At 71.3% G+C, this 55,129-nt stretch carries 57 protein-coding genes and 1 tRNA gene (1 of these 58 cut by a window edge); 44 read left to right on the top strand and 14 right to left on the bottom strand.

All coding sequences use genetic code 11. From position 1 onward, the window contains the following. The first annotated feature begins 286 nt into the window (after positions 1-286). Positions 287-478: a GSU2403 family nucleotidyltransferase fold protein gene (locus V8J39_RS23580; protein ID WP_442902606.1), complete on the top strand. Its 192-nt coding sequence runs from the start codon at positions 287-289 to the stop codon at positions 476-478. 498 nt (positions 479-976) lie between these two features. Here the strand turns inward: V8J39_RS23580 and V8J39_RS17115 are convergent. Beyond that, positions 977-1,053, bottom strand: a tRNA-Arg gene (locus V8J39_RS17115). Positions 1,054-1,209: 156 nt separating this feature from the next. On the opposite strand from V8J39_RS17115, the gene pgsA reads away from it, so the two are divergent. From pgsA to V8J39_RS17130, 3 genes are read left to right on the top strand one after another with little or no spacing between them, the layout of a single operon-like run. Then, entirely contained in the window at positions 1,210-1,830 is a 621-nt protein-coding gene (pgsA, locus tag V8J39_RS17120; RefSeq protein WP_336462167.1) for a CDP-diacylglycerol--glycerol-3-phosphate 3-phosphatidyltransferase, read from the top strand. Continuing rightward, entirely contained in the window at positions 1,827-2,078 is a 252-nt protein-coding gene (gene moaD / locus V8J39_RS17125; protein WP_336462168.1) for a molybdopterin converting factor subunit 1, read from the top strand. The genes pgsA and moaD overlap by 4 nt, the downstream gene beginning before the upstream one ends. A 3-nt stretch (positions 2,079-2,081) precedes the next feature. Beyond that, positions 2,082-2,531 carry a molybdenum cofactor biosynthesis protein MoaE gene (locus V8J39_RS17130; protein ID WP_336462169.1) on the top strand — a complete coding sequence of 150 codons (450 nt, stop codon included), beginning with the start codon at positions 2,082-2,084 and terminating at the stop codon, positions 2,529-2,531. Positions 2,532-2,606: 75 nt separating this feature from the next. On the opposite strand, the gene V8J39_RS17135 is transcribed toward V8J39_RS17130, so the two are convergent. The 3 genes from V8J39_RS17135 to ubiA all read right to left on the bottom strand — a co-directional run bounded on the left by V8J39_RS17135 (position 2,607) and on the right by ubiA (position 6,646). Beyond that, positions 2,607-2,933: a hypothetical protein gene (locus tag V8J39_RS17135; protein WP_336462170.1), complete on the bottom strand. Its 327-nt coding sequence runs from the start codon at positions 2,931-2,933 to the stop codon at positions 2,607-2,609. A 103-nt stretch (positions 2,934-3,036) separates the two neighbouring features. Further along, positions 3,037-5,538, bottom strand: coding sequence for an OmpA family protein (locus V8J39_RS17140; RefSeq protein WP_336462171.1), 2,502 nt, complete (start codon positions 5,536-5,538; stop codon positions 3,037-3,039). 73 nt (positions 5,539-5,611) lie between these two features. Then, the gene (gene ubiA, locus V8J39_RS17145; protein WP_336462172.1) at positions 5,612-6,646 is read right to left on the bottom strand and encodes a 4-hydroxybenzoate octaprenyltransferase; all 1,035 of its coding nucleotides are present in this window, start codon (positions 6,644-6,646) and stop codon (positions 5,612-5,614) included. A gap of 13 nt (positions 6,647-6,659) precedes the next feature. Between ubiA and V8J39_RS17150 the strand changes: the two genes are divergently transcribed. The 4 genes from V8J39_RS17150 to V8J39_RS17165 all read left to right on the top strand — a co-directional run bounded on the left by V8J39_RS17150 (position 6,660) and on the right by V8J39_RS17165 (position 10,177). Further along, positions 6,660-7,385, top strand: coding sequence for a 16S rRNA (uracil(1498)-N(3))-methyltransferase (locus tag V8J39_RS17150; protein ID WP_336462173.1), 726 nt, complete (start codon positions 6,660-6,662; stop codon positions 7,383-7,385). Then, positions 7,385-8,239 (top strand): GNAT family N-acetyltransferase, encoded by an 855-nt coding sequence (locus V8J39_RS17155; RefSeq protein ID WP_336462174.1) that lies wholly within the window; start codon positions 7,385-7,387, stop codon positions 8,237-8,239. The genes V8J39_RS17150 and V8J39_RS17155 overlap by 1 nt, the downstream gene beginning before the upstream one ends. Beyond that, a complete protein-coding gene (locus V8J39_RS17160) occupies positions 8,236-8,742 on the top strand; it encodes a hypothetical protein (protein ID WP_336462175.1) in 507 nt (168 codons plus the stop codon). Before V8J39_RS17155 ends, V8J39_RS17160 begins: the two co-directional genes overlap by 4 nt. A gap of 88 nt (positions 8,743-8,830) precedes the next feature. Next, positions 8,831-10,177 carry a glutamate--cysteine ligase gene (locus V8J39_RS17165; RefSeq protein WP_336462176.1) on the top strand — a complete coding sequence of 449 codons (1,347 nt, stop codon included), beginning with the start codon at positions 8,831-8,833 and terminating at the stop codon, positions 10,175-10,177. A gap of 59 nt (positions 10,178-10,236) precedes the next feature. Here the strand turns inward: V8J39_RS17165 and V8J39_RS17170 are convergent, their stop codons facing one another. The 3 genes from V8J39_RS17170 to V8J39_RS17180 all read right to left on the bottom strand — a co-directional run bounded on the left by V8J39_RS17170 (position 10,237) and on the right by V8J39_RS17180 (position 12,514). Further along, positions 10,237-10,707 carry a GNAT family N-acetyltransferase gene (locus tag V8J39_RS17170; protein ID WP_336462177.1) on the bottom strand — a complete coding sequence of 157 codons (471 nt, stop codon included), beginning with the start codon at positions 10,705-10,707 and terminating at the stop codon, positions 10,237-10,239. 2 nt (positions 10,708-10,709) lie between these two features. Beyond that, on the bottom strand, positions 10,710-11,285 hold the full coding sequence (locus V8J39_RS17175) for a copper chaperone PCu(A)C (protein WP_336462178.1): 576 nt from the start codon (positions 11,283-11,285) through the stop codon (positions 10,710-10,712). Between the two features lie 68 nt (positions 11,286-11,353). Then, positions 11,354-12,514: a DSD1 family PLP-dependent enzyme gene (locus tag V8J39_RS17180; RefSeq protein ID WP_336462179.1), complete on the bottom strand. Its 1,161-nt coding sequence runs from the start codon at positions 12,512-12,514 to the stop codon at positions 11,354-11,356. A 259-nt stretch (positions 12,515-12,773) separates the two neighbouring features. On the opposite strand from V8J39_RS17180, the gene V8J39_RS17185 reads away from it, so the two are divergent. The 3 genes from V8J39_RS17185 (at position 12,774) to V8J39_RS17195 (ending at position 15,103) form a co-directional block, all read left to right on the top strand. Next, complete coding sequence (locus V8J39_RS17185) at positions 12,774-14,105, top strand: ammonium transporter (protein WP_336462180.1); 1,332 nt, start codon at positions 12,774-12,776, stop codon at positions 14,103-14,105. 22 nt (positions 14,106-14,127) lie between these two features. After that, positions 14,128-14,289 carry a hypothetical protein gene (locus V8J39_RS17190; protein WP_336462181.1) on the top strand — a complete coding sequence of 54 codons (162 nt, stop codon included), beginning with the start codon at positions 14,128-14,130 and terminating at the stop codon, positions 14,287-14,289. Positions 14,290-14,476: 187 nt separating this feature from the next. Further along, entirely contained in the window at positions 14,477-15,103 is a 627-nt protein-coding gene (locus V8J39_RS17195; RefSeq protein ID WP_336462382.1) for a helix-turn-helix domain-containing protein, read from the top strand. A gap of 109 nt (positions 15,104-15,212) precedes the next feature. Here the strand turns inward: V8J39_RS17195 and V8J39_RS17200 are convergent, their stop codons facing one another. Beyond that, on the bottom strand, positions 15,213-16,706 hold the full coding sequence (locus tag V8J39_RS17200) for an MORN repeat-containing protein (protein WP_336462182.1): 1,494 nt from the start codon (positions 16,704-16,706) through the stop codon (positions 15,213-15,215). A gap of 291 nt (positions 16,707-16,997) precedes the next feature. Between V8J39_RS17200 and V8J39_RS17205 the strand changes: the two genes are divergently transcribed. The 4 genes from V8J39_RS17205 to V8J39_RS17220 all read left to right on the top strand — a co-directional run bounded on the left by V8J39_RS17205 (position 16,998) and on the right by V8J39_RS17220 (position 19,401). Then, positions 16,998-17,318, top strand: a complete 321-nt coding sequence (locus V8J39_RS17205; RefSeq protein ID WP_336462183.1) for a YnfA family protein — start codon at positions 16,998-17,000, stop codon at positions 17,316-17,318. Positions 17,319-17,501: 183 nt separating this feature from the next. Next, entirely contained in the window at positions 17,502-18,092 is a 591-nt protein-coding gene (gene wrbA / locus V8J39_RS17210; RefSeq protein WP_336462184.1) for an NAD(P)H:quinone oxidoreductase, read from the top strand. A gap of 90 nt (positions 18,093-18,182) precedes the next feature. After that, on the top strand, positions 18,183-18,392 hold the full coding sequence (locus V8J39_RS17215; protein WP_336462185.1) for a hypothetical protein: 210 nt from the start codon (positions 18,183-18,185) through the stop codon (positions 18,390-18,392). Positions 18,393-18,402: 10 nt separating this feature from the next. Next, the gene (locus V8J39_RS17220; RefSeq protein WP_336462186.1) at positions 18,403-19,401 is read left to right on the top strand and encodes a DUF6976 family protein; all 999 of its coding nucleotides are present in this window, start codon (positions 18,403-18,405) and stop codon (positions 19,399-19,401) included. A 52-nt stretch (positions 19,402-19,453) separates the two neighbouring features. Here the strand turns inward: V8J39_RS17220 and V8J39_RS17225 are convergent, their stop codons facing one another. Together V8J39_RS17225 and V8J39_RS17230 are read right to left on the bottom strand one after the other, a co-directional pair. Next, on the bottom strand, positions 19,454-20,503 hold the full coding sequence (locus V8J39_RS17225; protein ID WP_336462187.1) for an MBL fold metallo-hydrolase: 1,050 nt from the start codon (positions 20,501-20,503) through the stop codon (positions 19,454-19,456). Positions 20,504-20,682: 179 nt separating this feature from the next. Then, on the bottom strand, positions 20,683-21,117 hold the full coding sequence (locus V8J39_RS17230) for a metallopeptidase family protein (protein WP_442902607.1): 435 nt from the start codon (positions 21,115-21,117) through the stop codon (positions 20,683-20,685). Positions 21,118-21,231: 114 nt separating this feature from the next. On the opposite strand from V8J39_RS17230, the gene gltX reads away from it, so the two are divergent. Next, positions 21,232-22,578 carry a glutamate--tRNA ligase gene (gene gltX, locus V8J39_RS17235; protein WP_336462188.1) on the top strand — a complete coding sequence of 449 codons (1,347 nt, stop codon included), beginning with the start codon at positions 21,232-21,234 and terminating at the stop codon, positions 22,576-22,578. 116 nt (positions 22,579-22,694) lie between these two features. On the opposite strand, the gene V8J39_RS17240 is transcribed toward gltX, so the two are convergent. Beyond that, a complete protein-coding gene (locus tag V8J39_RS17240) occupies positions 22,695-24,119 on the bottom strand; it encodes an amidase (RefSeq protein WP_336462189.1) in 1,425 nt (474 codons plus the stop codon). A 115-nt stretch (positions 24,120-24,234) separates the two neighbouring features. On the opposite strand from V8J39_RS17240, the gene V8J39_RS17245 reads away from it, so the two are divergent. The 20 genes from V8J39_RS17245 to hypE all read left to right on the top strand — a co-directional run bounded on the left by V8J39_RS17245 (position 24,235) and on the right by hypE (position 44,327). Further along, a complete protein-coding gene (locus V8J39_RS17245) occupies positions 24,235-25,563 on the top strand; it encodes a sensor histidine kinase (protein WP_336462190.1) in 1,329 nt (442 codons plus the stop codon). Next, positions 25,560-26,549, top strand: a complete 990-nt coding sequence (locus tag V8J39_RS17250) for a HupU protein (protein WP_336462191.1) — start codon at positions 25,560-25,562, stop codon at positions 26,547-26,549. Before V8J39_RS17245 ends, V8J39_RS17250 begins: the two co-directional genes overlap by 4 nt. A gap of 34 nt (positions 26,550-26,583) precedes the next feature. Then, positions 26,584-28,014: a nickel-dependent hydrogenase large subunit gene (locus V8J39_RS17255; protein ID WP_336462192.1), complete on the top strand. Its 1,431-nt coding sequence runs from the start codon at positions 26,584-26,586 to the stop codon at positions 28,012-28,014. Next, the gene (hypF, locus tag V8J39_RS17260) at positions 28,014-30,257 is read left to right on the top strand and encodes a carbamoyltransferase HypF (protein ID WP_336462193.1); all 2,244 of its coding nucleotides are present in this window, start codon (positions 28,014-28,016) and stop codon (positions 30,255-30,257) included. The genes V8J39_RS17255 and hypF overlap by 1 nt, the downstream gene beginning before the upstream one ends. Positions 30,258-30,473: 216 nt before the next feature. Beyond that, positions 30,474-31,556, top strand: coding sequence for a hydrogenase small subunit (locus tag V8J39_RS17265; protein ID WP_336462194.1), 1,083 nt, complete (start codon positions 30,474-30,476; stop codon positions 31,554-31,556). A 3-nt stretch (positions 31,557-31,559) separates the two neighbouring features. Further along, entirely contained in the window at positions 31,560-33,353 is a 1,794-nt protein-coding gene (locus V8J39_RS17270) for a nickel-dependent hydrogenase large subunit (RefSeq protein WP_336462195.1), read from the top strand. A 14-nt stretch (positions 33,354-33,367) separates the two neighbouring features. Next, positions 33,368-33,919, top strand: a complete 552-nt coding sequence (locus tag V8J39_RS17275; protein ID WP_336462196.1) for a HupE/UreJ family protein — start codon at positions 33,368-33,370, stop codon at positions 33,917-33,919. Positions 33,920-33,930: 11 nt separating this feature from the next. After that, positions 33,931-34,707 (top strand): Ni/Fe-hydrogenase, b-type cytochrome subunit, encoded by a 777-nt coding sequence (cybH, locus tag V8J39_RS17280; protein WP_336462197.1) that lies wholly within the window; start codon positions 33,931-33,933, stop codon positions 34,705-34,707. Positions 34,708-35,072: 365 nt separating this feature from the next. Then, the gene (locus V8J39_RS17285) at positions 35,073-35,687 is read left to right on the top strand and encodes a HyaD/HybD family hydrogenase maturation endopeptidase (RefSeq protein ID WP_336462384.1); all 615 of its coding nucleotides are present in this window, start codon (positions 35,073-35,075) and stop codon (positions 35,685-35,687) included. A 3-nt stretch (positions 35,688-35,690) separates the two neighbouring features. Further along, on the top strand, positions 35,691-36,014 hold the full coding sequence (locus V8J39_RS17290) for a HypC/HybG/HupF family hydrogenase formation chaperone (protein WP_336462198.1): 324 nt from the start codon (positions 35,691-35,693) through the stop codon (positions 36,012-36,014). A gap of 38 nt (positions 36,015-36,052) precedes the next feature. Beyond that, entirely contained in the window at positions 36,053-36,445 is a 393-nt protein-coding gene (locus V8J39_RS17295) for a hydrogenase accessory protein (protein ID WP_336462199.1), read from the top strand. Next, complete coding sequence (locus tag V8J39_RS17300; protein ID WP_336462385.1) at positions 36,445-37,278, top strand: hydrogenase expression/formation protein; 834 nt, start codon at positions 36,445-36,447, stop codon at positions 37,276-37,278. Before V8J39_RS17295 ends, V8J39_RS17300 begins: the two co-directional genes overlap by 1 nt. Before the next feature lie 11 nt (positions 37,279-37,289). Then, a complete protein-coding gene (gene hybE, locus V8J39_RS17305) occupies positions 37,290-38,192 on the top strand; it encodes a [NiFe]-hydrogenase assembly chaperone HybE (RefSeq protein ID WP_336462386.1) in 903 nt (300 codons plus the stop codon). Then, positions 38,185-39,042: a hypothetical protein gene (locus V8J39_RS17310; RefSeq protein ID WP_336462200.1), complete on the top strand. Its 858-nt coding sequence runs from the start codon at positions 38,185-38,187 to the stop codon at positions 39,040-39,042. The genes hybE and V8J39_RS17310 overlap by 8 nt, the downstream gene beginning before the upstream one ends. After that, positions 39,035-39,376 (top strand): hydrogenase maturation nickel metallochaperone HypA/HybF, encoded by a 342-nt coding sequence (locus tag V8J39_RS17315; RefSeq protein ID WP_336462201.1) that lies wholly within the window; start codon positions 39,035-39,037, stop codon positions 39,374-39,376. Before V8J39_RS17310 ends, V8J39_RS17315 begins: the two co-directional genes overlap by 8 nt. After that, entirely contained in the window at positions 39,376-40,332 is a 957-nt protein-coding gene (gene hypB / locus V8J39_RS17320) for a hydrogenase nickel incorporation protein HypB (protein WP_336462202.1), read from the top strand. Before V8J39_RS17315 ends, hypB begins: the two co-directional genes overlap by 1 nt. Beyond that, on the top strand, positions 40,332-41,822 hold the full coding sequence (locus V8J39_RS17325) for a sigma-54-dependent transcriptional regulator (protein WP_336462203.1): 1,491 nt from the start codon (positions 40,332-40,334) through the stop codon (positions 41,820-41,822). Before hypB ends, V8J39_RS17325 begins: the two co-directional genes overlap by 1 nt. A gap of 1 nt (position 41,823) precedes the next feature. Next, positions 41,824-42,114: a HypC/HybG/HupF family hydrogenase formation chaperone gene (gene hypC / locus V8J39_RS17330; protein WP_336462204.1), complete on the top strand. Its 291-nt coding sequence runs from the start codon at positions 41,824-41,826 to the stop codon at positions 42,112-42,114. Then, positions 42,111-43,250, top strand: coding sequence for a hydrogenase formation protein HypD (gene hypD / locus V8J39_RS17335; RefSeq protein ID WP_336462205.1), 1,140 nt, complete (start codon positions 42,111-42,113; stop codon positions 43,248-43,250). Before hypC ends, hypD begins: the two co-directional genes overlap by 4 nt. 57 nt (positions 43,251-43,307) lie before the next feature. Next, positions 43,308-44,327, top strand: coding sequence for a hydrogenase expression/formation protein HypE (gene hypE, locus V8J39_RS17340; protein WP_336462206.1), 1,020 nt, complete (start codon positions 43,308-43,310; stop codon positions 44,325-44,327). Here the strand turns inward: hypE and V8J39_RS17345 are convergent. Genes V8J39_RS17345 through V8J39_RS17355 form a run of 3 tightly spaced genes read right to left on the bottom strand, consistent with a single transcriptional unit; the run spans position 44,324 to position 47,222 of the window. Further along, the gene (locus tag V8J39_RS17345) at positions 44,324-45,154 is read right to left on the bottom strand and encodes an NAD-dependent epimerase/dehydratase family protein (RefSeq protein ID WP_336462207.1); all 831 of its coding nucleotides are present in this window, start codon (positions 45,152-45,154) and stop codon (positions 44,324-44,326) included. The two genes, hypE and V8J39_RS17345, sit on opposite strands and share 4 nt — an antisense overlap. Continuing rightward, complete coding sequence (locus V8J39_RS17350) at positions 45,151-46,011, bottom strand: glycosyltransferase (RefSeq protein ID WP_336462208.1); 861 nt, start codon at positions 46,009-46,011, stop codon at positions 45,151-45,153. Before V8J39_RS17350 ends, V8J39_RS17345 begins: the two co-directional genes overlap by 4 nt. Next, the gene (locus V8J39_RS17355; protein WP_336462209.1) at positions 46,008-47,222 is read right to left on the bottom strand and encodes an NAD-dependent epimerase/dehydratase family protein; all 1,215 of its coding nucleotides are present in this window, start codon (positions 47,220-47,222) and stop codon (positions 46,008-46,010) included. The genes V8J39_RS17350 and V8J39_RS17355 overlap by 4 nt, the downstream gene beginning before the upstream one ends. Before the next feature lie 184 nt (positions 47,223-47,406). Between V8J39_RS17355 and V8J39_RS17360 the strand changes: the two genes are divergently transcribed. The 8 genes from V8J39_RS17360 to V8J39_RS17395 form a co-directional block, all read left to right on the top strand. Next, positions 47,407-48,153 carry an HAD family hydrolase gene (locus tag V8J39_RS17360; protein ID WP_336462210.1) on the top strand — a complete coding sequence of 249 codons (747 nt, stop codon included), beginning with the start codon at positions 47,407-47,409 and terminating at the stop codon, positions 48,151-48,153. After that, positions 48,150-49,097, top strand: coding sequence for a sugar-binding transcriptional regulator (locus V8J39_RS17365; protein ID WP_336462211.1), 948 nt, complete (start codon positions 48,150-48,152; stop codon positions 49,095-49,097). Before V8J39_RS17360 ends, V8J39_RS17365 begins: the two co-directional genes overlap by 4 nt. Before the next feature lie 127 nt (positions 49,098-49,224). Next, positions 49,225-50,544 (top strand): ABC transporter substrate-binding protein, encoded by a 1,320-nt coding sequence (locus V8J39_RS17370; RefSeq protein WP_336462212.1) that lies wholly within the window; start codon positions 49,225-49,227, stop codon positions 50,542-50,544. 133 nt (positions 50,545-50,677) lie between these two features. Next, positions 50,678-51,550 carry a carbohydrate ABC transporter permease gene (locus V8J39_RS17375; protein ID WP_336462213.1) on the top strand — a complete coding sequence of 291 codons (873 nt, stop codon included), beginning with the start codon at positions 50,678-50,680 and terminating at the stop codon, positions 51,548-51,550. A gap of 3 nt (positions 51,551-51,553) precedes the next feature. After that, the gene (locus V8J39_RS17380) at positions 51,554-52,384 is read left to right on the top strand and encodes a carbohydrate ABC transporter permease (protein WP_336462214.1); all 831 of its coding nucleotides are present in this window, start codon (positions 51,554-51,556) and stop codon (positions 52,382-52,384) included. 12 nt (positions 52,385-52,396) lie between these two features. Continuing rightward, a complete protein-coding gene (locus V8J39_RS17385; RefSeq protein ID WP_336462215.1) occupies positions 52,397-53,392 on the top strand; it encodes an ABC transporter ATP-binding protein in 996 nt (331 codons plus the stop codon). Next, entirely contained in the window at positions 53,389-54,150 is a 762-nt protein-coding gene (locus V8J39_RS17390) for an L-iditol 2-dehydrogenase (protein ID WP_336462216.1), read from the top strand. Before V8J39_RS17385 ends, V8J39_RS17390 begins: the two co-directional genes overlap by 4 nt. A gap of 10 nt (positions 54,151-54,160) precedes the next feature. Further along, positions 54,161-55,129 carry the 5' portion of a mannitol dehydrogenase family protein gene (locus V8J39_RS17395; protein WP_336462217.1) on the top strand. It continues 504 nt past the right edge of the window, so only the first 969 of its 1,473 coding nucleotides appear in the window; its start codon is at positions 54,161-54,163; its stop codon lies off the right edge, out of view.

A 55,129-nucleotide genomic window follows, 5' to 3' on the forward strand; every position in this document is an offset into this window, starting at 1 on the left:
GTCAGCCAGAACAGGTTGCTCGTCATATCCGCCTCCTTGCGGAGCCGTGAATCACGACGAGCCAGGCAGATCAATGGGTCCTGAGCCTAGTGCTGGTGAGGCCACCGGCAAGAAGACATCGAGCGTTCCGCTGAGTAGGGAGCACCGGTAGGCACAATCACTACTCAGTAGACCTGCTTCGCCTGCTGAGCGGTCCGAACCGAACATTTTCTGAGGACGAAGTGCGGCGGTGCCTCGATTTTCTTCTCTGTAGGGCGGTGAACGCTGTTGCCACCACGGGATCGGAGTGCCGGTCAGTGTATCGGCGCCCGAACACTATGCTGTCCACAGGCTGCTTCTGCCCACGATGCGCTTCAGGACGCCAAGGGGCCAAGCGAAGCGGAGCAACGAAGTCGCGCAGGCATCCGCGCTATCGAGCGTCTTGCTCGTTGTTTGTCCGGACGAGTTGGCCGCAGTTTGGGCTGAGGCGCGTAAGTGAGGGCCGATGTGATCTTGCAAGCTCTTTCTCGCGGCTGATTCCTTGCCCGAGGAGCTCAAGGCAGGCCTGGTAAAACTCTCAGTGAACGAGTGATGGGACGACCCAAGGCGGGGACCACAAAGTGTTTCACGAAGAAATTTCCACGACAGCGCGCTTGACCAAATATCCTTCTGTCGTCTTGTATGTGCCTTGTAAATCAATGACTTACATAGAATTCCACCACCCCAGCCACTCATCCTGAAAAATGAAAACAAAACAGCGTACTTACGCGGCCCTGGAAGCGTCGTTCCGCGCTGTGTCCATGCTGTTTCAGATGCCGGTTCACTAAGGCCCCGTCGCGAGTCACGGTCGCGGCCTCTCAGGACATAGGGCCTGCAGATCGTTCCCGGAATTGAGCGGTTCTTCTGTCGTCGGCGTTGGCCGGCGGCCTTCGTGTGCACCGGTGCCGCAGGATTTCCGTCCGTCTCTCTTCGGACGAACCTTCATCAAGTTGGGAATTGGTGACCCCGACAGGACTTGAACCTGTAACCTGCCCCTTAGGAGGGGGCTGCTCTATCCAGTTGAGCCACGGGGCCGCCGACGCTTGTTGACCAGAAAACACCGGATCGCGCAAGCGCGCCGCCGCGCGGCGGTCGGGAGCGGGCACAGCGGCAGACACGGTGGCAGGCGTGACGGCGGGGGCGGGGTGGGGCTGCTTCCCTCGCGCCCGAGAATGCGCTAGGCATCGCGACATGAAGTGGAACATCCCGAACCTCCTGACCGTGCTGCGCCTTCTGGCGGCCCCTGGCGTGCCGGTGATGTTTCTCTATTTCACCCGGCCCTGGGCCGATTGGGCCGCGCTCGCGCTGTTCATCGGCGCCTCGATCACCGACTGGTTCGACGGCTACCTCGCCCGGCTCTGGAATCAGCAAAGCCGCTTCGGCGCCATGCTCGATCCGATCGCCGACAAGGCCATGGTCACCATCGCGCTGGTGGTCATCACCGGCTATTCCGGCATGAACCCCTGGCTGATCCTGCCCGCCACCGTGATCCTGTTCCGCGAGGTCTTCGTCTCGGGCCTGCGCGAATTCCTCGGCCCGGATTCGAACCGCCTCCAGGTGACCAGGCTCGCCAAGTGGAAGACCACCGCGCAGATGGTCGCGATCGGCGTGCTGTTCCTCGGCACCGGGCTCGACTTCGTCGAGCATGGCCGCGGCCCCGAGGCGGGCGGCGTCGTGCGCTGGGCCGGCGGCGCGGCGACGATCGCGACGATCCTCGGGCTCGCGTTGATCTGGGTGGCCGCAGCGCTTACCTTCGTGACCGGCTGGGACTACTTCCGGAAGGCCCTGCCGTTCCTGAAGGATCCGAAATGACCCTCGACGTCCTGTATTTCGCCTGGGTGCGCGAACGCATCGGGCTGCCGCGCGAGCGGGTCGAGACCGGCGCCGGCACGGTGGCCGAGCTGGTGGCGGAACTGCGCGCCCGCGAGGAGCGCTATGACCTCGCCTTCTCGGACCTCGAGACGCTGCGCGTCGCGCTCGACCAAGAGCTGTCGGACTTCTCGGCGCCGCTGGCCGGCGTGCGCGAGGTCGCCTTCTTCCCGCCGATGACCGGGGGCTGAGCCATGGCCGACCCGCGGATCCGCGTGCAGGCCGACTCCTTCGACTACGGCCGCGAGGTCGCCGGCTTCGGCACCGGGCGGCGCGATGTCGGCGCGGTGGTGACCTTCCTCGGCGTGGTGCGTGACGATGCCGGCACGCTCGACCGGATGGAGATCGAGCATTACCCGGGCATGACCGAGAAGGCGCTGGCGGCCATCGTCGCCGAGGCGACCGCCCGCTGGGCCCTTGTCGACGCACTTGTGATCCACCGTCACGGCACCCTGCGGCCGGGCGAGGCGATCATGATGGTCGCCACCGCCGCGCGCCACCGGGCCGCCGCCTTCGAGGCGGCAGAGTTCCTGATGGACTATCTCAAGTCGCGGGCGCCGTTCTGGAAGAAGGAATTCGGGCCCGGGGGCGCCGACTGGGTCGCGGCCAAGACCGAGGACGAGGCCGCGCTCGACCGCTGGTGACCGGCCGGCGCCGCCGGGCCGTTGGCGCGGCGGGCGGGCCGGAGCGGTCGGTCGCTATCGGTCAGTCGCTATCGGTCAGTCTCGGCGCAGCTTCTCGATATGGGCGCGCATGTCCTCGGCCTCGGCCCGGGCGTCGCGCAGGCCTTCCATGGCGGCACGCAGCTCGGCCTCGGCCTGATTCAGCTGGCTCGACAGTTCGCGCTCGCGGCTTTCGCCGCGCGACAGCGCCTGGTCGCGGGCCTCCTCGGCCTCGTGCAGGGCGCGGGCCATCTGGTCCAGTTCGCCCATGTCGGCCTGGGTGACGCGGGTCAGGCGGTGCAGGATCCACGAGGCGAACCAGCCCAGCGCGAAGGCGACGAAAAGGATGATCGCCGTCGCGACGATGAATTCGGTTCTGTTCATGTCCTGTCCCGTGTCTTGCCCGCGCCGTCGCCGCCGCCGGTGTCGTGCTTAAGCCCTTGTCCCGGCCTGGGCCAGCCCCGCGGGACGTCGCGCGCGGGGCGCATCATTGCCGCGCGGCGCGCGCTTCGATCGCGGCGGGACGGGCAGGGGGGGTGACGGTGTCGTCATCGGGGGTCCGCACCTCGATCACGATTTCCTCTTCGGTCGGCGCGCCCTCGGCGTCGGCGAGGGGGGCATCCGCTGCGGTCGTCTCGGCGACCGGGGCATCCGGCACGCCGGGCTCCGAGGTGGAAGCGTCCGCCGCTTGACTGTCGGCGGCCGTCGCGTCTGCGGCCGGCGCCTCGGTGACGGGCGCGGCCTCGGCGGCGCCTGTCTCGGTCCCGGGGATCGGCTCGCCGGTCGCCGGGTCGATCTCGGGCCCCGACAGGTCGGCCCCTTCCGGGTCGCCCTCGTCGCCGGAGCCCTCGTCACCCGACCCTTGGCTTCCAGGGCCTTCATCGGCGGCGGCCGCGTCCATCGGCGCCTCGTCCCCTGCCTCGTCCCCGGTCCCGGTGGCCTCGTCGACCGCATCGGCGACGGCCGGATCGGCCGAGGGCGCCGCAGTGTCCGGGGCGTCGGGAACCGCCAGGTCGCCGGGGCGGGCCTGCGGGCGGGCGGTGTCCTCCGCGACGGGTTGGGCCTGCACTTCGCCAGCCTGCGCGTCGCCTTCCTGCGCCTCGCCGGCCTGCGCCGCGGTGCCCGCGTCCGGCGCGGCCCCGGCCGTGGCGGCGCCGTCGTCGGTCTCCATCAGCGTGAACTCGATGCGCCGGTTCTGCTCGCGGCCGTCCTCGGTGCCGTTGTCGGCGATCGGGCGGGTCTCGCCATAGCCGGTCGGATGCAGGTTGGCGGTCAGCACGCGCCGGCCCATCAGCGCCTCGACCACCGCCTCGGCGCGATCCTCGCTGAGCGCGAGGTTCATCGAGTCGCGCCCCTGGCTGTCGGTGTGGCCCGACACCTCGAACTGATAGTCGGCGCACTGGCGCAGGATGTCGGCGATGCGGTCCATGATCTCGCGCGAGCCGGCGGCGAGCCGGGCCGAGCCGGGTTCGAAGTTGATCTTCTCGGCCGCCTGCGCCTGGGTCAGCCGCGCCTCGCACTGCTGGGCCGAGGGCAGCGCGAGCGAGGCGTCGAGCTTGCGGTCGTAGGCGACGCGGATGTCGAACTCCTGCCCCTCGCCCAGCCGCTGCGACAGCAGCTGCGCGATCTGGGCCGAGGTCTCGCGGCTGCCGGTGCGCCCCTCGATCCGGACCAGGTCGGGCTCGACCACCATGCGGCCGTCATGCACGCGGTCCAGCGCCTCGAGCCCGGCAAGCACGCGCGCGGGCCAGCCTTCGGGCACCGAATCGTCCAGCCGGGTCGCGACATAGACATTGCCGCTGCCGAAATGGGCATGGGCATAGCTTTCGACCGCGTCGCGGGTCAGCGCATCGGGCAGCCGGCCGCGGATCTGCACCCGGCCGTCCTCGGCAAGGCTGGCCGTGACCTGCGGCGGACCCTGGGTCGCGGCGGCGGCGGCAGGCTTGGGCGTCAGCACCGCGGTGAGCGAGAACACCTCGGGCAGGGCCGCGTCCAGCTCGCCGACCACGCGGTCGAAATCGGGCTGGCTGACGCTGTCGGCGGCGATCAGCGAGACATCGGCATCCGACATCGTCACCGACCCCGCGCCCAGATCGGCGATCGCGCGGATCGCCTGCTCGGCGGCGCGGCCCCAGGCGGGCGAGGGCGTGCCCATCCCGATCGTGCAATCGGTGCCGTCGGGGGCGCCCGCCGCGCGGCCGGCGGCCAGGATGCGGTCGCGCGCGCGCTCGGTATCGGCCGAACAGGCGTCGAAATGCGGGCCGCCGTCTTCCATCAGGAAGCGCAGGGTGAAGGGCGTGATCACCGGCCGCGGCGCCGAGATGTCGAGCACGAGTTCGATCCCGTCGGGGGCGGCGGCGGCCAGCCGGCGGTCGAGCGCGCTTTTCTCGTCGATCGAATCGGTGATCGCGGTGACCGCGACCCGCCCCGGCTCGATCGAGATCTTCGACCGCGGCAGCGATCCCAGGGCCTGGAGGCCGAAATCGACCGCCTCCTTCCAGCCCGCGGGGGCGTCGTGTTCGGCCGCTTCCAGCATGTCGGTGACCGGGGCGCCGTTCGCGCGGCGGCGCACCGTCTCGACGATGTCGTCGCGCCCGCTCGACACCGGCACGAGGCCGATCAGCGACACGCCGTCGTCGTTGCGCAGGATCTCGACCGAGAAGTCGGGGGCGGCGACGGCGGCCGGGTCCGGCACGCTCATCGCGTCGACGATGCGGCTGGCATCGACCACCGATCCCGCGGCGTTCAGGGCGCGGAAGCGCGCGGGCTCGCTCGGCGCCTCGCCGGTCAGCACCACGCTCAGCCCGTCGGGCTGCACCGCGGCCCAGGTGAATCCCTCCTCGGCCAGGGCGGCGCGCACGGCGCGGGCCGACAGGTCCTCGACCGCGGAGGCCGCCCATGTCGCCCCGATCACGGAGATCCCGGCGGCCGCGACGAAGGCGGCGCCGCCGATCCAGTGGATGCCGAGGGTCTTCGGGTCGAAACGCATGGCGGGCTTTCTCTGGTGGTCCGGGCCCGGGGGCCGTTGGCGCACTCGTGGCGAGCGGGCCGGCGCGAGTCAATCAGAGCAGGGCGGCGGCGGCAAGAAACAGCGCAGCGATCAGCCCGGTGTCGCGGTTCACGCGAAAGAGAGCGAGGCAGGTGTCGGGATCGTCGATGTCGAGCCGGGTCAGCTGCCATACCATGTGCCAGCCCATCGCCCAGGGACCGACCAGCGCGACGACCATCTGCAGCGGCGCGCCCAGCGGCGCCAGCGCGACCACGATCGCCAGCGTCATCAGCGCCACGGTGGCGACCAGGAACAGCGACAGCCAGCGCTTGGTGTTCTCGGCAAACAGCCGCGCAGTGGATTTCACCCCGATCAGCGCGTCGTCCTCCTTGTCCTGGTGGGCATAGATCGTGTCGTAGAACAGCGTCCAGGCGATCCCGGCCAGCCACAGCAGCACCGGCGGCCAGCCAAGGCCGCCCTCGTGCGCGGCCCAGCCCATCAGCGCGCCCCAGTTGAAGGCGATCCCCAGGAAGACCTGCGGCCACCAGGTGAAGCGCTTGGCGAAGGGATAGACCGCGACGGGGATCAGCGAGGCGACCCCGAGCGCGATGGCGAAGCCGTTGTAGGTGACCAGGATGGCGCAGGCGACCAGCGCCTGGATCGCCATCCAGACCGCCGCGCCCTTCGCCGTCACCTGCCCCGAGGGGATCGGGCGCGAGCGGGTGCGCGCCACGGCGGCATCGTAGTGGCGGTCGGTGATGTCGTTCCAGGTGCAGCCGGCGCCGCGCATCAGGAACGCGCCCACCGCCATCGACAGGCAGAACCAGATGTCGGCCGCGCGGGGCGCGTCGGTGGCCATCGCCAGCGGCAGGCCCCACCAGCAGGGGATCAGCAGCAGCCATGTCCCCGCCGGCCGGTCGGCGCGCGACAGCCGCAGCCAGGGCCGCGACCAGGCCGGCGCCAGCCGGTCGACCCAGTTGCCCCCCACCGCGTCGGCGACGGTGCCCGTGGTGCCGGCCGTCGCGCCCCTCTGCTGGCCCGCGCTTCGGCCCGCGCTTTGGCCCGGGGTCGGTCCGGCGGTCTCTGGCGTTTCGGCGGGCGGGGTCATAGGGTCCCTCTCCATGAAAGAGGCAAAGATCAGGCTCCATGTAGACCACCCGCTCGGGCAGGGGCAATCGCTTCCCCTGGCCGAGGCGCAGGCGCACTACCTGTTCGGGGTGATGCGGCTGGCCGCCGGCGATGCGGTGCTGGTGTTCAACGGCGCCGACGGCGAGTGGCGGGCCGAGGTGACCGAGGCGCGCAAGAAGGCGGGCGTCCTGACCTGCGTGGCCCAGACCGCGCCGCAGCGGATGCCGCCCGACCTGTGGCTGATGTTCGCGCCGATCAAGAAGGCGCGCACCGACTTCATCGTCGAGAAGGCGGCCGAGATGGGCGCCGCGCGCATCCTGCCGGTGCAGACCGAGTTCACCAATGCCGAGCGCATCCGCCAGGACCGGCTGCAGGCCCATGCCGTCGAGGCGGCGGAGCAGTGCGGCGGCACCTTCGTGCCCGAGGTCGCCGACCTGCAGCAGCTGCCCCGGCTGCTGTCGGGCTGGGACCCGGCCCGGCGGATCCTGTGGGCCGACGAATCCCTGGCCGGCGCGGCCGAGACGCTGGCGGCCGGGACGCCGGGCCCCTGGGCGATCCTGATCGGCCCCGAGGGCGGCTTTTCCGAGCCCGAGCGCGCACGGCTGCGCGCCTTGCCCTTCGTGACCCCGGTGGCGCTGGGGCCGCGGATCCTGCGCGCCGACACGGCGGCGGTGGCGGCGCTGACGCTGTGGCAGGCCGCGCTCGGGGACTGGCGCTGATGCGGCCCGCGCGGCCCGGGGATGCCGCGCCGCTCGCGGCCTTCCTCGCGCGCCACCCCGAGACGTCGATGTTCCTGCGCCAGGCGCTCGCCACGCATGGCGTCGCGGGCGGGGCCGACCGCTTCGCCGCCCGCTTCTGGCTGGCCGAGGGGGCGCAGGGTCCGCGCGGCTGCGTCGCGCTCACCACCTCGGGGCTGGGGATGATCCAGTGGCCGGGCCTGTCCGCCGCCGACCTGCCCGGCATCGCCGCGGCACTGGCGCGCGAGCGGATCGCGGGCATGAACGGGGCCGCCGGGCAGATCGCGCTGCTGCGCCGGGCGCTGGGGTTGTCGCAGGCCGCGGCAAGCCTCGACCGGACCGAGCCGCTCTATCGCCTGGCGCTCGACGCGCTGGTGCTGCCCGAGGGGCCGGGACGGCTGCGGCCCCCGGACGAGGGCGACAGGGCGCTGGTCGAGCGCTGGCGCAGCGCCTACGCGATCGAGGCGCTGGGGGCTGCGCCCGGACGCGCGACCGAGATCGAGGAGCGCGCGCAGGTGGCCGGTCTGATCGCGCAGGACCGGCTGCGGCTGTGGCAGGAGGAGGGCGAGCCGGTCGCGATGACCAGCTTCAACGCGCGGCTGCCCGACATCGTGCAGGTCGGCGGCGTCTGGACCCCGCCCGGGGGCCGCGGCCGCGGCCGGGCGCGGCGCGCCGTGGCCGCGCATCTCGCCGAGGCGCGGGGGCAGGGGGCTGGAACGGCGATCCTGTTCGCCGCCAGCCCCGCCGCCGCCCGCGCCTACGAGGCGATCGGGTTCCGGCAGGTCGGCAGCTATCACCTGCTGATGCTGGCCGCGCCCGCGCGGGTGACGCCGTGATCCGCCCCGAGCTGGCCGAGCGGCTGACGCGCCACCGCGAGCCGATTGCGGCGGGCGCGGTGATGCTGGCCGGGCTCTGGATCGCCACCCGCGGCGGGCCGGTCTTCGCCGGGCTCGGCGTGCTGGTCGCGCTCGCGGGGGCGGCGCTGCTGCTGCCGGCGCTGCGCCGGCTGCGCTTCGGCGGCGGCACCGCGCCGGGGATCATCGAGCTGGACGAGGGGCGCGTGGGCTATTTCGGCCCCGAGGGCGGCGGCTTCGTCGATCTGGCCGAACTGGCCGAGATCCGCGCCGTCGATCTTGGCGAGCGGCGATTCTGGCGGCTGCGCACCGTCGACGGGCAGGCGCTGCTGGTGCCGATGCGCGCCGAGGGGGCCGAGCGGCTTTATGACACGCTTGCCGCGCTGCCCGGCGCCGACCCGGCGGCGCTGGCCGCGGCGGCCGGCGCGCCTGTCCGGCCGGGCACCCTGCAGCCGCCGCTCTGGCGCAGGCCGGCCTCGGGCTGATCCGCCATCCGAACGAGACCGTTCACCGAGCCTTGACTTGCCCGCGCCGCCGATACACCTCTGGCGACGCAGAACGAACGAGGGCCCCATGTCCATTCCACAAAGCGGCGGCGGCCCGATCGAGCATTTCGGCCAGCTGGCGGAGTACCTTGCCAAGGGCGAGAAGCCGGTGGCCGACTGGCGCATCGGCACCGAGCACGAGAAATTCGGCTTCCTGACCGCCGATCATAGCCCGCTGCCCTATGATGGGCCCGCCTCGGTGCGCGCCGTGCTCGAGGCGCTGCGCGACCGCTTCGGCTGGGATCCGATCTTCGAGCAGGACGCGATCATCGGCCTGACGCGCAACGGCGCCAATGTCAGCCTCGAGCCCGGTGGCCAGCTGGAGCTGTCGGGCGCGCCGCTCGCCTGCCTGCACGACACCCGCGCCGAGCTGGAGAGCCACCTCGCCGAGGTCCATGCCGTGACCGAGGGCATGGGCGTGAAGTTCATGGGGCTCGGCGCGCCGCCGGAATGGACGCACGGGCAGATGCCGATGATGCCCAAGGGGCGCTACCGGCTGATGACCGACTACATGGGCCGCGTCGGCACGCTCGGCACCCAGATGATGTACCGCACCTGCACCGTGCAGGTGAACCTCGACTTCGCTTCCGAAGCGGACATGGTCAAGAAGCTGCGCGTGGCGCTGGCGCTGCAGCCCGTCGCCACCGCGCTCTGCGCCAACTCGCCCTTCCTCGAGGGCAAGCCGAACGGCCACCGCAGCTGGCGCAGCCGGATCTGGCGCGACCTCGATGCCGCGCGCACCGGCATGCTGCCCTTCGCCTTCGAAGACGGCATGGGCTACGAGCGCTGGGTGGACTGGGTGCTCGACGTGCCGATGTACTTCGTCTACCGCGACGGCAAGTACATCAACGCGCTCGGCCAGTCGTTCCGCGACTTCCTGAAGGGCGAGCTGCCGGCGCTGCCGGGCGAGAAGCCGACCCTGTCGGACTGGGCCGACCACCTGACCACCGTCTTCCCCGAGGCGCGGGTGAAGAACTTCATCGAGATGCGCGGCGCCGATGTCGGCTCGGTCGACCAGATGGTGGCGCTGCCCGCGCTCTGGGTCGGGCTGATCTATGACCGGGGCGCGCTCGACGCCGCATGGGATCTGGTCAAGGGCTGGGACCACGAGACCCGGCAGGGCCTGCGCGTCGCGGCCTCGGTCGAGGGCATCCGCGGCGGGTTCAACGGGATCGACCTGCAGACGCTCGCGCAGCGCGTGGTCGGCATCTCGAGCGCCGGCCTGCAGGCGCGCGGCCTTGGCGAAGAGCGCCACCTCGACTGCTTCCGCGAGGTCGCGGCCTCGGGCAAGAGCCCGGCCGACCGCTGGCTCGACCACTACCACGGCGACTGGGCCGGTTCCTTCGCGCCGATCTACGACGCCGCCGCGCTCTGAGCCCCGGCGGGCCCGGTCCGCGCCCTGATAGGCGGCCCGCCCCTCGACCCGACCCCGGCCTAGGCTTCGGGCGGCACCGGCCGCCCGAAGGTCAGCGAGGTCGGCCGGTCATAGCCGGCATGGGCGCTCGCCCCGGTCCGGCGAAAGCCCATTGCCTCGAAGGCGCGGTGGTTCTCGACCAGCTCGACCCTCACCTGCAGCTCGAGCATCGGCAGGCCCAGTCGCCGCGCGCGCGTTTCGGCCAGCGCCATCATCCGGCGCGCAAGCCCGCGCCCGCGCGCGGCATCCGCGACGGCCAGCTTGCCGACGTAGAGCCGCCCGGGTTTCGGCGTCAGGATCACGCAGGCGTCGGGCGCGGTGCCGATCACCCAGATCTCGGCGCGCGCCGCCTCTTCGGCCAGCGCGGCCTCGGTCAGCCGGTGCATCGACGAGGGCGGATCGATCCGGCCCTCCATGAAGGCGAAGGCGCCGCGGATCAGCGCCAGCACCGGGCCCATGTCGTCGGCGGGGCCAAGGCGGCGCGGCTCCATCCTCAGTTGCCGTGCGACATGTGGTCCATGGCGCCGCCGCCGTCGGCGGGATCGACCATGAACTCGATCTCGACCCGGCCGGCCCGGTCGAAGACCAGCGTCGCGGGGATCATGTCGCCCTCGGCCAGCGGACCCGTCAGCCCCATCAGCATCACGTGCAGCCCGCCCGGCTCCAGCAGCACCGTCTCGCCCGCCGGGATCTCGAGCCGCGGCACCGCCTGCATCTTCGCGACCGTGCCGTCCATCTGCGTCCCGTGCACCTCGGCGCGCCGGGCGATCGCGGTCTCGATGCCGACCAGCGTGTCGGGCGTGTCCCCCTCGTTCGCGATCGCCATGTAGCCCGCCGCGGTCTTCGCGCCGCGCGGCGGCAGCGGGATCATCGGGTGGATGATCTCGAAGCTGCCGGCGGTGATCTCGTGCGCCGCGGCCGGCAGGGCCAGCGGGCCCGCCGCCCCGAAGCCGAGCGCGAGAGCCAGCCCAAGGACCGGCCCGTTAAGCCTGTGCGGGCCGCGGGCCCGGGCCCGGCGGATCGGGCGGGACGGGCGGGACGGGCGGGACGGGGTGGGGGCGGCGGTCATCGGCATCTCCGGCGGTGTCTCGCGCCGGTCATAGCACCGGCGGGCGCGGGTCAGAAGGGACGGACGCGTCAGAACACCCGCCCGCGCGCGGTGACGGGCCACAGCGCCTCGACCCTGCCGCGGCGGACGCAGACGTACCAGTCGTGCAGGTTGCACGTCGGATCGCAATGGCCCGGCACCAGCATCACCGTCTCGCCCAGCGCGAGCCGCCCCGCGGGATCGGCGAGCGTGCCGTGTTCGTCCGAGGCTTCGGCATAGGTGACGCCCGCCGGCTCGGCGACCACGGGCAGGCCGCTGTCGACCGCGAGCGCCTTCAGCCCCGCGTCGCAGACCGCGCGGCCGGTCGCCGGCGTGCTCATCACCGTCGCCAGCACGAACAGCGCCTGCCGGAACCCGCCGGTGACACCGCCCGCGGGATCGGCGACGCGGGCATAGTCGGCATCCATGAACACGTAGCTGCCGGCCTGGATCTCGGTGTAGACGCCCGAGGCGCCCTCGATGGCGAAGCTGCCGGTGCCGGCGCCGGTCACCCGGTCGCAGGGCAGCCCGGCGGCGCGGATCGCGTCGCGGGTCTCGGCCGCCGCGCGGATCGAGCCCGCGAGCGCCGCCGCCCGCGCGACCGGGTCGTAGATGTGCTGGGCCGCACCGTGATACGCCTGAAGGCCGCCGAGACGCAGGCCGGGTGCGGCATCGATCGCGCGGGCCAGCGCCAAGGCCGCGGCGCCGGGCGCACAGCCGCAGCGGCCGGCGCCGCTGTCGATCTCGACCAGCACCTCCAGCTCCAGCCCCTCGGCGCCCTCGGCGCGCGCGGCCATCACCGCGCGCGACAGCGCCGCGACATTGTCGGGGTTGTCGGCGCAGACCGCGACGCGGGCGCGGGTCGCGATGCGGATCAGCCCGGCGATCGCGCGCGGCGCCACCACCTCGTTCGCGATCAGCACGTCGCGCACGCCCGCGCGCACCAGCGCCATCGCCTCGGAGACCTTCTGGCAGCAGATCCCCACCGCGCCGCCGCCCTGCACCTGGGCCTGGGCGATGTCGGCGGACTTGTGGGTCTTGGCATGGGCGCGCAGCCGCACCCCCAGCCGTGCCGCGTGGTCGCGCATCCGCGCGACGTTGGCCTCGAACGCGTCAAGGTCGATGACCAGCGCCGGCGTCGCCACCGCCGAGAGCGGATCGCCGGGGCGCGCGGGAATGTCCAGTCCGGGTTCGGGCGAGGAAAGCTGCATCGGCGGGCCTTGGTCGGTTCGTGACGCGACAGTTGTGCGGCGCCCGGCCGGGCAGGGCAACCCGCCATGGCCGCGGGGGCGGGATTCGCGCCGGCCCGGCGCGAAGGCGGAATTGCGCAAACTGCCCGTTTGCTGGGCAGGTGCCGCCGCCGGGGCCCGGTGTCGCGGCATTCGGCTTGGCAGGTCGGGCGCCCGGGCGGACCTTTTGCGACAACCGGCCGGCAACGGGCCGGGACCCCCAACAGTGAAGGTCGAACACATGGACGAGACCACGGACCTTGCGGCCAGGGTCGATGCGCTGGAACAGGCGCTCGCCACGGTCAACACGCTGAACACCGAAATCTTCTATTGGTGGTGCACCGCCCTGATGCTGGCGATCCACGCCGGCTTCCTCGCCTACGAGATGGGCGCCTCGCGCGCCAAGAACGCGCTGGCCTCGGGGATCAAGAACCTGCTGGCCTTCGCCTTCCTGATCCCGGGCTTCTATTACGTGGGCTGGTGGATCTACAACGCCTTCCCGGCGGGGATCGTCCCGGGCGATGCCGCGGCGGCGCTGCCCTGGTCGACCGCGATGGGCCCGAACCTCGCCGACAGCGCCTCGGGCATCTTCTACGCCGCCTTCACGCTGTTCGGCGCCACCACCGCCTCGATCATGTCGGGCTCGGTGATCGAGCGGATCCGGATGTCGGCCTTCACCATCCTCGCGGTGCTGCTCGGCTCGGTCGTCTGGGTGCTGGGCGCGGCCTGGGGCTGGCACCCGGCCGGCTGGCTGACCGCGCGCTGGGGCCTGCACGACATCGGCGCCGCGGGCTGCGTGCACACGGTGGCGGGCCTCTTCACGCTGGGCGTCCTGATCAACCTCGGGCCGCGCGTCGGGCGCTACAATGCCGACGGCAGCGTGAACGAGATCCCGGGCCACAACATGCCGATGTCGCTGATCGGGCTGATGCTGATCGTGATGGGCTTCTTCGGCTTCCTCGGCGGCTGCATCATCTACACCGCCGACGGCTGGCTGACGATCTACAACACGCCCGTCACGCTCTCGGCCTTCGCCTTCAACACGCTGATGGGCATCGCCGGCGGCATGATCGGCTGCTACATCATGACCCGCGACCCGTTCTGGATGATGTCGGGCGCGCTTGTCGGCGTGATCTCGGCCGCGCCGGGGCTTGATGTCTACTACCCGCCGCTGGCCTTCCTGATCTCGTTCCTCGGCGGCATCCTTGCGCCCAAGGTCAACGCGATCCTCGTCACCCGCTTCAAGATCGACGACGCCGTCGGCGCGGTGGCGGTGCACGGCTGGACCGGCATCTACGGCCTGGTCATGTGCGGCATCTTCGCCGCGGGCTATCCCAACATCGAGGGCCCCGAGATCAGCTTCGCCGGCCAGCTGGCCTCGGCCGCGGTCTTCGCGGCGCTTGGCTTCGTGCCGGGCTACGCGGTGTCCTACGTGCTCAAGGTCTTCGGCCTGCTGCGCGTGCCCGCCGCCGTGGAACTTGCCGGTCTCGACAAGGTCGAGATCCCGGCCAAGGCCTATCCCGAGGCCGCCGTGCCGGCCTTCGACCTGTCCCCCCTCAGCCCGGCGGAATGACCGCCAGATCAGGAGAGTACCGATGTCGCCCATCACCACCTGGGAAGGTGCCGAGGCCTATTTCGTCTTCGCCGACAGCCCGGCCCTGATCTGGCTTTCGCTGCTTGGCTCGGTCGCGGCCTGCGTCTACACCATCGTCAAGATGGCCTCGCACGAGGCGCATTGCGCCAAGGCGCACAAGTAGGCCGCACCGGCTGAGACCGCCTGACACCGGCTTCCGGCGCCCGAGCGGCGCCGGGGCCACCCGCGTCCCGCCGCCGCCCCGTGGCGCCCGGGGCCCGCGCCCGAGGAAAGACCCGCCCGCCGTGACCGACATCCCGCCCGAGGACCCGATCCCCGACCCGTCGGCCGACCGGCCCGAAGATCCCGCCATGCCCCGGCTGAACCAGGACCCGCACGCGCTGCGCGCGCCCGGGCCGAACCGGCTGGAACAGGCGATCGGCCACCAGGTGCGGGCCTTCCGCAAGCGGCTGGGACTGACCGTCACCGATCTGGCCGGCGCGACCGGCCTGTCGCCGGGCATGCTGTCCAAGATCGAGAACGGCAACATCTCGCCCTCGCTCACGACGCTCCAGGGGCTGTCGCGCGGGCTCGGCGTGCCGATCTCGGCGCTGTTCCGCGGCTATGAGGAGCCGCGCAACGCCAGCCTCGTGAAGGCGGGGCAGGGGGTCGAGATCGAGCGGCGCGGCACCCGCGCGGGCCACCACTACCGGCTGCTCGGCCATCTCGACCACAGCAGTTCCGGCGTGACGGTCGAGCCCTACCTGATCACGCTGACCGCGGAATCCGACGTGTTCCCGACCTTCCAGCACCCGGGGACCGAGCTGATCCACATGCTGGAGGGCGTCGTCGTCTATCGCCATGGCGAGCGGCTGTTCCGGCTCGAGCCCGGGGACACGCTGTTCTTCGATGCCGACGCGCCGCACGGCCCCGAGGCGCTGGTCGACCTGCCGGCGCGCTACCTGTCGATCATCAGCTATCCCAGCCCCTCGGCCTGACACCCCGCCACCGATCGCGCCGCGCCAAGCAGCCCTGCGCCAAGCTGGTGCCGGGCCGCCGGCCCGGGTCCGGGCCGGCCATGGGGCCGGGCCCGGTTGCCCGCCGGGTTCAGTTGCCCTGGGGCGCCGGGGCCGGGGTCGTCGCGCCCGCGCCGCCCGCGGGTGCCGCCCCGTCGGGGGTTGCGGCGGGCACCGGGCGCTCCTCGGTCAGCGCGCCGTTGTCCCAGGTGCCGGCAGCGGTCTGGCCGGTGGCATAGCGCATCACGCCCTCGCCCTGGCGCTTGCCCTCGGCGAAATCGCCCTCGTAGACATCGCCGTTCGGATAGGTCGCGACGCCGTGGCCCGAGATCTGCCCGGCCTTCCATTCGCCGTCATAGCGCAGGCCGTCCGCCATCCGGATCGCGCCACGGCCCTGGCGCTCGCCATCGACGAAGCTGCCCTCGTAGACGGTGCCGTCGGCATAGGTCGCGGTGCCCTGGCCCTCGCGCTGGCCGTTCTTCCAGTCGCCGTCGTAGACGTAGCCGTCGGGATAGGTCATCCGGCCGCGGCCCTCGGTCTTGCCGGCGACGAACTGGCCCACGTAGACCATGCCGTCGGCATAGGTCGCCGTGCCCTGGCCCTCGATCACGCCGGCCTTCCAGCCGCCCTCGTAGCGGGCGCCGCCCGGATAGGTGATCCGGCCCTGGCCGTCCTGCTTGTCGTCCCTGAACTGGCCGACATAGACCGAGCCGTCGGGATAGGTCGCGGTGCCTTGCCCCTCGATGCGGCCGGCGACCCAGTCGCCCTCGTAGACATAGCCGTCGGCGCCGCGGAAGGTGCCGCGCCCCTCGCGCCGGTCGGCCTTGAAGCTGCCCTGGTAGACGTCGCCGTTGGGATAGGTGACGCGGCCCTCGCCCTCGCGCTTGCCGGCGATCAGCTCGCCGTCGTAGACCTCGCCCCCGGCCTGGCGCAGCTCGCCCTCGCCCGAGATCTGGCCCTCGCGCCAGGTGCCCTCGTAGACCAGCCCGTCGGGCATCGTCAGCTTGCCGCGGCCCGCGCGCTGGCCGCGCAGCATCGCGCCCTCGTAGACCGAGCCGTCCGGGTAGGTGATCTTCGCCTGGCCCTGCTTGACCCCGGCCACCCAGTCGCCGTCGTAGCGGTAGCCGTCGGGGCTTTCGAGCACGCCCTTGCCGTCGTGCATCGCATTGGCGAAGTGGCCCGAATAGCTTGACCCGTTGGCGTAATGCGCGACGCCCTCGCCCTCGATCTGGCCGGCGATCCAGCTGCCCTCGTAGGTGCCGCCGTCGGCGAAGGTGATCTTGCCGGTGCCCTCGGGGCGGCCCTTGACGAACTGGCCCTCGTAGACCGAGCCGTTGGGAAAGCGCGCGCGGCCCTGGCCCAGGATCTCGCCGTCGACCCAGTCGCCGCTGTATTCATAGCCGTTCGGCAGCCGGTAGGTGCCGCGGCCGTGCTGGCGCCCGTCCTTGAACGTGCCTTCGTAGACGCCGCCATCCTCGTATTCCTTGGTCACGACCGTCTGGGCGGAGGCGTCCCACCCGATGACCGCTGCCTGGGTCAGTGCAAGGGCCGCCACGGCGGTCCGGAGTGCTTTGCGATTGATCATCTGCCCTGCCCGTGTGTCGCGGGCCATCTCCGGGCCCGCCGTCCTGCCACCGCCCGGCCGCGGTCGGCGCGGCACGTCGGCGGTTCGCCGAACCCTAAGCGGCCACCCTGCGCGAGGCAAGCAAGGATGGCCGCCGCCGGCGGCGGGGCGCGCGGTCGGCGGCCCCTGCGCATCCGGCCCCGCATCGGCCCCGCAGCCTTCCGCGCAGCCGCGCCGGCAGCGGCGCGCGGCCGCTGGGCCGACGCCGTGGCGCGTGCTATGGCTGACAGGCCCGGGGCCGGAGGTATCCGCTTGACCACGCTTCTTTATCCGCTTGCCGCCCTCGCCGAGATCGCCGGCTGCTTCGCCGTGTGGTCCTGGTGGCGGGCCGGGGCGTCGGCGCTGTGGCTGGTGCCGGGGCTGCTGGCGCTGGCCGCCTTCGCCTGGCTTCTGGCGCTGACGCCGCCGGCCGCGGCCGGCCGCAGCTTCGCGGCCTATGGCGGGGTCTACATCGCCGCCTCGCTGGCCTGGATGTGGCTGGTCGAGGGCGCGCGCCCGGACCGGTTCGACCTGGCCGGCGGGGCGCTGGCCCTGGCCGGGGCAGGGCTGATCCTGTTCGCACCGCGGGGGTGAGACGACGGGCGGGACCAAGACGGGGCCGCGACGTGACCGCGACGTGACCGGGACGGGGCGGCGGCGCCGCCGGTGCGCGGATCCGCGCCGGGCCCGGCCCGCGCGCAGCGACGCGAGGTCGCAGTCGGGACCCGAACGCCCGATCATGCGTTGCGCCGGTGAAACCGAACCCGCGGAGGCCCCATGGCACCGAAGATCGTCGTCGTCTTCTACTCCACCTACGGCACCAACCATGCCGTCGCCACCTGTGCCGCCGCGGCGGCCGAGGCCGCGGGCGCCGAGGTCCGGCTGCGCAAGGTGTCCGAGACCGCACCGCAATCGGTGATCGACGGCCAGGAGGCCTGGAAGGCCCAGATCGCGAAGATGGCCGACATTCCCGTCGTCACGCCCGAGGACATGGAATGGGCCGACGGCTATTTCTTCTCGGCCCCGACGCGCTTCGGCACGGTGCCAAGCCAGCTGCGCGCCTTCATCGACACGCTGGGCGGGCTGTGGGCCGCGGGCAAGCTGGCCAACAAGGCGGTGACGGCCACCACCTCGGCGCAGAACCCGCATGGCGGGCAGGAGACGACGCTGCTCGGGCTTTACACCACGTTCATGCACTGGAGCTGCATCCTGGTGCCGCCGGGCTATGCCGACCCCACGCTGTTCGAATCCGGCGGCAATCCCTACGGCTATTCCGCCATCGCCGGCCAGTTCGACGAGAAGGGCCGCGTCGCGGTCGAGATCCAGGCCCGCCGGCTGGTACATTTCGCCGGCCGCATCGCCGGGTGATCCGACCCCGGCGCGACGGCGGCCGGATCCGAACGGATCATTAAGCCGAATCCCCTATCTCCGGCGCAAACAAGCCGACCGGAGGAGAACGTGATTCCCGACCTTTCCGACCCCCGCTGGAAGCGGGTCCTGACCAGCGAGGCAGAGCTTGGCTCCGCTTCGCTCGCCACGCGCATCCTCGTCAACCGCCTCAGGCGCGAAGTGAAGGCCGTGCCCGGATCGATCGGCAGCAAGAGCGCCGAACTCCGGGATTTCGTGACCAGAAACAGCTTCGCCCTCGCCGATATCTCGGCGTTCTGAGGAGAGACAGATGCGCAATGAAATGCTCAGCCCGGCCGAGGCCGCGGCGCGGATCCTGGACGGTGCGGTCATGGTGATCGCGGGGGACGAGGCGCTGCTGCGCCAGCTTCCCCGCGGCAACTGGATCGGCGGCACCTCGGTCTATTTCGTCACCGAGGGCGGCGGCTGCGTCGACCGCGACCGCCTGTTCTGCACCGTCTTCGACACGGCCGTCGGCGCCGAGGTCCGCCATCTCGACGTCGAGAACCTGTCGCGGATCGCGGAAGGCTATCGCCCGAACGGCGTCACCTTCATCATGATCCCGGCCTTCTCGCTGGCGCATTCCGAATTCGCCGTGGCGGGGTCGGGCTTCCCGGGGCTGTTCAACCAGCCGCTGGTCGGCTGGGTGACCGGCGTGCATCTCGACGAGATCGGCAAGCGCAGCCCGCTGGTGATCAACGGGGCCACCGGCAAGGCCGAGGACGAGGGCGCGGTGCTGCTGCATGTCCAGCTTCCCGAGGGGCAGCGCGCCAATCTCGACATCCTCAACATCTTCTCGCAGGGCGATGTCGCACAGGACACGCTGGTCTTCGACGGCGACGGCTTCTCGACCAAGCTGGTCACCGTCAATGGGGTGCAGCGCCCCTTCGCCGACTACATCGCCGAAACCGGGCTCGACCCGAGATTGCCGCTGGTCGCCAACTATGCCGGGGCGCTGATCAACGTCTCGATCCAGTCCGTCGACGAGCAGACCGGCGAGGTGCGGTTCTACGCCCCGGTGGTCAAGGGCGTCGAATACCGCCAGGCCCGGCCGGTCGGCAATTACGTCGAGGCCTTCGCCTCCGGCGCCGGCGGCGCGGGAGAGGGCGAATTCTCGTGCAACTGCATCCTCAACTACCTCTATGGCGGGCTCGAGGGGCAATCGACCGGCGGTTACACCGGCCCGGTCACCTTCGGCGAGATCGCCTATATCCTGCTGAACCAGACCATGGTCCATCTGGATATCGAGGACGACAACCGCGCCGCCTGACCCGGCACGACCCGTTCGCGACGCGGACGGGCGCACCGCTGCCGCGCCGGCCTCAGCCGAGGCCCAGCACGGTCTGGTAGGACACCGGGGTGAAGCGGAAGCCCTCGTCCTCGGCCGTCACGTAGCCGACGGCGGGGAAGGGCATGTGATAGCCGATGAAGGGCAGCCGCTCCTCGGCGATGCGGCCGAAGACGCGCTTGCGGGTCTCGGCCGCCATCTGCTTGTCCGCGTCGAAGCGCACCTGCCAGTCCGGCCGGCCGAGCGACCAGACGAAATGGTTCGCGGTGTCCGCGGTCAGCACCAGTCGCGCACCCTCGCTTTCGAGATGGAAGATCATGTGGCCCGGCGTGTGCCCGGCCGCAAGCTCGGCCGTGATCCCGGGCGCGACCGTGTCGCCATCGGCAAGGAAGGTCATCCGCGGCTCGAGCGGGCGCACCTTGGCCTCGAACCCCTCGTTGCCGGTGGTCGCCCAGTGGTCGAATTCGACCCGGCCCGCGACCGGCTGCGCCTTGGGGAAGGTCTCGCCCGACGGACCCGCCAGCCCGCCGATGTGGTCGCCGTGCATATGCGTCAGCACGACATGGGTGATCGCGGCCGGATCGATGTCCGCCGCCTGCATCGCCGCGGTCAGCCCGTCGGCGGACAGGCCGGTGTCGAACAGGATCAGCGCCTCGGGCGTGCGGACCACCACCGGCTGGAAGAAGTTGATCGCGGCGTCGGTGGGCAGGAAATGCGCGGCCGACAGCGCCTCGAAATCGGCGTCCGTGGCATCGGTGCCGAAGGTGCCGTGCGGATCGTCAAGCTGGCGGTGCCCCGCCAGCAGCACCGTCACCTCGAAGGCGCCGAGCGGGAAGCGGTACCACGGCGCCATCGGCAGCCCGGCCGGGGCGGCCTGCGCGGCGGCGCGCCCGGGCGCGAGCAGCCCGGCGGCGCCCACGGCGATCGAGGCGGGCAGGGCCGCCGCGGCGGCAAGGCTCGCCCGGCGGGTGAGCGTGGCGGCGGGGGCGGCGCCGGTGAGACCAGCGGCCTTGCGGCCAGTCGCCTCAGGGCCCTTCTCCTGAAGGCCAGTCGCGGCGGACGAAACGGGATCGGTCGGGGTCATGGCATCCTCGCACGGGTCAGGGTGCAGGGTGCGCGCACCCCGCCTGAGCGCGAGACTAGCGCGCGAGCCGCGGATGTCCGCGCCCGACGGCCTCCGCTCGCGCGATCGTCATCTCGCCCCGGCCCCCGCGCCGTGTGGTCGCGCCGTGTCGTCGTGCCGTGTCGTCGCAGCCCCGGCCGTCACTCCCACCAGCGGTCGATCTCCGAGATCTGCTCGTCCGACCAGCCGAAATGATGGGCGAATTCATGCACCGTCACATGCGCGACCAGATCGCCCAGCGTGACATTGCCGCGCTCGACCCATTCGTCGAGGATCGGGCGGCGGAACAGCCAGACCGTGTCGGGCCGCTGCGGCTGGTCCATCACCGACTTCTCGGGCAGCGGCACGCCTTCGTACAGGCCCGACAGTTCGAACGGATCGTCAAGATCCAGCTCCTGCATGAACTCCTCGGGCGGGAAATCCTCGACCCGGATCGCGACCTCGGCCGCGTGGCCCGCGAACTCGGCCGGCAGCGCCGCGACCGTCGCGCGCGCCATCGCCGCGATCACCTCGGCCCCCGGCGCCTCGAGCGGCCCCCAGATCTCGCCCTCACCCTTCGCCGACCCGTTCAGCATCCCGTTCCCCGCATGGCTGTCACGGCAGGTCCGCTGCGGCCCGCCAAGGCTCCCGATATGGACAAAACCGGGGGGATATGAAAGAGCGACGGGCGTAAACGGAGTACCCACGCCATGGCCGCCCCCATTTCGGATCGTCCCGTCACCACCCGCTTCGCGCCCTCGCCGACCGGCTACATCCATGTCGGCAACCTGCGCACCGCGCTGTTCAACTACCTGATCGCGCGCAAGACGGGCGGGACCTTCATCCTGCGTCTCGACGACACCGACCGCGAGCGCTCGAAGCAGGAATACGCGGACGGGATCAAGCAGGACCTGGAATGGCTGGGACTGACCTGGGACCGGATCGAGCGGCAGTCCGACCGGCTGGAGCGCTATGCCGAGGCCGCCGACCAGCTGCGCGCCGCCGGCCGGTTCTACGAATGTTTCGAAAGCCCGACCGAGCTGGACCTGAAGCGCAAGAAGCAGCTGAACATGGGCCGCCCGCCGGTCTATGACCGCGCCTCGCTGAACCTGAGCGAAGACGAGAAGGCGAAGCTGCGGGCCGAGGGGCGTGACGGCTACTGGCGCTTCCAGCTCGACCAGAGCCGGATCGACTGGACCGACGGGATCCTCGGCGCCATCTCGATCGACGCGGCCTCGGTGTCGGACCCGGTGCTGATCCGGGCGGACGGGCAGGTGCTGTACACCTTCGCCTCGTCGGTCGACGACACCGACATGGGCGTGACCCATATCGTGCGCGGCGGCGACCACGTGACCAACACCGCGACCCAGATCCAGATCATCGAGGCGCTGGGCGGCGCGCTGCCGGCCTTCGCGCACCACTCGCTGCTGACCGGCGCGGGCGGCGAGGAGCTGTCGAAGCGGCTGGGCACGCTCAGCTTGCGCGACCTGCGCGCGCGCGGCGTCGCGCCCGAGGCGCTCCTGTCGCTGATGGCGCGGCTGGGCTCGAGCCAGCCGGTCGAACTGCGGCTCACGCTCGACGAGCTGGCCGAGGGGTTCGAGCTGTCGCAGTTCGGCGCGGCGCCGACCAAGTTCGATGCCGAGGACCTGTTCCCGCTGACCCGCGCCCGCAACCAGCAGCTGCCCTTCGCGGCGGTGGCGGACCGGATCGCGGCCCTTGGCATCCCGGCCGGTCAGGCCGAGGCCTTCTGGGCGGTGGCAAGCCACAACATCACCGTGCTTGATGATCTGGGCGCCTGGGCGGAGCTGGTGAAGAACGGCGCCGAGCCGCTGGTCGCGCCCGAGGACGAGGCCTTCATCGCCGAGGCGATGGCGCTGCTGCCGCCGCTTCCCTTCACCGCCGCCACCTGGGGCGAGTGGACCGGCGCGGTGAAGGCCGCGACGGGCCGCAAGGGCCGCGGGCTGTTCATGCCGCTGCGCAAGGCGCTGACCGGGATGGAGCACGGGCCCGAGATGGCCGACCTGATGCCGCTGCTGCAGACCGTGCGCGGCCGCTGACGCCAGCCGTCAACGCCAGCCATTCAAGACAGCCGGGGGCCTGCGCGGCCCCCGGACCCCCGCGGGATATTTCCGCAAAGTCGACGGGGTGGCGGGGCGCGGAAGGGCGCTGACGCTCAGAGCGCGGGCGGGCGCCGGTTCGGCCAGTCGGTCGCGCGGTGCCAGGCCTCGCCGATCTGCAGCACGCCCAAGTCGCCCCCGTGCGGGCCCGCGATCTGCATCCCCATCGGCAGGCCCTGCGGCCCGAAGCCCACCGGCACCGACAGCGCGGGCAGGCCGGCGAGGCTGACCGGCACGACCACCTCCATCCAGCGATGATAGGTGTCCATCGACCGGCCCGCGATCTCGGCCGGGTGGCGCATCTCGACCGGGAACGGCCAGACCTGCGCCGAGGGCATCGCGATCGCGTCCACCGTCTCGAACAGGCTGGCCATCCGCGCGTAGTGGCGCGAGCGGGTCAGCGAGGCTTCGTAGACTGCCTGCGCGGGCAGGGTCAGGCCCTGCTCGATCTCCCAGACCGCCTCGGGCTTCAGGGCCGCGCGCTTGGCCGGGTCGGCGTGGATCGCGCGGCGCGCGCCCGCGTTCAGCATCGCGCGCAGGGTGATCCAGCTGTCCCACAGCTTCTCCGCCGGGAAGGGCGGCGGCAGCTCGACGATCTCGGCCCCGAGGTCGGACAGTCGGTCGAGCGCGGCGCGGCACAGATCGAGGATGCCCGGCTCCATCGCATAGGCGCCGCCCCAGTCGCCGAGCCAGCCGATCCGCCGCCCCGCGATCGGCGCATCCAGCCGCGCGGTGTAGTCCGGTTCCGGCGCGAGGCCGAAGGGGGTGGCCGGGGTCGGGCCGGCGAGCGTGCCCAGAAGCCGCGCCACGTCCTCGACGCTGCGGCCCATCGGCCCGTCGGTCGCGAGCGTGGCCAGGAAGGTGTCGCCCTCGGCATCCTTCGGGACCAGGCCCCAGCTGGGGCGGAAGCCGTAGACGTTGCAGAAGGCGGCCGGGTTGCGCAGCGAACCCATCATGTCCGAGCCGTCGGCGACCGGCACCAGCCGCGCCGCCAGCGCCGCCGCCGCCCCGCCCGACGATCCGCCCGGCGTGCGCGCGAGGTCGTAGGGGTTGCGGGTCGGGCCGAACACCTCGTTGAACGTGTGGCTGCCAAGGCCGAACTCGGGGCTGTTGGTCTTGCCGATCACGATCGCGCCCGCCGCCTTCAGCCGCCGCACCAGCAGGTCGTCGCGCGCCGGCACGTGGTCCTTCCACAGCGGCGAGCCCCAGGTGGTCACGATGCCCTCGGTCTGGGCAAGGTCCTTCACCGCGACCGGGATCCCGGTCAGCCAGCCGCAGCTTTCGCCCGACTTCAGCCGCTTCGACGCCTCGGCGGCCTCGGCCATCAGCGTGGCGCGCGGGCGCGGCGAGACGATCGCGTTGACCGCCGGGTTCACCGCCTCGATGCGGTCGAGCACCGCGGCCATCAGCTCTTCGGGGCCGATCTCGGCGCTGGACAGTTTCGCGGACAGCGCGCTTGCGCCGAGGTCGGTCATTGCCATGGGGAGGGGTCCTTTCGCGTCCGCGGCGATGCTGACGGGCCGCGCCGCGACATGCAAGCGCTTGACCTCGCGCCAGCAAATCCCGAAGTCTCTGGCAACGGGAGGGACCGGGCCGATGCCGCCGATCTTCGCACAGGACAATCGACCCGACGAGCCGGGGACGGGCTTTGCCGATGCCGCCTGGGCCGACGTGCTGCAGGCCGTCGACCGCACCTATGCCGATCTCGTCGACTACCAGGAGCGGCTCGAGCGGCAGAACGACGAGCTGGACGCGCTGCGCGGCTTCCTCGCCTCGGTGCTGGGGGCGGTGTCGGACGTGCTTCTGGTCACCGGCCGCGACGACCGGGTGAGCGAGGCCAATGCCTCGTTCCGGGCGCTGACCGGGCGCGAGGCCGTGATCGGCGCCGAGGTCGCGCCGCTTTTCGCCGAGCCCGGGGCGCTGTCGGCGACGCTGGCCGCGGCGCGGTCGCAGCGCCGGGCGCAGCGGGTCGAGATCGCGATCCTGACGCCTGCCGGGCCCGCGCCGCTCGACCTGTCGGTCAGCCCGCTGCTGGACGAACGCGGGCGCGCGACCGGCGCGGTGCTGTCGGGCCGGCCGCTGGGCGAGCTGCGCCGCGCCTATGCCGCGCTTGCCGACAGCCACCGCGCGCTGCAGGAGGCGCAGACCCAGCTCGTGCGCAACGAGAAGCTGGCCTCGCTGGGCCGGCTCTTGGCCGGGGTGGCGCACGAGCTGAACAACCCGATCAGCTTCGTCTACGCCAATGCCCACGCGCTCGAGCGCTATGCCACCAAGTTCGAGACCTATTTCACCCGGGTGCAGGAGGGCGCCAGCCGCGACGAGCTGGTGCGCCTGCGCGAGGAGCTGCGGCTGGACCGCGAGCTGCGCAACCTGCGCGACGCGATCAGCGGCGCCAGGGACGGCGCCGAGCGGGTGCGCGACATCGTCGAGGACCTGCGCCGGCTGTCCGCGGACGGCTCGGGCGAGATGGTGGCCTTCGACCTGGCCGAAACCGCGCGGGTCGCCGCCGCCTGGGTGCAGCGCGGCGCCCGCCACCCGGTCGCGATCGGCTTCGAGGGGGCGGGCAAGGTGATGGCGCGCGGGCGGCCGGGCCATGTGCAGCAGGTGGTGATGAACCTCGTGCAGAACGCCGTCGACGCGCTGGCGGGCCAGGCCGGGCCGCGCATCACCCTGACGCTCGGGCACGAGGACGGCATGGCCTGCGTCACCGTTGCCGACACCGGCCCCGGCATCCCCGAGGGATCCGAGGCCGCGGTGTTCGACCCGTTCTACACCACAAAGCCCGTCGGCGCGGGCACCGGGCTCGGGCTGTCGATCAGCCACAAGATCGCCGAGGAACACGGCGGCAGCCTGCGCCTTCTGCGGGTGCCGGGGCTGGGCGCGGTGTTCCGGCTGGCGCTGCCGGCGGCGGAGGGCGGGGCATGAGGCTGATCTGGCTGCAGGCGGCGGGCTGCGGCGGCTGCACCATGTCGCTGCTGTGCGCCGAGAACCCGAACGCGCCCGACCTGCTGGCCGGGGCGGGGATCGAGATCGCCTGGCATCCCTCGCTGTCGCTCGAGACCGGGGCCGAGGCGCGCCGGCTGCTGGAGCGCGCGGCCTCGGGCGAGGATCCGCTCGACATCCTGTGCGTCGAGGGCGCCATCGCGCGCGGGCCGCGCGGCACCGGCCGGTTCCAGATGCTGGCCGGCACCGGCCGCTCGATGCTCGACTGGACGCGGGCGCTGGCGGGGCGGGCGCGGCACGTGGTGGCGGTGGGCACCTGCGCGACCTATGGCGGCATGACCACGGCGGGGGGCAACCCCTCGGACGCGGTGGGGATGCAGTACGACGGCGCGCATCCGGGCGGCGTGCTGGCGGCGGGCTGGCGCGACGCGACCGGGTTGCCGGTGGTCAATGTCGCGGGCTGCCCGACCCATCCCGACTGGGTGACCGAGACGCTGATGCTGCTGAAGGCGGGCGCGCTGCGCCCCCGGGATCTCGATGCGCTGGGCCGGCCGAGCTTCTACGCCGAGCACCTCGTGCACCACGGCTGCCCGAAGAACGAGTTCTACGAATACAAGGCCTCGGCCACGCAGCTGTCCGAGATCGGCTGCATGATGGAACACCTGGGCTGCGTCGGCACCCAGGCGGTGGGCGATTGCAACATCCGGCCCTGGAACGGCGAGGGGTCGTGCACCCGCGGCGGCTATCCCTGCATCGCCTGCACCGCGCCCGAGTTCGAGGAGCCGCGCCACGCCTTCACCGAGACCCCGAAGATCGCGGGCATCCCGGTCGGCCTGCCCTCGGACATGCCCAAGGCCTGGTTCATGGCGCTCGCCTCGCTGTCCAAGGCCGCGACGCCGGCGCGGATCGCGCGCAACGCGGTCTCGGACCGGGTGACGGTGCCGCCGACGATCCGGAGGCCGAAGTGACCGGCAAGCGCGGCCACATGAAGGAAAACCGCCCGTGACCGAACTTCTCGTCGGGCCGTTCAACCGCGTCGAGGGCGATCTCGAGGTCCGTCTCACCCTCGCGGACGGCCGGGTGCAGGCCGCGCAGGTGAACTCGCCGATGTTTCGCGGCTTCGAGCAGATGCTGCTGGGCAAGGACCCGCGCGACGCGCTGACGATCACGCCGCGGATCTGCGGCATCTGCTCGATCTCGCAATCCGCCGCGGCCGCGCGGGCGCTTGCCGCCGCCGCCGGGATCACCGCGCCGCCGCAGGGCGAGCGGGTGGCCGCGCTGATCCACGCGGTCGAGAACGTCTCGGACCACCTGACCCATTTCAACCTGTTCTTCATGCCCGACTTCACCCGGCCGGCCTATGCCGGGCGCGGCTGGCACGGCCGCGCCGTCGACCGTTTCACCGCGCTTCAGGGTTCGGGCCTGCGCGCGGCGATCGAGGCGCGGGCGCGGCTGATGCACATCCTTGGCCTGCTTGCCGGCAAGTGGCCGCACACGCTCGCGATCCAGCCGGGCGGCGTGACGAGGGCGCCCTCGATGCGCGACCGGCTGCGGATCCTGGCCACGCTGCGCGCCTTCCGCGGCTATCTCGAGACGACGCTGTTCGGCGCCCCGGTCGAGGCGTTCGCGGCGCTTGCGGATCCGGCGGCGCTGGCGCGCTGGTCCGGCGGCGACGCGGGGCTGTTTCTTGAAATCGCGGCCGATCTCGGGCTTGCGGATCTGGGCCCGGGGCAGGGGCGCTGGCTGTCCTTCGGCGCCTATCCGCGGGACGGCGGCCATGCCTTCGCGCCCGGGACCTTCGCCGCCGCTCCCGCCCCGCTCGATCCGTCGCGGATCACCGAGGACCTGAGCCACGCCTGGATGCTCGGCCCCGAGGCGCATCCCGCGCGGGGCGAGACCCGGCCCGACGAGGACATGCGCGAGACGGCCTACAGCTGGTGCAAGGCCCCCCGCTATGGCGGCGCGGTGATGGAGACGGGCGCGCTGGCCCGGCAGGTGATCGACGGCCATCCGCTGGCGCGGGCGCTCGCTGCCGCGCCGGGGGCTGCGGGCGTGCTGGGCCGCGTCGCCGGGCGCCTGCTCGAGATCGCGCGGACGCAGCTGGTGATGGAGGATCTGGCGACCGGCATCGACCCGGCCGCGCGGTTCATGGACCGGGTGGCGATCCCGGCCGAGGCCGAGGGCGCGGGGCTGGTCGAGGCCGCGCGCGGCGCGCTCGGCCACTGGGTTCGGATCGAGCGGGGCCGGATCGCCGGCTACCAGATCGTGGCGCCGACCACCTGGAACTTCTCGCCCCGCGACGCGCGCGGGGTGCCGGGCGCGCTCGAGGCCGCGCTGGTGGGCACGCCGGTGCCCGAGGGCGACGACACGCCGGTGGCGGTGCAGCATGTCGTGCGCAGCTTCGATCCCTGCATGGTCTGCACGGTCCACTGATGGCGGTGCGGATCCGGGTGCGCGGGCAGGTGCAGGGCGTCGGATTCCGGCCCTTCGTGTGGCAGCTTGCGCGGGCGCACGCGCTCTCGGGGCATGTGCTGAACGATCCCGAAGGCGTGCTGATCGTCGCGGACCGCGCGCCCGAGGCCTTCCTGCGCGCACTCGGCGCCGAGGCGCCGCCCCTTGCCCGCATCGACGCCGTCGAGATCGCCGAGACCGACGAGCCGGTGCCGGGCGGCGCCTTCACCATCGCCGCGTCGCGCGGGCAGGGGTCCGAGACCCGCGTCACCCCCGATGCCGCGACCTGCCCGGCCTGCGCGGCCGAGATCCGCGAGCCCGGGCGTCGGCAGGGCTATGCCTTCACCAACTGCACCCATTGCGGCCCGCGCTTCACGATCCTGCGGGGCCTGCCCTACGACCGCGCGCGCACGACGATGGCGCGGTTCGCCCTGTGCCCCGCCTGCCGCGCCGAATACGGCGACCCCGGCGACCGGCGCTTTCATGCCCAGCCGATCGCCTGCCCCGACTGCGGCCCGCGGCTGTGGCTGGAACGCGGCGGCGTGCCGGTCCCGGGCGACGCGATCGCGCTGGCGGCAGCGCAGTTGCGCGCGGGGGGCATCCTGGCGGTGAAGGGGCTTGGCGGCTTCCACCTTGCCTGCGATGCGACCGACCCGGGCGCCGTCGCGCTGCTGCGCAGCCGCAAGCGCCGGCCGTCGAAACCGCTCGCGGTGATGGCGCCGCTGGCGCTGCTGCGGCGGATCGCGGCGCTGGCGCCCGCGGACGAGGCGCTGCTGGCCGATCCGGCGGCGCCGGTGGTGCTGGTGCCGGCGGGCGCGCAGCCGCTGCCGGCGGCGATCGCGCCCGGCATGACCTGCCTTGGCGTGATGCTGCCCTACACGCCGCTGCACCACCTGCTGTGCGACGCGGTCGGCCGGCCGCTGGTGATGACCTCGGGCAATCTCTCGGGCGAGCCGCAGGTGATCGACGATGACGAGGCGCGCGAGCGGCTGGCCGCGGTCGTCGACGGCATCCTGATGCACGACCGCGCGATCGCGCGCCGGCTCGACGATTCGGTCGAGCGCGCGCGCCCGCCGATGGTGCTGCGCCGGGCGCGCGGCCGGGTGCCGGCCACGCTGCCGCTGCCGCCGGGATTTGCCGACGCGCCCCCGGTGCTGGCCTACGGGGCCGAGATGAAGGCGGCGATCTGCCTGACGAAAACCGGGCAGGCGCTGCTGTCGCATCACCTCGGCGAACTCGACGAGCCGCGAAGCTGGGCCGAGTTCCTGAAGGCCGAGACCGACTATGCGCAGCTGTTCGACCACCGCCCGGGCCTGCTGGCCTGCGACCTGCACCCGGGCTATCGCGCCACCGCCCATGCCGAGGCGCAGGCGGCGGCGCGGGGCCTGCCCTTGGTCCGGGTCCAGCATCACCACGCGCATCTGGCGGCCTGCCTGGGCGAGAATCTCTGGCCGCTCGACGCAGCCCTGGGGGGCGGGCCGGTGGCCGGGATCATCCTCGACGGCACCGGCTTTGGTGCCGACGGCACGGTCTGGGGCGGAGAGCTGCTGCTGGGCGACTATCGCGCGGTGACGCGCGAGGGCTTCCTTGTCCCCGCGCCGCTGCCGGGCGGTGCCGCCGCGGCGCGCGAGCCCTGGCGCAACGCGGTGATGCGGCTCGACGCGGCCGGGCGCGGCGATCTTGCCGAGCGGCTGTTCGCCGGCAAGCCGCTTGCGGCGCTGCGGCAGGCGGCGCGGGCCGGGATCAACGCGCCGCCCTCCTCCTCGGCGGGGCGGCTCTACGACGCGGTGGCCGCGATGCTGGGCCTGTGTCCCGACCGGCAGGGATACGAGGGCGAGGCGGCGATGCGGCTCGAGGCGCTGGCCGGCGCCGCCGCCGCGCCGCCCTGCGCGTTCGGGGCCGGGCTCGATCCCGCGCCGATGATCCGGGCGCTCGCGCGCGACATCGATGCCGGGCGCCCGCGGGCCGAGATCGCGGCGGCCTTCCAGTCGGGGCTGGCGGCCGCCTTCGCCGCCGCCGCGCGCGCGCTGGTCGAGAGTGGCCGCGCGCGCGCGGTGGCGCTGTCGGGCGGCTGCTTCCAGAACGCGGGCCTGCTCGGGGCGACGCTCGCCGCGCTCGACGGGCTGCCCGTCCTCGTGCACAGCCGCACCCCGGCCAATGACGGCGGGCTCGCGCTGGGCCAGGCGCTGGTGGCCGCCGCGGGGACCCTGCCGGAAAGCGGCTGACCGCCGCGGCCGGCGATCCGGTAACCAGCCTTGCGCCGCGCGGGCGCGCCCGGGCATCCGGGAATTGATCAAGCCCATGTAATCAGTGTGATTATTCCGGGATCGCGGCGCCCCTCGCTTTCCTTTGCCGCGGTCCCGTGGCGCGCGGCATACCCAAGGATACCACGCGACAGGCGGCCCGGACCCCCGGGCCCGAGGCCAGGGGAGGGGCGGGGTTTGACCCAGATCGAGACATTCTACGACGTGATGCGCCGGCAGGGCATCACCCGGCGCAGCTTCATGAAGTTCTGCTCGCTCACCGCTGCGGCGCTGGGCCTTGGCCCCAGCTTCGTGCCGAAGATCGCCGAGGCGATGGAGACCAAGCCCCGGACCCCGGTGATCTGGGTGCACGGGCTGGAATGCACCTGCTGCTCGGAAAGCTTCATCCGCTCGGCCCACCCGCTGGCGAAGGATGTCGTGCTGTCTATGATCAGCCTCGACTACGACGACACGCTGATGGCGGCGGCGGGCGTGCAGGCGGAAGCGGCGCTGCAGGAGACGATCGAGAAGTACAAGGGCAACTACATCCTCGCGGTCGAGGGCAACCCGCCGCTCGACGAGGACGGGATGTACTGCATCATCGGCGGCAAGCCCTTCGTCGAGCAGCTGCGCCACGCCGCCCAGCACGCGAAGGCGATCATCAGCTGGGGGGCCTGCGCCTCCTACGGCTGCGTGCAGGCCGCGGCGCCGAACCCGACGCGGGCGACGCCGGTGCACAAGGTCATCCTCGACAAGCCGATCATCAAGGTGCCGGGCTGCCCGCCGATCGCCGAGGTGATGACCGGCGTGATCACCTACATGCTGACCTTCGACCGCCTGCCGGAACTGGACCGTCAGGGCCGCCCGGCGATGTTCTACAGCCAGCGCATCCACGACAAGTGCTATCGCCGGCCGCATTTCGACGCCGGTCAGTTCGTCGAGGCCTGGGACGACGAATACGCCAAGAAGGGCTACTGCCTGTACAAGATGGGCTGCAAGGGCCCGACCACCTACAACGCCTGCTCGACCGTGCGCTGGAACGAGGGCGTGAGCTTCCCGATCCAGTCCGGCCACGGCTGCATCGGCTGCTCCGAGGACGGCTTCTGGGATCAGGGCTCGTTCTACGACCGGCTGACCAACATCAAGCAGTTCGGGGTCGAGGCCAATGCCGATCAGGTCGGCATGGCGGCGGCGGGCGTCGTCGGCGGCGCGGTCGCGGTCCATGCCGCGGTCTCGGCGCTGAAGCGCGCCCAGAAGAAATCCCAGAAAGAGGAGGTCTGAGCCATGGTCGTCCAGACGCCGAACGGCTTCAATCTCGACAATTCCGGCAAGCGCATCGTCGTCGACCCGGTGACCCGGATCGAGGGGCACATGCGCTGCGAGGTCAACGTCGACGAGAACGGCGTGATCCGCAACGCGGTCTCGACCGGCACGATGTGGCGCGGGCTCGAGGTGATCCTGAAGGGCCGCGACCCGCGCGACGCCTGGGCCTTCACCGAGCGGATCTGCGGGGTCTGCACCGGCACCCACGCGCTGACGAGTGTCCGCGCGGTCGAGGACGCGCTGGGGATCACCATCCCCGACAACGCGAACTCGATCCGCAACATGATGCAGCTGAACCTGCAGATCCACGACCACATCGTGCACTTCTACCATCTGCACGCGCTGGATTGGGTCAACCCGATCAACGCGTTGCGCGCCGATCCGAAGGCGACGTCGGAACTGCAGCAGAAGGTCTCGCCCAGCCATCCCCTGTCCTCGCCGGGCTATTTCCGCGACGTGCAGAACCGGCTGAAGAAATTCGTGGAATCCGGGCAGCTCGGGCTGTTCAAGAACGGCTACTGGGACAACCCGGCCTATCTGCTGCCGCCCGAGGCCGACCTGATGGCCACGACCCACTACCTCGAGGCGCTCGACCTGCAGAAGGAGGTGGTGAAGGTCCACACGATCTTCGGCGGCAAGAACCCGCACCCGAACTGGCTGGTCGGCGGCGTGCCCTGCCCGATCAACATCGACGGCGTCGGCTCGGTCGGTGCGATCAACATGGAGCGGCTGAACATGGTCAGCTCCATCATCGACAAGTGCATTGAGTTCAACCGCAACGTCTACCTGCCCGACGTGGTGGCGATCGGCGGCTTCTACCGCAACTGGCTCTATGGCGGCGGTCTGTCGAAGCAGGCCTGCCTCGCCTATGGCGACATCCCCGAGCATCCGAGCAATTTCGACGCGAGCCAGCTGCACCTGCCGCGCGGCGCGATCATCAACGGCAACCTCGCCGAGGTGCATGATGTCGATCCGCGCGACCCCGAGCAGGTGCAGGAGTTCGTCGACCACAGCTGGTACACCTATGGCGAGCCGGGCAAGGGGCTGCACCCCTGGGACGGCGTGACCGAGGCGAAGTACGAGCTTGGCCCCAACGCCAAGGGCACCCGCACCAATATCGAGGAGCTGGACGAGGCGGCGAAATACTCGTGGATCAAGGCGCCGCGCTGGCGCGGCCACGCGATGGAGGTGGGTCCGCTCGCCCGCTATGTCGTGGGCTATGCCAAGGGGCACGAGGACATCAAGAACCAGGTCGACGGGCTTCTGCGCACCATGGACCTGCCGTTCGACGCGCTCTTCTCGACGCTGGGGCGCACCGCGGCGCGGGCGCTGGAAAGCGAATACTGCGGCCGGCTGCAGAAGTACTTCTTCGACAAGCTGATCACCAACATCAAGAACGGCGACCAGACCACGGCGAACATCGAGAAGTGGGACCCGAAGACCTGGCCGAAAGAGGCCAAGGGCGTCGGCAACACCGAGGCGCCGCGCGGCGCGCTCGGGCACTGGATCAAGATCAAGGACGGGCGCATCGAGAACTATCAATGCGTCGTGCCCACGACCTGGAACGGCTCGCCGCGCGACACCGCCGGCAACATCGGCGCCTTCGAGGCGAGCCTGATGGACACCAAGATGGAGCGGCCCGAGGAGCCGGTCGAGATCCTGCGCACCCTGCACAGCTTCGACCCCTGCCTGGCCTGCTCGACCCATGTCATGTCGCCGGACGGTCAGGAACTGACCACCGTCAAGGTCCGCTGAGGGAGGGCAGACCCATGAAATCCACGATGAACCGCCTGATGCTGGCCGCCGGCCTCGCCACGCTCGCCGGCCCCGCGCTGGCCCATCCGGGGCATGGCGGGCTGGTCTCGGGGGTGATGCACCCGCTGATGGGCGCCGACCACCTGCTGGCGATGGTCGCGGTCGGGCTCTGGGCCGGGGTCACGGGCCGGCCGGCCGCCGTCGCCACCTTCCTCGCCGCGATGGCGGCGGGGGCGGGGCTGGGCCTTGCCGGCGTGAGCCTGCCGCTGGTCGAGCCCGCGATCCTCGCCTCGGTCGTGGTCTTCGGCCTCGCCGTCGCCATGGCGCGGGCGGGCTCCGCCGCGGCGCTGGGCGCGGTCGCGCTCTTCGCGCTGGCCCATGGCCAGGCGCATGCCGCCGAGGCGACCGGCGCGACGGGGCTGTTCCTGGCCGGCATGCTCGCCGCGACCGCGGCGCTGCACCTGGCGGGCTACGCCCTTGCCGCGCGGCTGGCGGGCAACCGCGTCGCGCAGGGGCTGATCGGCGGCGGTGTCGCGCTCTCGGGCCTCTGGCTCGCGCTGGGCTGAGGGGCGGGGCCATGGAGGACACGATCCATATCCCGAACCCCGACGCGCCGCAGCCGCTGCGCCGCTCGGTGCTGGCGGGCGACGCGACCGAGGCCGATGTCGAATCGATCCGCAAGCGCACCTCGGTCTATGTCTACGAGGCGCCGGTGCGGCTGTGGCACTGGCTCAATGCCGCGGCGATCATGGTGCTGATCGGGTCGGGCTTCCTGATCGGCCGGCCGCTGCCGACGATGCAGATCGCCGAGGCCTACGACCAGTTCGTCATGGGCTACATCCGCTTCGCCCATTTCGCGGCCGCGATGATCCTGACCGTGGGCTTCTTCGGCCGCATCTACTGGGCCATCGTCGGCAACCACCATGCGCGCCAGCTGTTCTACGTGCCGATCTGGCGGCCCGCCTACTGGCGCGAGCTGGTGACCGAGCTGCGCTGGTATGCCTTCCTCGAGGACGAACCGAAGAAATACGTGGGCCACAACCCGCTGGCGCAGCTGGCGATGTTCTTCTTCATGACGCTGGGGCTGACCTTCATGCTGGTCACGGGCTGGGCGCTTTACGCCGAAGGGGCGGGGCAGGGCTCGCTGCCCGACACCGCGATGGGCTGGGTGCTGGGGCTGGTGCAGAACTCGCAGCGGCTGCACACGCTCCATCACCTCGGCATGTGGGCGATCGTCGTCTTCATGATCGTGCACATCTACGCCGCGATCCGCGAGGACATCATGAGCCGCCAGTCCATGGTCTCGACCATGATCTCGGGGCATCGCACCTTCAAGGACGACCGGGCCGAGTGAGCGCCCGGACGTGGGAGGACGAGTGCGGGCGGGGCCTTCGGGTCCCGCCCTTTTGCTTTGGCCGAGTCGCGCGGGCGGCCGGCGCCGGGGGCCGTCTGCCCCCGGACCCCCGAGGATATTTGGGCAAAGTCGATCCGGTTTCCGGTTTTTCCTTGAATCGGTAAATTTCTTTCCATCCTGATCGGGGGCGGTTTCGTTGAAGTCATTTTTTATCAATTGGTTGATTGGTTTCGACATGGTGTGCGCGCGGTAAAGGATTTCGGCTGCGGCGCGGGGGCTGCCAGCGGTAATGTCATCCCGGACGCGGCGCCGGAAGCGCCGCGACCAGTCCATGCGGCGAAGGGGAGGCGCGCGTGACCGGCCAGATGGAAACTCCGCGATCGGTTCTGATCCTCGGGATCGGCAACGTGCTGTGGGCCGACGAGGGCTTCGGCGTGCGCTGCGTCGAGCGGCTTGCCGCGACCCATGCCTTCCCCGAGGGCGTGCGGCTGCTGGATGGCGGCACGCAGGGGCTGTACCTGCTGCCGTTCCTCGAGGCCGCCGAGGCGCTGATCGTCTTCGATGCCGTCGACTACGGGCTCGTGCCCGGGACGCTGAAGATCGTCGAGGACGACGCGGTGCCAGCCTTCATGGGCGCCAAGAAGATGAGCCTGCACCAGACCGGCTTCCAGGACGTGATCGCCACCGCCGAGCTGATGGGCTACCGCCCGGCGCGGATGATGCTGATCGGCTGCCAGCCGGTCGAGCTGGAGGACTACGGTGGCGGGCTGCGCGCGCCGGTGGCCGCGCGGATCGACGAGGCGATCGCGATCGCGCTGGCGCGGCTGGCCGACTGGGGGATCGCGCCGCTCGCGGGCCGGTCCGACGACCGCTTCCTTGCCGATGCCGCGATCCGGCGCGAGGCCTACGAGGCCGGGCGGCCCTCGGCGGCCGAGGCCTGCCGGACCGGCGACGACCGGTTCTTCCCGGGGCGGGGCTGAGCGATGTGCCTGGGCATCCCGATGCGGCTGCTGGCCGTCGACGGCATTGCCGGGCGCGCCGTCGATGCCGGCGGGCGCGAGGCGCTGGTCGACCTGTCGCTGACGCCGGACCTGCGCGTGGGCGACTGGGTGCTGACCTTCCTCGGGACGGCGCGCGAATGGCTGTCGCCCGAAGAGGCCGAGCGGATCGCCGAGGCGCTGGCCGGGCTTTCGCGGCTGATGGCGGGGGGCGCGCTGGGCGATGCCTTCGCCGATCTCGAGGCCGGCGGGCCGACCCTGCCGCCGCATCTGCAAAGCGCCCTCGACGCGGGGCGTGGCCGGGCCTGAGGGCCGGCCCGATCAAGCAACACCAGGCGAGAGACGACATGACCCATCCGCTGATCGACCGGCTGACCACCGAGCACGGCATGCCCCATCTGGGCGACGAGGCGGCGCTTGCCAGCTGGCTCGACCGGCCGGGCACGCACTGCCTGTTCGTGCCCGGGGACCCGGGGCGCAACCTCGCGACCACGGATGCCGCCGTGATCCTGCCCGAGCTGCGCGCGGCCTTCCAGCGCGCCTTCGACTGCGCCGTGGTCGGCGACGCGATCGAGGCCGGCCTGCGCGAGCGGGCGGGCGTGCTGAAGACGCCCTCGCTGATCTTCTGGCGCGACGGGCGCTGCCTGGGGGGGATCCCGAAGGTGCGCGACTGGTCGGACTACCTGGTGCGCATCCCGCAGATCATCGGGCCCCGGGCGGGCGACGGGGAGGCCGCGTGATGGTGTCGAACTTCCACCTGCCGCCCTCGGGCTTCGGACCCGGCTCGCAGCCCGACGAGGGCGAGGCCCTGGAATACATGGCGCTGCCCTCGGGGATGCGCACCTATTCGGCGCATCTTCCGGACGTCGGGGACATGGCGGCGCTGGCCCCGGCGATGGCGCTGCTGGCCGAGGCGGGCCGCGCCGCGGCGCGGGTCGCGGCCGGGGCGGCGGGCGAGAGCCTCGATCTGTCGGGGCTGGACGCGGCGAACCTTGCGCTGGTGGCCGAGACGCTGCAGCAGGGCGAGGTCAGCCTGAAGATGCGCGGCCGCCCGGCGCTGGCGGCGCAGGAGTCGGTCTTCGCCGGGGTCTGGGTCGTCACCGGGGCCGGGGTCAACCGGCTGGAGGTGGCGCCGATCCCGGGGGCGGCGCTGGAGCGCGCGCATCTGGCCGAGCGGCCGGCGCTGCTGACGGGCGCGCCGCGCGGCCCGGGGCTGGCCACCGCGCCGGCGCTGCTGGCCGAGCTGATCGAGCGGTCGGGCCTGTACCGGCCGGGGGCGATGGCGCATGTGGTGAACCTGACGCTGCTGCCGCACACGCCCGAGGATCTCGACTGGCTGGAGCTGGCGCTGGGCCGCGGCGGCGTGACGCTGCTGTCGCGCGGCTATGGCAACTGCCGGATCACGGCGACGGCGCTGGCGCATGTCTGGCGGGTGCAGTTCTTCAACTCGATGGACACGCTGATTCTCGACACCTTCGAGGTGACGGCGATGCCCGAGGTCGCGCTGGCGGCGGCGGAGGATCTGGCCGACAGCGCCGAGCGGCTGGCCGAGGTGCTGGAGGCGATCCGATGAGCGCGGGCGCGATGCCCCGGTTCGAGGGGTCGTACATGGGCGCGGGGGCGAAGATCAGCCCGGCCGCGGTGATGGAGTGCAAGATCTGCTGGACGGTCTACGACCCCGACCGGGGCGACGACACGCGCCAGGTGCTGCCGGGCACGCCCTTCCTGGCGCTGCCCGAGGACTGGAGCTGCCCGGAATGCGGCGCCGATCACGAGCAGTTCATGGTGCTGCGCGATCCCGGCTCGGACATGGCGCGGGTCGAGGCCGACATCGCGGCGCGCTCGGCCGCGCTGGTGGCGGATTTCACCGAGGTCTGGCACGCGAAGATGCGCGACGTGCCGATCGTCAACAAGGCGCTGCATGTCGAGGCCGTGGGCTTTCGCGAACACGAGGGGCGGCTGCTGGGGGTGCTGGTCTCGCCCTGGTTCATGAACCTCGTGCTGCTGCCCGCGCCGGGCGAGGACTGGTCCGAGCTGGTGCCGGGCGCCAAGGAGCAGGTCGCGTTCCCCTCGGGCCGCTACGAGTTCATCCACAACCGGCGCGAGCTGACCGGCGGCTACAAGGCCTGTTCGCTGTTCTCGCCGATGGAGGAGTTCTCCAGCCAGATGCAGGTGCTGGAGGTGGCGCGCGCGGTGATGGGCGCGCTGTTCGATCCCGAGAACCAGGCCGAGACCGACCGGGCCGCCGAGATCCGCGCCGCGCGCGAGGCCGAGCTGGCGGCGGTGGCGCCCGCGGCCGGGCCGGAGGCGGGTCCCGGGCCCGCGCCGAAGCCCGCGCCGGAGCCCGACCCGGCTCCCGTCGAGGCACCGACCCGGCGGGCGGTGCTGTCGGGCGCGCTCTCGGTGCCCGCGGACGGCGCGGGGGCGGCTACCGGGGCGGCGGCAGGAACGGCAGCAGGGGCGGCGGCGGATGGCGAGGGTGGCTGACATGGAGGGCGGGCTGGTGATCGACGCCGCGGGCCGGGTGGCCTGCGCGCCGCCGCCACCGGTCGCGGCGCTGCTGTTCGGCCGGCCGGTGGCCGAGGCGGCCGAGATGCTGCCGCGCCTGTTCTCGCTGTGCCGGCAGACGCAGGCGGTGGCGGCGCTGCTGGCGCTGGGGCTCGGCCTGCCCGAGGGGGCGGGTGCGGCGCTGAACCGCGAGATCCTGCGCGACCACCTGTCCCGGCTTTTGGTGCTGTGGCCGCGGCTGCTGGACCTGCCCGGGGCCGCGATGCCCGAGGGCTGGGACGCGCCGGCGGTGGCGCGGGCGGCGGTGTTCGGGCCGGGGCGCGGCTGCCCCGCGACGCTGGCCGAGCTGGAGCGCTGGATCGCGGCCGGTGCCGGCGTGGCGCCACTGGCCGGCGCCCTGCGCGCCCGCTTCGCGCCGCGGGTGGCCTGTTCCTGCGGACCGGACAATTCCGCCGCCGGGCGCCATGCCGGCGCCACGCTGCTGCGCGAGATCGCCGGGGCCTGGGGGCAGGGCCCGTTGTGGCGGCTGGCGGGGCGGCTGCTCGACATCGAGGCGGTCCTGGCCGGGCGGATGCCGCCGGCGCGGCGCATCGCGCCGGGCGAGGCCTTTGCGCCCTCGGCGCGCGGGGCCTATCGTCTGCGCGTCGAGGTGACGGAGGGACGGGTGACGGGGCTGGAGCGGCGGACGCCGACCGATGACATGGCGGCGCCGGGCGGCACGCTGGAGCAGGCGCTGGCGATGACGCCGCCGGCCGACCGCGCGCTGGTGGTGACGCTGTTCGATCCCTGCGTGCCGGTGCGCTTCGCCGCCGGGGCCTGCCATGCATGAGATGTCGCTGGCCGAGGGCGTCCGCGGCGTGATCGAGGACCAGCAGCGCCGCCACGGCTTTGCCGCCGTCACCCGGCTGCGGCTGGAGATCGGGCGCTTCGCCGGGGTCGAGAAGCCGGCGCTGGACTTCGCGCTCGAGGTGGTGCTGCGTGGCTCGGTCGCCGAGGGCGCGGTGGTGGAGATGATCGATCTGCCCGGGCAGGCGCTGTGCTTCGACTGCATGGGACGGGTCGAGATCGACGACCGGCTGGCGCCTTGCCCGGACTGCGGCGGCGGACGGCTGATGCCCGAGGGGGGCGACGAGATGCGGATCAAGGACATGGAGGTGGCGTGATGTGCACGGTGTGCGGATGCGGGACGGCGAGCGTCGAGGGGCACGGGCAGGCGCAGGGCCACGCCCATCACCATCACGACCATGATCACGGGCATGACCATGATCACGGGCACGGGCACAGCCATGGGCACGGGCATGGGCACGGGCATGACCACCACCATGGGCACGACCACGGCTGCGGCTGTGGCGGGCATCACCACCACCACGACCGCGCGCCCGGCGCGGGGGCGGATGTCCATTACGGTACCGGCGCCGCCGGCACCTCGGTCCCCGGCATGAGCCAGTCGCGGCTGATCGAGGTCGAGACCGCGATCCTGTCCAAGAACGACGAGTTCGCGCGGCAGAACCGCCGGCTGCTGGGCGTGCTGGGCGCCTTCGCGGTGAACCTTGTGTCCTCGCCCGGCTCGGGCAAGACCACGCTGCTGTGCCGCACCATCCGCGACCTGCACGACGCGCCGCTCGCGGTGATCGAGGGCGACCAGCAGACCGCGCTTGATGCCGAGCGGATCCGGGCCACGGGCGCCCGGGCGCTGCAGGTCAACACCGGCAAGGGCTGCCACCTCGATGCGCACATGGTCGGCCACGCGATCGACAGCCTGCGGCCGCGGCCCGAGAGCCTGCTGTTCATCGAGAATGTCGGCAACCTGGTGTGCCCCGCGGCATTCGACCTGGGCGAGGATGCCAAGGTCGCGATCCTGTCGGTGACCGAAGGCGAGGACAAGCCGCTGAAATATCCCGACATGTTCACCGCGGCAAAGCTTGCGCTGATCAACAAGGTCGACCTCGCCTCGGCCTGCGACGCCGATCTTGACGCCTACGAGGCCGCCCTGCGCCGCGTGAACCCGGCGATCGAGATCCTGCGCGTCTCGGCCCGGACCGGCGAGGGGATGGCGCAGTGGCTGGACTGGCTGCGCGCCGGTCTCGCCGCCAAGGCACGCCCGCAGGCCGCCGAGTGATGGCCGCGCCGTCGCGCCCCTCGATCCTGCTTGTCGATGACGAGCCGCATTCGCTGACCGCGATGCGGCTCGCGCTGGAGGACGAGTTCGAGATCCTGACTGCCGGTTCGGCCGAGGCGGCGCTGGCGGCGCTTGAGCAGGACTGGGTCCAGGTCATCTTCTGCGACCAGCGGATGCCGGGGCGCACCGGGGTCGACCTGCTGGGCGAGGTGCGCGAGCGCTGGCCCGAGACGGTGCGCATCGTCATCACCGGCTATACCGATGCCGCCGACATGGTCGCCGCGATCAACGAGGGCGGGATCTACCAGTTCGTGACCAAGCCCTGGCACCCCGACCAGCTGCTGGTGGTGGCGCGCAACGCGGTGAAGCTGTTCCAGCTTGCGCGCGAGAACGAGCGCATGGCGCTCGAGATGCGGATGCTGACGGCAACGGCCGAATCCAAGCTGGAGAAGCGGCGCCGCGCCCTGCGCGAGGGCATGGGGTTCGAGCAGATCCTGCGCGCCCCGAATTCGCCCATCAACGGCGTGCTGATGGCCGCGCGCCAGTTCGCGAGCTTCGACGTGCCGGCGCTGATCCAGGGCGAGACCGGCACCGGGAAAGAGGCGCTGGCGCGGGCGATGCACTACATCTCGCTCCGCTCGGACCGGCCGTTCTACGCGCTCAACTGCACCGGGCTCAGCGACGAGCTGATCGAGATCGAGCTGTTCGGCGCCAAGCGCGGCGCGCTGCCGGGCCTGCAAAGCTCGAAGATCGGGCTGGCGCAGAAGGCCGACCGGGGCACGCTGTACCTGGGCGGCGTCGATGGGTTCTCGCCGCGGATGCAGATGGCGCTGATGCGGCTGGTCGAGGACGGCGCGTTCCAGCCGCTGGGCGGGTCCGAGACGCTGACCTCGAACCTGCGGCTGATCGTGGGGGCGGTGCGCGACCTGAAGGCGCTGGTGGCCGAGGGAGCGTTCCGCGCCGATCTCTACTATGCGCTGGGCCTGGCCGAGCTGCGGCTGCCGCCGCTGCGCGCCCGCCCGGGCGACGTGGCGCTGCTGGCCAGCCACCACCTGTTCGAGGCCGCGCGCGCCCATGGCAAGAAGGTGCATGGCTTCGAGGAGGCGGCGCTGGAGTTCCTCGAGAACTACGACTGGCCGGGCAACCTGCGCGAACTGCGCAACGAGGTGACGCGGATGCTGATCTTCGCGCAGGGGCCGGTGCTGGGGGCCGAGCTGATCTCGCGCCCGATCCTGCAGGCGCCGCCGGGCGAGGCGGGGGCCGACCGCTCGGCCGAGGCCGCGCTGACGGGCGAGGGCTCGCTCAAGGACCGGGTCGAACTGGTCGAGATGCGCATCCTGCGCGAGACGCTGACGCGGCATCGCTGGAACAAGAGCCGCGCCGCGGCGGAACTGGGGCTGAGCCGGGTCGGCCTGCGCGCCAAGCTCGACCGCTATGGCATCGCCAAGCCTGGGGCGGTCGCGCAGGCGGATGAAGCAGAGGACGACTGAGATGTGTCTGGGAATTCCGGGCCGGATCGTGGCCATCACCGACGAGGCGCGCCTGATGGCGATGGCCGAGGTCTCGGGCGTGCGCCGAGAGGTCAGCGTCGCCTGCATCGCCGAGGGGCCGCTTGACCGGCTGGTCGGGGAATGGGCGCTGATCCACGTCGGCTTCGCCATGGCGAAGATCGATGCCGACGAGGCCGCGAAGACGCTGCAGGCGCTGCGCGACCTTGGCGAGGCCGAGGAGGCGCTGGAGGCGATGGCCGCGGGTGACGCGGCGCTGGAGGGCCGGGGATGAAATACGCGACCGAATTCCGTGACCCGAAGCTTGCCCGCGCGCTTCTGGCCGAGATCGCGACGCTGGCCGAGCGCATCGGTGCCACGCGCGAAAAGCCCGTGCACATCATGGAGATCTGCGGCGGGCATACCCATGCGATCTTCCGCTACGGGCTCGACCGGCTGGTGCACGAGGGGATCGAGTTCATCCACGGCCCCGGCTGCCCGGTCTGCGTGCTGCCGCGCGCGCGCGTCGACGAATGCATCGAGATCGCCGAGCGGCCGGAGGTGATCTTCACCACCTTCGGCGACGCGATGCGGGTGCCGGGCACGCGGAAGTCGCTGATCCAGGCCAAGGCGGCGGGCGCCGACATCCGCATGGTCTATTCGCCGCTCGACGCGCTGGAACTCGCGCGGCGCAACCCGGGGCGCGAGGTGGTGTTCTTCGGGCTGGGATTCGAGACGACGACCCCCTCGACCGCGCTTGCGATCCAAGCGGCCGCGCGCGAGGGGCTGGGAAATTTCTCGGTCTTCTGCAACCACATCACCGTGCCCGAGCCGATCAGGGCGCTGCTCGACGATCCGCACATGGTGCTGGACGGCTTCGTCGGGCCGGGGCACGTGTCGATGGTGATCGGGGTGCATCCCTACGACTTCATCGCCGCCGACTACGGCAAGCCGATCGTCGTCGCGGGGTTCGAGCCCACCGACCTGCTGCAATCGGTGCTGATGGTGCTGCGCCAGATCGCCGAGGGCCGGGCGGAGGTCGAGAACCAGTATGCCCGGGTCGTGCCCGAGCATGGCAACCCGGTCTCGCTCGCCGCGATCGCCGATGTCTACGAGCGCCGCTCGAGCTTCGAATGGCGGGGCCTGGGCGAGATCGATGCCTCGGGTCTGAGGATCCGCGCGGCCTATCGCGCCTTCGACGCCGAGGAGAGGTTCGGGATCGGCTACGCCGCCGAGCGACGCACCGTCGAGGAGCCCGAGGGCTGCGCCTGCGGCGCGGTGATGACCGGGCGGATGAAACCCACCGCCTGCCCGCAGTTCGGCCGCGGCTGCACGCCCGAAATGCCGCTCGGGGCGCTGATGGTGTCGTCCGAGGGGGCCTGCGCCGCCTACTGGCAATATGGCGGGGCGCGCGGGGTGGCGGCGGAGTAGCCGGGGGCGCTGCCCCCGGACCCCCGGGACACTTGAACAAAGTCGAAAGTCTCAGAAATGCTCAGGGATGACAGGGTGACGCTCGCCCATGGCGGCGGCGGCAAGGCGATGCGCGATCTGATCGCCGAGGTGTTCGCGGCGGTCTTCCGGCCGGATGGGATGGAGGATCAGGCGCGGCTCGCCGATGCGGCGCTGGCCGAGCCGGGGGCGCGGCTGGCGTTCACCACCGACGGCTTCGTGGTGACGCCGCTCGAGTTTCCGGGCGGCGACATCGGCAAGATCGCGGTCTGCGGCACGGTGAACGACCTCGTGGTCGGGGGGGCGCGGCCCTTGTGGCTGTCGGCGGCCTTCATCATCGAGGAGGGGACCGAGATCGCGCTTCTGCGTCGGATCGCGGCGTCGATGCAGGCCGAGGCCGAGGCGGCGGGGGTGCGGATCGTGACCGGCGACACCAAGGTGGTGGGGCGCGGCAAGGGTGACGGCGTCTTCGTGACCACCTCGGGCGTGGGGGTGATCCCGCCGGGGCGCGAGATGCGGGCCGAGATGGTGCGGCCGGGCGATGTCGCGATCGTCAACGGCGTGCTGGGCGACCACGGTGCGGCGATCCTTGCCGCGCGCGGCGACATGGCGCTGTCGACGGATGTCGAGAGCGACTGCGCGGCGCTGGGCCACCTGATGGCCGCGGTGCTGGCGGCCGCGCCGGGGGCGCGGGCGGCGCGGGACGCGACCCGCGGCGGGCTGGCCGCGGCGCTGAACGAGATCGCGGGTGCGGCCGGCGTCGGCATCGAGATCGACGAAGAGGCGCTGCCCCTGCGCGACGAGGTGACGGGGGTCTGCGAGATCCTTGGCCTTGATCCGCTCTACCTCGCGAACGAGGGGCGGCTCGTGGTCTTCGTGCCCGAAGCCGAGGCCGCGGCGGCGGTGGCGGCGATGCGCAGCCGTCCCGAGGGGCAGGGGGCCTGCGTCGTCGGGCGCGCGGTGGCGGGCCACCCGGGCATGGTCACCATGCGCACGCTCTTCGGCGGCAGCCGGATCGTCGACATGCTGGTCGGCGAGCAGCTGCCCCGGATCTGCTAGAGCATCGCCGGCAGCGCGGCGCGCAGGCGCGCCCAGCCGCCGGGGCGCCAGCCGAGGTCTTGGAGCCGCGTGCAGTCCATCGCGCTGACGGCACCGGCATCGGCCCGAGGCGGCGGGTCGTGCGGGCAGCCGGTCAGGCGCTGCACTTCGGCCAGGAGGTCGTGCTGGTCGAGCAGCAAGTCCGAGCAGTTGAACGCCCCCGTCGCGCGCGCGCCGATCAGCGCGAGGCAGGCCGCGGCGACATCGGCCCCGTGCACCTCGGTCGCCACGCGGGCGGCGACGGGGCGGCCGGCGAGATACGCGGCGAAGAGGCCCTGCCACTTGTGATCCGGGCCGGGGCCGTAGACGCCGGTCGCGCGCAGGCTCGCGGGCGCGAAGCCTGGCGCGGCGAGCGCGTGCAGGCCCGCCTCGACCTCGGCCTTGACCCGGCCGTAGAGCGTGTCGGGGCGCGGCGCGAGATCTTCCGTCAGCGGCGTGCCGGGCGGGTAGGCGCCGTAGACCGCGCGCGTCGACAGGAACACCGCCGCGCCGACGCCGCAGGCCCGCGCGGCCCGGAACAGGCGCAGCGAGCCGTCGCGGTTGCGGAGTGCAAAGCCGTCGGGGTCGTCGCCTTCGCCGCCGCGGTAGCGGCCCGGCACATGGTCGAAGGCACAGTGGATCAGCGCGTCGTGACCCGACAGGTCCGGGGGCGGGGCCGACAGGTCGAAGGCCAGATCGCCGGGGCCGGGGCGGCGGGTCAGGCGGGTGACCTCGTGCCCGGCGGCGCGCGCCTCGGTCTCGATGAACCGCCCCACGAGACCCGAGGCGCCGGTGAGCGCGATCCTCATTCGAGCATGTCGAGCCCGGGCGGCGGCAGGCTCTCGATCGGCCAGTGCGGGCGGCCGTGGTCGTGGAACGATCGCCACAGCTCGATCAGCGGCGCGAGCCTGCCGACCTTGGCATGGGCCTGCCAGGGCTTCTCGTACTGGAAGTGCAGCACGTGGATCGCCTTCCAGCTCCAGAGATCGGGCATGGCGAACCAGACGTATTGCAGCATGTTGTAGAAGACCGGCAGCCCGTGCCAGTCGGGGAAGAAATGCTCGAGGAAGGTCTGGTCGGTGCGCCGCCAGAAAGCATCGGGGGTATCCAGCACCGCCATCATCGCCTCGAACGTGTCGAGGGACGGACGCGCGGTGAAGACCCCGGAATTCATCCGGTGGAAATCGGCGACGCTTTCGTAGACGTTCGGCGCCGCGCAGAACTCGGGGTACTGGAACAGCAGGTCGGTGTTGCGCAGCATCAGCGTGTCGGCGTCGAGGAACACCACCCGCTCGTAATCCAGCTGCCACAGCCGCAGCTTGGCGAAATTGTCCAGGGGCGTGTGGAAGGGCGGCTTGTCGCCCTTGGTGAAGGCGGCGCGGGCGTGCAGCGCGTCGCGGGCATGCGCCTCGTTGAACGCCTGGCTCGTCGGCAGCAGCTCGACCTGCACGAGGCGCGCGCCGATCGCGGACAGGGGCGCGAGGTGCTCGGGCGCGACGTCGGTGTGCAGCACGACGAGGTCGGCCTCGGTCCCGGTCCAGACGATCGAGCGCAGGAGCGCCTTCGCCCCGGTCGCGTAATCGGGATTGGTGACGAGGGTCACATAGGCGAAGGCGGACCGCGCAGGGCGGTCCGCCGTCAGGCCGTGCGGAAGGGTCGCGGTCACGAGACGGACTTCAGCCGCTTGCCTTCGGGGTCATGGTCGACGCGCTGCGCGATGTCCTTGGTCCAGGCGGACACGGCCGGGACGCGGCTGCGGTCGATGCGGTGGGCGTATTTCTTCGCCACGTCCACGACCTCGGACAGCAGGCCCTCGGCCAGCGTCGTCGGGTTGAGGCCGAGCGCGCGGAACTGGTCGTTGTTCACGATCAGGTCGTTCTCGGCCGCTTCCTTGCGCGGGTTCGGCAGCATCTTCACCTCGGCCCCGGTCAGCTTGGCGACCAGCGCGGCCAGATCGCGGACGCGGTGGGTTTCCGTCATCTGGTTGAAGATCTTCACCCGGTCGCCGGCCTTGGGCGCATCCGACAGCGCCAGCTCGATGCAGCGCACGCAGTCCTGGATGTGGATGAAGGCGCGGGTCTGGCCGCCCGTGCCGTGCACGGTCAGCGGGTAGCCGATCGCGGCCTGGATCAGGAAGCGGTTCAGCACCGTGCCGTAGTCGCCGTCGTAGTCGAAGCGGTTGATCAGCTGTTCGTGCCGGCGGGTCTGGTCGGTATGCGTGCCCCAGACGATGCCCTGGTGCAGGTCGGTGATCCGCAGCCCGTCGTTCTGGGCATAGAACTGGAACAGGATCTGATCGAGCGACTTGGTCATGTGATAGACCGAGCCCGGCTTCGTCGGATAGAGGATCTGCTGACCCTTCTTGCCGGTGGGCGTGTCGATCTCGACGTCGAGATAGCCCTCGGGGATCGGTGCGCCCACCGAGGAATAGCCGTAGACGCCCATGGTGCCTAGGTGCACCAGATGCGCGTCGATGCCGGTTTCCACCATCGCCGCCAGCAGGTTGTGCGTGGCGTTGACGTTGTTGTTGACGGTGTAGACCTTGTGGCGGTCCGACTTCATCGAATAGGGCGCGGCGCGCTGTTCGGCGAAGTGGATGATCGCGTCGGGCTTCTGGTCGATCAGGAAGGCCTTCACCCGCTCGTATTCGCGCAGGTCCAGCAGGTGGAAGTGCAGCTTGTTGCCGGTTTCCTTCTGCCAGATCCGGCAGCGTTCCTGGATCGAGTCCATCGGCGTCAGCGACTGCACGCCCAGCTCGGTGTCGATCCAGCGGCGCGAGAGGTTGTCGACGATGTGGACCTCGTGGCCGAGGTTCGACAGGTGCAGCGTGGTGGGCCAGCCAACAAACCCGTCGCCGCCGAGAACTGCGATGCGCATTCCATCTCCTAAACGTTCGCCCGTCCGCGTGGAGGGCCATTGCCGCCGGTTTATTGTCTCGGCCGCGTGTCATCAAGTGTGACACCTTGGTGAAGCTTTTGCGACGCGCTCCGGTTCCCGCCCGCGATGCGCGCGGACTTCCGCCGGCGGCGCGGATCGGGCAGAACGGAGGGCGGAGGACCCGATGCCCGAAGATGACCGTGCCGAAACCGCCCACCCGGACCCTGCCGCCGCCGGGCCGGACTGCCCCGATCTCGTGATCTTCGATTGCGACGGCGTGCTGATCGACAGCGAGATCATCAGCGCGCGGATGCTGGTCGAGGCGCTGGCCCTTCGCGGGGTGGCGATCGACCTGCCCTACGTGGCGCGCCACTTCCTGGGCCGCAGCTATCCGACCGTGCTGAAGGTGATCCGCGCCGATTTCGGCATCGACCTGCCCGAGAGCTTCGAGGCCGAGTACCGCGCCCGGCTGATGGCCGCGTTCGAGACCGGGCTGCGCGCGGTCGAGGGGGTGGCGGCGGTGCTGCAGGGCCTTGGCCGGCCGTGGTGCGTCGCGACCTCGTCGAGCCTGCCGCGGGCGGAACGCTCGCTCGCGATCGCGGGGCTCGACGGGCTGGTGGGGGGGGCCGCGGGGGGGCGGCTGTTCACCGCGGGGATGGTGGCGCAGGGCAAGCCCGCGCCGGATCTGTTCCTGCTCGCGGCCGAGCGGATGGGGGTGGCGCCGGCCCGCGTGCTGGTGATCGAGGACAGCCTGATGGGGCTTCTCGCGGCGCGGGCGGCGGGGATGCGGGCCTGGCGGTTCACCGGCGGCAGCCACCTCGCCGGGCTGCTGGAACCCGAGCCCGAGGCGGCCCGTCCCGAGCGCAGGTTTGCAAGATGGTCGGAATTCTTCCAGATTGATCCGCGCCTTGTAGGGGGGGACGGGCCATGAGCCGCATCGACGCCGAGACGACGACGCTCGACGAGGCCGCGCGCGCGGGATGGCTGTCCTATGTCGCCGGCATGACGCAGGACCAGATCGCGAGCGAGCTTGGCGTGTCGCGCCAGCGGGTGCAGCGGCTGATCAGCCGCGCCGTGGCCGAGGGGCTGATCCGGGTGCGGCTCGACCACCGGATCGGTGCCTGCCTGCGGCTCGAGGCGGAGCTCGCGCGGCGCTACGGGCTGGTGGAATGCCGCGTGGCGCCCGCGGTCGGCGGCGCCGACAGCGCCCGCGCGCTCGGCGGGCTGGCGGCGACGGTGTTCGAGCGCTTCCTCGCCCGGCCCGAACCGCAGGTGATCGCGGTGGGCACCGGCCGTGCCCTGCGCGCCATGGCCGACGAGCTGCAGCCGCAGCCCTGCGACCGGCACCGGATCGTCTCGCTGATCGGCAACATCGCCCCCGACGGCTCGGCCAGCTTCTTCGACGTGCTGATGCGCATCGCCGACAAGCTGGGCGCGCCGCACTACCCGATGCCGGTGCCGGTGATCTCGGAAACCGCCGAGGAGCGCGAGGCCTTCCACTCGCTGCGCCCGGTGCGGGCCGTGGTCGACCTGGCGCGGCGGGCCGATGTCTGCTTCGTCGGCATCGGCCAGATGGGCAGCGATGCGCCGCTGTTCCGCGACGGCTTCATCACCCAGCGCGAGCTTCTCGAGGTGCAGGAGCAGGGCGCCGCCGGCGAGGTGACCGGCAACATCTTCGACGACGAGGGCCGCTATCTCGACGCCGCGATCAGCGCGCGGATGGGGGGCGTGCGGATCGCGCCGATGCGCGAGGGGCCGGTCATCGGTCTGGCCGCCGGCGACAGCAAGCTGCGCGCGATCCGCGGGGCGCTGGCCGGCCGGATCATCAACGGGCTTGTCACGGACGAGCCTACGGCCGAGGCTTTGCTCGCCTGAAGCTGCCCAACAGGTGAGCGCTTGAAAAACGCGTTGACGGAATCATATCTTTCATCGAATATTTACTCATCAGTCGGGCAAATGCTCACGCGAGCAGAGACTCATGCTGACCTAGGGAGGAAAGCCTATGAAGATGATCAACCGCGCCCTGATGGGCGCGTGTGCCGTTGGCGCGTTCGCCGCGGTTGCTGCCCATGCCGAGACGATAACCGTGGCGACCGTCAACAACGGCGACATGATCCGCATGCAGGGCCTGATGGGCGAGTTCAACAAGGCCCATCCCGACATCGATGTTGAATGGGTGACGCTGGAAGAGAACGTGCTGCGCCAGCGCGTGACCACCGACATCGCCACCGGCGGCGGCCAGTACGACGTGCTGACCATCGGCAACTACGAAGTGCCGATCTGGGCCAAGCAGGACTGGCTGGTGCCGCTCGAGGGCATGCCCGAGGGCTATGACGCCGACGACATCCTGCCGGCGCTGCAAAAGGCGCTGTCGCTGGACGGCAAGCTGTACGCCGCGCCGTTCTACGCGGAATCGGCGATGATCATGTACCGCACCGACCTGATGGAGAAGGCGGGCCTGACCATGCCCGAAGCGCCCACCTGGGCCTTCATCAAGGAAGCGGCCGAGAAGATGACCGACAAGGCCGGCGAGGTCTACGGCATCTGCCTGCGCGGCAAAGCCGGCTGGGGCGAGAACATGGCCTTCATCACCGCCATGGCCAACTCGAACGGCGCGCGCTGGTTCGACACGGACTGGAAGCCGCAGTTCGACAGCCCGGAATGGAAGACCACGCTCGACACCTACCTGGAGCTGATGACCAACTACGGTCCCCCGGGCGCCTCGTCGAACGGCTTCAACGAGAACCTCGCGCTGTTCCAGACCGGCAAGTGCGGCATGTGGATGGACGCGACGGTCGCCGCATCGTTCGTCACCAACCCGAAGGACAGCCAGGTCGCCGACAAGGTCGGCTTCGCCAAGTTCCCGGTCCGCGAAGGCGGCGAGAACCACGGCAACTGGCTGTGGTCGTGGAACCTCGCGATCCCGTCGGGCTCGAAGAAGCAGGATGCGGCCAAGACCTTCGTCGCCTGGGCGACCTCGAAGGAATACACCGCCCTCGTGGCCAAGGAAGAGGGCATCGCCAACGTGCCCCCGGGCACGCGCACCTCGCTCTACGAGAACCAGGACTACCTGAGCGCCGCGCCCTTCGCGCAGATGACCATCGACTCGATCGAGGCGGTGAACACGGACAAGCCGTCGGATCAGGAGATTCCCTATACCGGCGCCCAGTTCGTCTCGATCCCCGAGTTCCAGTCGATCGGCACCGCCGTCGGCCAGCAGTTCTCGGCCGCGCTTGCCGGCACCGTCTCGGGCGACCAGGCCCTGCAGTCGGCGCAGGCGCTGACGACGCGCGAGATGACGCGCGCTGGCTACATCAAGTGAACCCTCCCGACTGACACCGGACGGGGCCCCGCGGGGCCCCGTCCTGCCCGAACCGGCGCCGAGTAGGGCCCCGGATTGCTCTCCAAGGATCGTCTGCCTCCCCGGACGGCCCATCGCAAAAGGGATGTGCCGCATGGCCACGCAAGCTTCGCGCGCCGCCGGGCGCCTGATGATTTCGCCCGCCGTCATCTTGCTGTTTCTGTGGATGATCGTCCCGCTCGGGATGACCCTCTGGTTCTCGACGCTGCGCTACAACCTGCTGATGCCGGGCGACAATCCCTTCGTCGGCTTCGAGAACTACCAGTATTTCTTCACCGATCCCGCCTTCTGGCCCGCGCTGACCAACACGCTGGTGCTGGTGCTGGGGGTGCTGGCGATCACGACGATCGGGGGCATCCTGCTGGCGCTGCTGCTGGACCAGCCGTTCTGGGGCCAGGGCCTTGCCCGCGTGCTGGTGATCGCGCCGTTCTTCGTCATGCCCACCGTCTCGGCGCTGGTGTGGAAGAACATGCTGATGAACCCGGTGAACGGGCTGTTCGCCTGGATCGCCCGCGCGCTGGGAATGCAGCCCTTCGACTGGCTGGCCCAGGCGCCGCTGTTCTCGATCATCCTGATCGTCGCCTGGCAATGGCTGCCCTTCGCCACGCTGATCCTGCTGACCGCGCTGCAATCGCTTGATTCCGAGCAGCTCGAGGCGGCGGAAATGGACGGCGCGGGCCCGGTGCGGCGCTTCTTCCACATCATGCTGCCGCACCTGTCGCGCGCGGCCACCGTCGTGATCCTGATCCAGACCATCTTCCTGCTGTCGGTCTTCGCCGAGATCCTGGTGACCACCAACGGCGGTCCGGGCAACGCCTCGACCAACCTCACCTATCTCGTCTACGCCCAGTCGCTTCTGCAGTTCGACGTGGGCCTGGGCAGCGCCGGCGGCATCGTCGCCGTGATCCTCGCCAACATCGTCGCGATCTTCCTGATGCGGATGATCGGCAAGAACCTGGAGGCCTGACCCATGGCGCGCCAAGTCACCACCCAGCGCAAGGCGATCGTCACCGTCATCGCCTGGACCATCGCCTTCCTGATCTTCTTCCCGATCCTGTGGACGATCCTGACCTCGTTCAAGACCGAAGGCGACGCCATCGCCACGCCGCCGAAGTTCCTGTTCTTCGACTGGACCTTCGAGAACTACACCACCGTGCAGGCGCGGTCGGACTACTTCGGGCACTTCCTGAACTCGGTCATCATCTCGGTGGGCTCGACGCTCCTCGCGCTGGTGATCGCGATCCCGGCCGCCTGGTCGATGGCCTTCGTGCCGGGGCGGCGGACCAAGGACGTGCTGATGTGGATGCTGTCCACCAAGATGATGCCCGCGGTGGGCGTGCTGGTGCCGATCTACCTGCTGGCGCGCGACACCGGGCTTCTGGACAGCCGCACGCTGCTTGTCATCGTGCTCACGCTGATGAACCTGCCGATCGTGGTCTGGATGCTGTTCACCTACTTCAAGGAGATCCCGTCCGAGATCCTCGAGGCCGCGCGGATGGACGGCGCCACCCTGAAGGACGAGATCATCCACGTGCTGACCCCGATGGCCGTGCCCGGCATCGCCTCGACGCTGCTTCTCAACGTCATCCTCGCCTGGAACGAGGCGTTCTGGACGCTGAACCTGACGGCGGCGAACTCGGCCCCGCTCTCGGCCTTCATCGCCAGCTATTCCAGCCCCGAGGGCCTGTTCTACGCCAAGCTTTCGGCCGCCTCGACGATGGCGATCGCCCCGATCCTGATCCTGGGCTGGTTCAGCCAGAAGCAGCTCGTGCGCGGTCTCACCTTCGGCGCCGTCAAATAAGGAGTGATCCCGATGGGACAGATTGAACTCAAGGGCGTCACCAAGCGCTTCGGCGATGCCGAAGTCATCCCGCCGCTGGACCTCACGATCAGCGATGGCGAATTCGTGGTCTTCGTCGGCCCCTCGGGCTGCGGCAAGTCCACGCTTCTGCGCCTGATCGCGGGCCTCGAGGATGTCTCGGGCGGCCGGATCGAGATCGACGGCAAGGATGCGACGGCGCTGCGCCCGGCCGACCGCAAGCTCGCGATGGTGTTCCAGAGCTATGCGCTCTATCCGCACATGAGCGTGCGCAAGAACATCGCCTTCCCGCTGAAGATGGCGAAGATGAGCCAGGCCGAGATCGACAAGCGCGTCGAGGGCGCGGCCAGGGTGCTGAACCTTGCCAGCTACATCGACCGCCGTCCGGGGCAGCTGTCGGGCGGGCAGCGCCAGCGGGTCGCGATCGGCCGCGCCATCGTGCGCGAACCCTCGGCCTTCCTGTTTGACGAGCCCTTGTCGAACCTCGACGCGGCGCTGCGGGTGAACATGCGGCTGGAAATCTCCGAGCTGCACAACACGCTGAAGACCACGATGATCTACGTCACCCACGACCAGGTCGAGGCGATGACCATGGCCGACAAGATCGTGGTGCTGCAGGCCGGCCGGATCGAGCAGGTGGGCTCGCCCCTCGATCTCTACCGCAATCCCCGCAACCGCTTCGTCGCGGGCTTCATCGGCTCGCCGAAGATGAACTTCCTCGAGGGCGAGGAGGCCGCCAAGCACGGCGCCCACGCGATCGGGATCCGCCCCGAGCACATCGCGGTCGGGACCGAGGGGCCGTGGCAGGGCCGCGTGACGGTGTCCGAACACCTTGGGTCGGACACGTTCCTGCACGTGGAAACCGCGCTTGGCACGATCAACGTCCGCGCCGGCGGCGAGGTCGACGTGCACCATGGCGACACCATCGCGCTGACCCCGGACCTGAACCAGATCCACAAGTTCGACGCCAAGGGGATGGCCTTCAAATGAGGCTTGCGGGCAAGCGCGCGCTGATCACGGGGGCTGCCCGCGGCATCGGTCGCGCCTTTGCCGAGGCCTATGTCCGCGAGGGGGCGAGCGTCGTGATCGGCGACATCGACCTCGCGCGGGCCGAGGCCACCGGCGCCGAGATCGGGGCCACCGCGATCGCCCTCGACGTGACGGACCAGGCCTCGATCGACGCGGCGATGGCCGCGATGGAGGCCGCCGGCGGGATCGACATCCTGATCAACAATGCCGCCATCTTCACCGCCGCCCCCATCGCCGAGATCGCGCGGCCCGATTACGACCGGGTCTTCGCGATCAACGTGGCGGGCACCCTGTTCACGATGCAGGCCGCGGCGCGGCTGATGATCGCGCAGGGCAGGGGCGGCAGGATCATCAACATGGCCAGCCAGGCCGGCCGGCGCGGCGAGGCGCTGGTCGCGGTCTACTGCGCCACCAAGGCCGCGGTGATCAGCCTGACCCAGTCCGCGGGGCTGAACCTGATCGCCCACGGCATCAACGTGAACGCCATCGCGCCCGGCGTGGTGGATGGCGAGCACTGGGACGGCGTCGACGCCTTCTTCGCGAAATACGAGGGCAAGGCCCCCGGGCAGAAGAAGCGCGAAGTCGGCGAGGCCGTGCCCTTCGGCCGGATGGGGACCGCAGGGGACCTGACCGGCATGGCGGTTTTCCTGGCCTCGGACGAGGCCCAATACATCGTCGCCCAGACCTACAACGTCGACGGCGGCAACTGGATGAGCTGAGGAGCGATCCATGACCCTTTCCAACGCAACGCTCGACACTCTTCCCGCCGGCGTGGCCCGCCCGGCCTACGACCGCGCCGGCCTGACGCCCGGCATCGTGCATGTCGGCTGCGGCAACTTCCACCGCGCCCACATGGCGGTCTATCTCGACGACCTGTTCGCCACCGGTGCCGGCCACGACTGGGCGATCCTCGGCGCCGGGGTGCGCGAGGGCGACGCGAAGATGCGCGCCGCGCTCGAAGGCCAGGACTACCTGTCCTCGGTGATCGAGCTTGCGCCCGGCGCCAAGACCGCCCGGGTCATCGGCGCGATGACCGGCTTCGTCCCGGTCGAGCCCGGGAATGCGGGCCTGATCGCCGCGATGTCCGACCCGTCGATCCGCATCGTGTCGCTGACGGTGACCGAGGGCGGCTATTATATCGATCCCAAGACCGGCACCTTCAGCCCGGCGCATCCCGACATCCAGAAGGATGCCGCGAACCCGGCCGCGCCCGACACCGTCTTCGGCGCCATCGTCGCCGCGCTGAAGGCGCGCCGCGACGCCGGCATCCCGGCCTTCACCGTGATGTGCTGCGACAACGTCCCCCACAACGGCCACGTCACCCGCGACGCCGTCGTCGGCCTTGCGCAGCTGTCGGATCCCGAGCTGGCCGCCTGGATCGGGGCCGGGGTCGCCTTCCCGAACTCGATGGTCGACCGCATCACCCCCGCCACCGGCCCGAAAGAGCGCGACCTTGCCGCCTCGTTCGGCCTTGAGGACGCGGCCCCCGTGACCTGCGAGCCGTTCCGCCAGTGGGTGATGGAGGACAACTTCCCCTCGGGCCGGCCGCCGCTCGAGACGGTCGGGGTCACCTTCACGCCGCATGTCGACAAGTTCGAGACGATGAAGATCCGCATCCTGAACGGCGGGCATGCGATCATCGCCTACCCGGCCGGCCTGCGCGACATCCATTTCGTGCACGAGGCGATGGCCGATCCG

Origin of the sequence: Frigidibacter sp. MR17.24 (assembly GCF_037095655.1) — a bacterium.
In the GTDB taxonomy this organism is placed as follows: Bacteria; Pseudomonadota; Alphaproteobacteria; order Rhodobacterales; family Rhodobacteraceae; genus Frigidibacter.

Coding starts and splice junctions, on each gene's coding strand:
- pgsA (WP_336462167.1), top strand. CDS start 1,210: ATGAAGTGGAACATCCCGAACCTCCTGACCGTGCTGCGCCTTCTGGCG.
- moaD (WP_336462168.1), top strand. CDS start 1,827: ATGACCCTCGACGTCCTGTATTTCGCCTGGGTGCGCGAACGCATCGGG.
- V8J39_RS17130 (WP_336462169.1), top strand. CDS start 2,082: ATGGCCGACCCGCGGATCCGCGTGCAGGCCGACTCCTTCGACTACGGC.
- V8J39_RS17135 (WP_336462170.1), bottom strand. CDS start 2,933: ATGAACAGAACCGAATTCATCGTCGCGACGGCGATCATCCTTTTCGTC.
- V8J39_RS17140 (WP_336462171.1), bottom strand. CDS start 5,538: ATGCGTTTCGACCCGAAGACCCTCGGCATCCACTGGATCGGCGGCGCC.
- ubiA (WP_336462172.1), bottom strand. CDS start 6,646: ATGACCCCGCCCGCCGAAACGCCAGAGACCGCCGGACCGACCCCGGGC.
- V8J39_RS17150 (WP_336462173.1), top strand. CDS start 6,660: ATGAAAGAGGCAAAGATCAGGCTCCATGTAGACCACCCGCTCGGGCAG.
- V8J39_RS17155 (WP_336462174.1), top strand. CDS start 7,385: ATGCGGCCCGCGCGGCCCGGGGATGCCGCGCCGCTCGCGGCCTTCCTC.
- V8J39_RS17165 (WP_336462176.1), top strand. CDS start 8,831: ATGTCCATTCCACAAAGCGGCGGCGGCCCGATCGAGCATTTCGGCCAG.
- V8J39_RS17170 (WP_336462177.1), bottom strand. CDS start 10,707: ATGGAGCCGCGCCGCCTTGGCCCCGCCGACGACATGGGCCCGGTGCTG.
- V8J39_RS17175 (WP_336462178.1), bottom strand. CDS start 11,285: ATGACCGCCGCCCCCACCCCGTCCCGCCCGTCCCGCCCGTCCCGCCCG.
- V8J39_RS17180 (WP_336462179.1), bottom strand. CDS start 12,514: ATGCAGCTTTCCTCGCCCGAACCCGGACTGGACATTCCCGCGCGCCCC.
- V8J39_RS17185 (WP_336462180.1), top strand. CDS start 12,774: ATGGACGAGACCACGGACCTTGCGGCCAGGGTCGATGCGCTGGAACAG.
- V8J39_RS17190 (WP_336462181.1), top strand. CDS start 14,128: ATGTCGCCCATCACCACCTGGGAAGGTGCCGAGGCCTATTTCGTCTTC.
- V8J39_RS17195 (WP_336462382.1), top strand. CDS start 14,477: ATGCCCCGGCTGAACCAGGACCCGCACGCGCTGCGCGCGCCCGGGCCG.
- V8J39_RS17200 (WP_336462182.1), bottom strand. CDS start 16,706: ATGATCAATCGCAAAGCACTCCGGACCGCCGTGGCGGCCCTTGCACTG.
- wrbA (WP_336462184.1), top strand. CDS start 17,502: ATGGCACCGAAGATCGTCGTCGTCTTCTACTCCACCTACGGCACCAAC.
- V8J39_RS17220 (WP_336462186.1), top strand. CDS start 18,403: ATGCGCAATGAAATGCTCAGCCCGGCCGAGGCCGCGGCGCGGATCCTG.
- V8J39_RS17225 (WP_336462187.1), bottom strand. CDS start 20,503: ATGACCCCGACCGATCCCGTTTCGTCCGCCGCGACTGGCCTTCAGGAG.
- V8J39_RS17230 (WP_442902607.1), bottom strand. CDS start 21,117: ATGCTGAACGGGTCGGCGAAGGGTGAGGGCGAGATCTGGGGGCCGCTC.
- gltX (WP_336462188.1), top strand. CDS start 21,232: ATGGCCGCCCCCATTTCGGATCGTCCCGTCACCACCCGCTTCGCGCCC.
- V8J39_RS17240 (WP_336462189.1), bottom strand. CDS start 24,119: ATGGCAATGACCGACCTCGGCGCAAGCGCGCTGTCCGCGAAACTGTCC.
- V8J39_RS17245 (WP_336462190.1), top strand. CDS start 24,235: ATGCCGCCGATCTTCGCACAGGACAATCGACCCGACGAGCCGGGGACG.
- V8J39_RS17250 (WP_336462191.1), top strand. CDS start 25,560: ATGAGGCTGATCTGGCTGCAGGCGGCGGGCTGCGGCGGCTGCACCATG.
- hypF (WP_336462193.1), top strand. CDS start 28,014: ATGGCGGTGCGGATCCGGGTGCGCGGGCAGGTGCAGGGCGTCGGATTC.
- V8J39_RS17270 (WP_336462195.1), top strand. CDS start 31,560: ATGGTCGTCCAGACGCCGAACGGCTTCAATCTCGACAATTCCGGCAAG.
- V8J39_RS17275 (WP_336462196.1), top strand. CDS start 33,368: ATGAAATCCACGATGAACCGCCTGATGCTGGCCGCCGGCCTCGCCACG.
- cybH (WP_336462197.1), top strand. CDS start 33,931: ATGGAGGACACGATCCATATCCCGAACCCCGACGCGCCGCAGCCGCTG.
- V8J39_RS17285 (WP_336462384.1), top strand. CDS start 35,073: ATGGAAACTCCGCGATCGGTTCTGATCCTCGGGATCGGCAACGTGCTG.
- V8J39_RS17290 (WP_336462198.1), top strand. CDS start 35,691: ATGTGCCTGGGCATCCCGATGCGGCTGCTGGCCGTCGACGGCATTGCC.
- V8J39_RS17295 (WP_336462199.1), top strand. CDS start 36,053: ATGACCCATCCGCTGATCGACCGGCTGACCACCGAGCACGGCATGCCC.
- V8J39_RS17300 (WP_336462385.1), top strand. CDS start 36,445: ATGGTGTCGAACTTCCACCTGCCGCCCTCGGGCTTCGGACCCGGCTCG.
- hybE (WP_336462386.1), top strand. CDS start 37,290: ATGCCCCGGTTCGAGGGGTCGTACATGGGCGCGGGGGCGAAGATCAGC.
- V8J39_RS17315 (WP_336462201.1), top strand. CDS start 39,035: ATGCATGAGATGTCGCTGGCCGAGGGCGTCCGCGGCGTGATCGAGGAC.
- hypB (WP_336462202.1), top strand. CDS start 39,376: ATGTGCACGGTGTGCGGATGCGGGACGGCGAGCGTCGAGGGGCACGGG.
- V8J39_RS17325 (WP_336462203.1), top strand. CDS start 40,332: ATGGCCGCGCCGTCGCGCCCCTCGATCCTGCTTGTCGATGACGAGCCG.
- hypC (WP_336462204.1), top strand. CDS start 41,824: ATGTGTCTGGGAATTCCGGGCCGGATCGTGGCCATCACCGACGAGGCG.
- hypD (WP_336462205.1), top strand. CDS start 42,111: ATGAAATACGCGACCGAATTCCGTGACCCGAAGCTTGCCCGCGCGCTT.
- hypE (WP_336462206.1), top strand. CDS start 43,308: ATGCTCAGGGATGACAGGGTGACGCTCGCCCATGGCGGCGGCGGCAAG.
- V8J39_RS17345 (WP_336462207.1), bottom strand. CDS start 45,154: ATGAGGATCGCGCTCACCGGCGCCTCGGGTCTCGTGGGGCGGTTCATC.
- V8J39_RS17355 (WP_336462209.1), bottom strand. CDS start 47,222: ATGCGCATCGCAGTTCTCGGCGGCGACGGGTTTGTTGGCTGGCCCACC.
- V8J39_RS17360 (WP_336462210.1), top strand. CDS start 47,407: ATGCCCGAAGATGACCGTGCCGAAACCGCCCACCCGGACCCTGCCGCC.
- V8J39_RS17365 (WP_336462211.1), top strand. CDS start 48,150: ATGAGCCGCATCGACGCCGAGACGACGACGCTCGACGAGGCCGCGCGC.
- V8J39_RS17370 (WP_336462212.1), top strand. CDS start 49,225: ATGAAGATGATCAACCGCGCCCTGATGGGCGCGTGTGCCGTTGGCGCG.
- V8J39_RS17375 (WP_336462213.1), top strand. CDS start 50,678: ATGGCCACGCAAGCTTCGCGCGCCGCCGGGCGCCTGATGATTTCGCCC.
- V8J39_RS17380 (WP_336462214.1), top strand. CDS start 51,554: ATGGCGCGCCAAGTCACCACCCAGCGCAAGGCGATCGTCACCGTCATC.
- V8J39_RS17385 (WP_336462215.1), top strand. CDS start 52,397: ATGGGACAGATTGAACTCAAGGGCGTCACCAAGCGCTTCGGCGATGCC.
- V8J39_RS17390 (WP_336462216.1), top strand. CDS start 53,389: ATGAGGCTTGCGGGCAAGCGCGCGCTGATCACGGGGGCTGCCCGCGGC.